The sequence below is a fragment of the Methylobacterium sp. AC832 genome (genome assembly GCF_979256025.1).
Map to the genome: position 1 here is coordinate 114,924 of NZ_CEEDMV010000004.1, position 57,671 is coordinate 172,594.

Below are 57,671 nucleotides of genomic sequence, written 5' to 3' on the forward strand. Positions count from 1 at the left end.
TCAGGGCCTGTTTGGCTTGCGAGACGCCGTGGAAATAGGCGCACACGATGTCCGTCACGAACGCGGCGAGGGCCGCGATGGCGAGGAGCCGGACCGGGGTCGCGATGTCCGCATAGGGCGAGTGGGCGCCGTAGATCAGGCCCAGCACCTCGTGGGGAAATGCCACGATGGCCGCCAGAAACACGATCACGATGGGCATCCCCGACAGGGCGAGGGGGTGGGTGGCGCGCCATGCCTCCGCCTTTCCCCCGGCATGCGCCCGTGAGGAGACCTGAAGGATGACGTTGCCGAGCCCGATCATGAGCGGGTTGAGCAGGTTGACGATGTTGAAGCCGGCCTGGAGCAGCGCCGGCAGAGCGGCCCCGGACAGGGCGGCCAGGAACCAGAACAGGAACTGGACCCGCAGGGCGGCGCAGAGGTTGTTCGCCAGCGCCCATCCGCCGAGGCGCCAGAATTCCAGGGCGACGGTCCGGATACGTATCATCGCATGCCGGCGCAGGGAGAACCCCACCTGTATCCCCTGGAGGACGGCCGCCGCCGCCGATGTGACGGTCATGGCATAGAGGGCGGTCTCCAGGGTCAGGTCACCCCGGAGCGCGAGCCAGAGGGCGATCAGGATCTGCCCCATATAGCTGACGATCTCGCCGGGGACGGCGGCTCCGAAGCGCAGTTCCACGAACAGGTAGCGCCGGAACGCCTCCTGCACCTGCCAGACCAAGAAGTAGACGAGCAGGGCCGCGATGAGATCCGGCCGGCCGATGAGGAAGGCCGTGACGGCCAGGACGAGACCGGCCGGAACGCACAGGCCGACGAGAAGGATGAAGCTCACGCTCATCAGTTCGCCGATGCGGTCCCTGTCCGCGGGATCGGCCAGGACCGACATCGGATAGAACAGCACCGACGCCATGACGGTGTAAAGGATCATCAGGATCCCGAAGAGCAGCGCGAAGGCACCGTATTCCTGCGGCGGCAATGTCCGCGCGAGGGCGATCGTGAACAGGAAGTTGCCGAGGCTCGCGACGCCTTGATCGATCAGGGGCCAGGCGATCCGTGCAGCCCGCACTCTAGCGAGCACCGGCCGGCTCCACCGCCGACGGCGTCGGGCAGGCCACGGCCGCGCGGGACAGCGGCGCGCCGCCTCCGCCGACAGGCGTGAACACGATGATGATCGAAGCCATGATCGACATCCGCTGGATGGCCGCCGAGAAGAAGTCGTGCAGAAAGGGAACGGGCCGTTGGGCCGGTCCTATGAGGACAGCTTGGACGGTAGCAGGTTGCCGCGGGGGTGATGCGACCCTGCTTCCTCGAAATGCCCCCGGTAATCGTTGTAGTGGGAGCATTGGTCGACCACGCGGAAGTCCTTGTGCTCCGTCAGATTGACATGCGTCAGGACCAGGCCGCGCAGGCGCACGGAATTGTCCTGCAGCCGCCGCAACGCCGCCTGGACCGTCTCGCGCGGGGTCCGGTTCCAGTGAACGGCCATGACCGTGACGTCGGCGAGACCGCCCATCGTCAGGACATCGATGGACAGCATCACCGGGGGAGCCTCGATGAGGACGAGATCGAAGTTCTCTCGAGCCCGCTCGATGAAACTCTCGAAAGCCGGCGTCAGGAAGAGGTCGTGCGAGTCGCCGTTCTCGGCGCGATGCAGCACCACGACCCTGCCGGGGTCGTTCCGCATTGGGAATCCCGCCGGATCGCCGAACACGACGTCCTCGAGGCTGGGCTGGTCGGCCTCCGCGTAGCGGCGCGGCGTGCTGTCGATCACGAGGGTCCGGATGCCGCGCTGAGCCAGGAGACTCGCCATCGCCATGCAGAGAAGCGACTTGCCCTCGCCGGGTACCGAGGACGTCACCATGACGACCCGGGGCTCGGCCAGGGCGCGGGCTCCGGTGAGCGATGCGCTGACGAGGCGTATCGATTCGTCGAACATCCGGACCTCGGCGGTCGACGAGCTGCCGGTGAGTTCCGGTACCATCCCGAGGCAGCGGTGGGCGGTTTCGTGCGCGATCTCGGCATCGGACCGGAAGCCTGTGTCGCGCCGGTCCATCATCACGGCGTAGCCGATCCCCACGCCGCTCGCCCCTAGGACGCTGAGGCAGATCAGCATGAGTCGGTTCGGCCCCGACGGGACCGTCACAGGCTTGGCCGCCATGACGATCTGCGTGGTCGACGACTTCATCCCCGTGAGCGCCAGCGCCTGGGCATGGCCGTCGCTGAGCAACTTGAGGCGCTCGCGGATGGCCACCGCGTTGGTCTGTAGGCTCTGCAGCTTGGCGTCCTGACCCATCCCCTCGACGAGGTTCGCCTTCAGCACGTCGACCCTGTCGGCGAGGTTCGCCTCGTCGGCGGTGGCCGCCTTGACGTCGCTCTCGAGATTGCCGATCGCGCGCTTGATCTCCTCGCGAAGCCGCGATTGCGCGGCCTCGATATTGGCCTTGGCCTGCAGGTAGGCCGGATGACGCGGTCCGGTCGCGGCGACGTTGGCGAATTCCCGCGTGGCCGATTCCGCGCTCTCCAGCATCCTCTGGATCAGGGGCGCGCCGGAAAGGTCCTGCGCCGATGGGGTGCCACCGGCGGCGAAGACCTCCTGCGCCCGCGACAGGCGCGCCTCGGCGGCGATCCGGGTCTGGCGAGCGGCGGCGAGGTGGGCCACGGCATCACGCACCTCCTGCTGCGGCAGGCTCATGCCCTGCGTGCCGCCCTCCACATAGCCGGTCTGCCGCCTGTAGCGATCGACGGCAGCCTCGGCGTTCTCGAGTTCCCTCCGGCTCTCGCCGATCTGCTCCTCGAGCCAGGTCCTCGTCCGCTCGGCCGCCGCCACCCCCATCTCCAGGCGGTTGCGCAGATACGCGTCGACCACGGCGTTGACGATCCGCGCCGAACGCTCCGGCGAGGTCGAGTTGTAGGACACGTTGATCAGGTAGGCCCGCGTGTCGTTGGTCACGGTGAGGTTCCGCGAGACTTCGCGGGTCACCGCCTCCACCGCGGCGATGGAATCGGCGGGCTCCTTCGTCGATCCGGGTAGTACCGTGGAAAGGATGCGGGAGACGAAGCCCGGCCCCCGCGCGAAGGCCGGGTCGTCCTGGAGCTTGAGGTCCTCGACCGCATGTCTGACGGTGGCCAGCGAACGGATCACCCGCGCCTCGCTCTCGACGATGGCCCCGGCGTCGAGACTGGTCGCCGCCTGCTGGTTCGGCGACGTGGCCTGTGAGGCAGCGACGCGGCTGAGATCGACCTGGATCAGGGATTCGGCGCTGTACTTGTCGGGCAGTGACCAGCAGATGGCGGTCGCGAGCAGCAAGGCGGCGGCGGCGAGCCCGACGATCACCCGGCGATGCCGGAGGATCGCGGTGAGGAACCCCAGGGTCTGGGCTTCGTAGGTCTGGCGGAGCACGACGCTGACCCCGCTCTTCGAGTGGTCCAGAACCCGGTTCATTCCGTCCTCGTTGATCGTGGCATGTGCGGCGCTCCGGTCGGAGGATCGGCCGTCTTCCGGGCATCCGGGCCATGACGGCGGAGCTTTCATCCACCATCCGGCCGATCCACCGTCTGGTCGGTGTGATTGAGAGGGATTTCGACTTGGCTTGGGAAGTGAGATCACGGACTAATTCGTTCGCCCCGGCGCTCTAGACCGTTTTTCACCTTCCTTTCGGCGAGAAGTAACCCTCACTGTTTTGCAGAAACCGGTACAGGGCCGGCGGCATCGAGATCTCGTGCCGGCCGCAACTGTAACGGAAGGTGATAATTGCTCCCTGCAGGATCGAACTGGTGGATGACCGCTCGGCACAGCCCTCACCGGCAGCGATCCCCGTCGCGCACTTCGCTCACCGGACGGCGGGAGCCATGACGTTGCGCGCGCTCCGCCATGCGCTGCCCCTCGCCGGGCTGATCCTCTGGCAGGGGGGCGACCCGGCGCGGGGAGAGGGCGCGGAGGGCGGCTGCCCCGGCAAGGCCGTGCGCGTCGCCGCCGGCGAATCGATCCAGCGAGCCGCGATCCGCGCCGGAGAGGGCGGGACCATCTGCATCGGCGCCGGCCTCTACCGGATGCAGGAGATCGCGCCCCTGCGCGGTCAGACGTTCCTCGGCGAGCCCGGCAGCGTCCTCGACGGTTCGCGCATCGTCCGGCAGTTCGAACGGGCGGGCCCGTACTGGTCCCTCACCGGATTGTACCCGCGCCATGTGGGCGCCGGCCGGTGTCGCGGCGGCGGCTCGCTCTGCCTCCTGTCGCTGGCCGTGTTCCTCGACGGACAGCCGCTCACCCGCGTCGCGTCGCGCGGCGATCTCGGTCCCGGACGTTACGTGGTGGAGGCGGCGGCCGGCCGCGCGATCCTCGCCGACAACCCGGAGGGACGCCGCGTCGAGGTCAGCGCGGCGCGCTTCGCCTTCCGCAGCCGGGCCGCCGATGTGCGGATCAAGGGGCTCGTCGTGGAGAAATACGACACGCCGACCCAGATGGGGGCGATCCGCGGTGGCGACGGCACCGGGTGGCGCGTGGAGGATTCGCAGATCCGCCTGAATGCCGGGCTCGGCGTCGATGTGGGCTCCGACGGGGCGATCACCGGCAGCACGATCGAGCGGAACGGCCAGCTCGGCGCGGCCGCGCAAGGCCAGCGGATCCTGATCGAGAACAACCGCATCGCTTGGAACAACACGGCCGGCTTCGACCCCGAATGGGAGGCCGGCGGCCTCAAGATCACCCAGAGCCAGGAGGTGGTCCTGCGCGGGAACCGCGTCCACGACAATGCGGGTCCGGGCCTCTGGTGCGACATCGATTGCCGCGACGTCCTGTTCGAGAAGAATACGGTGGAGAACAATTCCACCGCCGGGATCTTCTTCGAGATCTCCTACGACGCCGTGATCCGCGGGAATACGCTGCGCTTCAACGGCGCGGGCCATCCGGTCTGGTTCTGGGGGGCCGACATCCAGTTGGCGGCCTCGAGCGGCGTCGAAGTCTTCGACAACACCATCACCGTCCGGCCCGACGGCCGCGCCATCGTGCTCGTCGACCAGGGCCGCGAGAAGGACGGCGGCGGCTTCTACAGGACGACCGGAAACCGCGTCCACGACAACCGGATCCTGTTCACCGGCAGGGGCAGCGCCGGCGGCGTCACGGATACGAACGAGGCCGCCCCGAATGCCCGGATCATCGAGGAGGGCGGCAACAGTTTCGACAGGAACACCTACGCCGCGCCCGCCGACGTGAAGCCGGTCTTCATCTGGGGGCGGACGCCCATCGACTATGCCGGTTTTCGCGATGCCGGGCAGGAGAAGCTCGGCCGCCTCGTCACGCGGACGGCACCACCTTGAGAAGCCCCCTCGTCGGCCAGCGCGACGTGTCGCCCCTCGCGGATGCGGCGCGGGACTTGAAGAGCATCAGGTTGTGGCCCGACAAGATCATCTCCCGCCGCTCGCGCAAGAGGATGTCCTGCAGCGGAAAGCTGGTTCCGTCGCCCGGCAGCATCCAGTCGTGCGGTTCGATGATGATCGCATGCGGCTCGGAGACCCAGCCGATCTCGCCGGAGAACACGTCCTTCTCGAAGCCCTCGACATCGATCTTGACGATCAGCAACTCGCCATTGGGGATCAGGTCCTTGAGTTCCGCGATGACGGTGATGGGGATGCCGTGGTCGGAGCGCTCGGTCCGCCCCCTGTCGGCGTTGCCGTTGCCGTGTTCGAGGTTCACGCAGCCGCTCCGGCCGCCGAGGGCGGTGGGGACGACGCAGATATTGGCGCAGACCTCGGTGTTCTGCCGGCAGACGACGAGGTTGTCCTCGTCCGGCTCCACCGCCAGCACGACCGCCCTCGGATAGGCCCGCGCGAAATAGCGCGCCGCGATTCCCACATTGGCGCCTCCGTCGATGATGATCGGCGTGTGTCCCGCCGCGCAGATCCGCTCGTACTCGCTCCGGGTGGCCGCCCCCTGGCGGACCCGGTCGAGGTCGTAGATCATGCGGCCGAAGACGGATCTCAGCACCTCCATGTCCGACGTGTGCGGCCGGATGTAGAACGCACCGTGGATCGTCCGGACCAGACGGGCCCCGCGGGAGGATGCGCGGCGGTGCAGCCCGCGCAGGAGCACGGGCAGGCCGAGTTGCTTGACGTCGCTGTAGTGCCTGTAGGCGCGATCGACGAAATCCATCTTCGGTCTCCCTGCCGGGCAACGGGGTGTCGTCCATCGCGGAACGGGACGGTACCGACGGACGATGCGGTCCCCGGATCAGGCGCTCTTGCGCACGGGATAATGCATCAGGCCGTCGAGCCTGCGCCGGAGGATGGCGGCGAGCTTGTCGACGGCGGGCTCCTGGAACAGCGTCTCGTGCGTCGCCGCGATCTTGTGGATGTCGATCCCCCCCCGGACGAGACCGCCCCAGCCGAGATCCGGGCCGGCGAGGAGATAGGGGACATACGCATCCGTCGAGCGGAACAGCAGCATGCTCCCGGCATAGGGCTCGGGCGTGTAGCGGCTCTGCGCGACGAGATAGGCGTTCATGATGAACTGCGCGCGGTACATGTCGGGGATCGGGACGTTCGGGTCGAAGCGCTCCCGCGCGAATTCCGCGGCGCGGCGGCGGCGCTCGATCAGGCGGGACGGCCATCCCAGCGTGTAGCCGAGGCTCCAGCGGCGGACCGCCCAGAGCCGCTCGACCGTGCTGTGATGCTGCGCGACGCTGGTGGTCGACAGAGTGTCGAAGAGGACCAGGAGCGCGATGGAATAGCCCGCGCGCGTCAGTTGCTGCGCGACCTCGTAGGCGATCACCCCGCCACCGGAATAACCCGCGATCCGGTAGGGACCGTGCGCATCGACCTCGCGGATGGCCGCGATGTAGGAGGCCGCCATCTCCTCAATGGATTCCAGCGGCGCGAGCCGCCCGTCGGCACCGCGCGCCTGCAATCCGTAGAAGGGCTGGTCCCGGCCGAGGCGCCGGCTCAGCTTCTCGAAGTTGAGGACGTTGCCCTGGCCGCCATGGATGCAGAAGATCGGGGCACGGGTGGGGACGCCCCGGCAGATCTCCACCAAAGGCGACCAGGCGACGGACGGCATGACCAGCACCTTGTCCGGCTCGCCTCCCCCGGCGGTGCCCTCGTCCGTGGGTTCCGGCGCGACCATTCCGCCGACCAAAGTCGCTAATTGGCGCAGGGTCGATGCACGAAACAAGGTGGCGATCGGCAGATCCACGTCGTGATTCTTGCGGATCCGGGCAAACAACCGCACTGCCAGCAAGGAAAAACCGCCAAGCTCGAAAAAGTCGTCTTGGGGACGCACGACGGCGATGCCGAGCAGGTCCGCCCAGTATCCGGCGATCTGACGCTCGAGAGCGTTCGCGTAGTCGAGATCGCCGCCGACCGGCTTGGCCGAACGCTGCGCCGACATCGTTTTCGGACGAATGGCTGCAAGGGTTTCCCGGCGCAGGTCTGACAGGGCGATCGACGAGGCCACGATCCCGGCGCCCCGGCAGTCGAGCACCCGGCGGAGCAGTTCGGGAGCGTCGGCCGCCATGATGCCGGCATTGAGCCGCGCCTCCAGGCTCGGCGGACGGGCATCTGCCTGCGAGGACTTCACCGATCGGGACACGCTCTGCAGGGTGAAGCCCTCGAACACGGCGAGCGGTACCCCGTTCACGTCGCCGATCACCACGTCGAACCGAGCGGAGGCACCGTGCTGAAGCGCCGTCAGTCGTACGTGACTGCGGATTCGGCGAGGCCAGCGCCCCGGGGGAAGCCGCATGCGCTCGATCGACGTAGGGACGTAGACCATGTCGTCGGCCGGGGGCGCGAGGAGATGCAGCCCGAAGGTGGTCGCGAGATCCGTGAGCGCAGGGTGCGCCGTGATGCCGTCGAGGTCGGCAGCGAACTCGGCGGGCAGTTCCAGTTCGGCCACGGCCTCCCAATCACCGCGCTCGATCCAGCGTATCGTGTGCCAGCGCGGCCCGAACGTCACGGTCTCACCCTGCGGAAAACCAAGGCCCGGAAGCGCGTGCGCCCCTTCCCGACGCGCCGCCCGGCGGGCCACCCTCCGGACAGCCCAGGGCAGGGCCGATCCCGGCCACAGGGTGGCGCGCGCATGCTCGACCCATTCTTCGCCCAGGAGGGGGCGGCTCTCGACAGACATTCTGTACCCGCCGCTAGCAAGGACCGTGAGCGTCGTCCGTACGAGACGCTTCACCCCAGGTTCGAACACGAGGGGAAGATCGACGGTGAGCCCGCGCAGGTCGACACCCGTCGATGCGAACCCCGCCGTGGCGGCGGCCAAAGCGATCTCGGCATAGGCCGCGCCGGGCAGGATCGGACGTCCGTCGAGGACGTGCTCCGCCAGGACCCACATGTGCGCAGGATCGTAGAGCGCCTGAAAGGTGATGGTGGTCTCGGTGCGACCCGTCTCGGCCCCGAGGAGCGGGTGCCCTTCCGGGGTACCGGACAGGGACGCCCCCCCGTGGATCCGGGCCGCCATGCCGATGTCGCCCCAGATTCCCCATGCCACCGACAGGCCATCGCTACGGCGGGCGGCCAGGGCGTCCAGGGCGGTGTTGGCGGCGGCGTAATCGATCTGTCCGGGAGGCCCGATCTGGGCGCTGGTGGACGAGAACACCGCGAACAGATCGAGGCTTCCCTGCGGTAGCAGTGCATCGAGGACCAAACCGCCGGCCAGTTTCGGCGCCATGACCCGACGACTGGATTCCAGGGTCTTTTCCAAGATTGGGCCGTCGTCGATGGAGCCCGCAGCATGGAAGACCCCGTGGATCGCGCCAAAACGCTTCCGCGCGGCGGTGATCACCCGCTCCATGGCAGCGTGGTCGGTCACATCGGCGCTCAGCGACAGGATCTCGGCTCCCTCCGCCTCCAGAGTGTGGATCGCTGCCGCATGCGCGGAGGCATTGCGCCCCACCAACACGAGGCGCGCCTTCACGTCGCTCACCAGCCACGCAGCGAGGGTGAGGCCGAGTCCGCCGAACCCGCCGGTGATGAGATAGACGCCGCTCTGGCGCAGGCGGTGCGGTAGCCCGGCAGGATGCTCGATCCGCGCCGGGACCATCCGCTGAACCAGGCGTATGCCGGCGCGATGAGCCACCAAATCGACGCCGTGCTCCGCATCGCATTCCGCGAGGATACGGGCGGCCTCCGCCACCGGATCCGCGTCGCGGATGGGGCCATCCTCGCCGCCGAGATCGATGACCTGCGTCGCCAGGCCCGGCATCTCGCGGGGCAGGACACGGCACAAGCCGAGGAGGGTCGCGCGCTCCGGGTGGCGGGCCGCATGGTTCGGGGGCGACTGGCTCTCCCGCGTCACGATGGTCAGGCGCTTGGGCGAAGCGACGTCGCAATATTGCATCGCCTGGCAGAGGGAGAGAAGGCTGTCGAAACCCAGCACCTGTTCGGCCGAGGGGCGATCCAGGGACGGGTCGGGCATGCTCATCGACCAGAGGTGGAGGATGTGATCCGGCACCATTCCTTCGCGGTCGAGGGCCGTGATCAGGTCCCGGTATTGGGTCGGCTGGTCGGGCCGTAACTGGAACAGGCGGTTGCGGACGGTGAAGGTTTCGCCGGAGCGCACGACGGCTACGCTGGCGCCCCGGTTTTCGAGAGCCGTGAGGATCGCGGTGCTCAGGCGCGACGCGTCGGCGAAGACCAGCCATGTCCGGTCCGGCGTGGCCCGGTTCGGCGCGACCGACGCAGGCAACCATTGCGGCACCGAAAACCAGTTTTCCATCGCGTCGAGGCGCTGCAGCACGGGCGCCTCGGCCTCGGCGACGACCGGTATCGCACCCGACCGCGTCGGCTCGATCCAATGCCTGTGCTTCTCGAAGGCGTAGGTCGGCGCGGACACACGGCGCGCATCGCCGCCTCTGATCGCCGCCCAATCGACGGCATGGCCGCAGGCCCAGAGCTTGCCGATCGCGGTCAGCGCGACGCAGACGTCCGATTCCGTGTCCCCCGGCTGGCCCATGGTCGGAGCGATGGCCAGAGGCGCGAAGGCCCCGCCCTCCGCAAGACGCGCGAGGGCGCCGAGGCTGTGGCCCGGCCCGATCTCGAGGAGCACCCGGTCCGGGTCGGCCAGGATCACCGAAACGCCAGCCGCGAAGCGGACGGTCTGCCTGAGATGGGACACCCAATAGTCCGGCCGCGTGAGTTCACCCGGACCGACGAAGGCGCCGCTGAGGTTCGAGACGAAGGGAAGCGTGGGCTCGTGGAGGGCGATCGATGCCAGGCATGCGCGAAACCGGTCGAGGAAGGGATCGAGCATGCGCGAATGAGCGGCGACGTCGATGCGCAGGCGGCGGAACTCGATCTCGTCCTCCGCCAGCCGCCGTTCCAGGGCGGCGATCTCGTGGACGGAGCCGGTCGCCACCGTGAGCGTCGCGGCGTTCTCCGCCGCGATGTCGAGGGCGTCACCGATCCGCTCGCGCAGCTCGGCGGAGGGCAGCGACACCGCCAGCATGGCGCCCGCGGGCGCGGCCTCGAAGATCTGCCCGCGCAGGACGACGACGGACAAGGCATCGGCGAGGGACATGACGCCGGCGATGCAGGCGGCGGCATACTCGCCCATGCTGTGCCCGATCACGGCGGCGGGGCGGATGTTCCAGGCGAGCATCATGCGCGCCGTGGCGTATTCGACGATGAACAGGGCAGGGATGGTGTAGCGCGGCCGCGCGAGGAGGGCGGCGGCGGCCGCATCGCCCGGTTCGCTGTCGAGGAGCAGCGCCCGCAGGCCGTCCGGGGCATCGGGCGGCAGCAGCGCCAGACAGGCCTCTAGCGCCTCCCGAAAGGCCGGGACCTCCCGGTAGAGATCGCGGCCCATGCCCGGATATTGCGCCCCGCCGCCCGGGAACATGAAGACCGCCCCGACGGTCCCGCCACCCGCGCTGCCCGTTCCCATGCGCCGGTGCGTGTGGCTGGCCAGGATCTCGCACGCCCCCGCGCGATCGCGGGCGATGACGGCGCAGCGATGCGGGAAGGCGCGACGGCCGGTCTGAGTGGTGAAGGCCGCGTTCGCCAGGGTGAGATCCGGCGAGGGATCGGCCAGCGCCTCCCGCCATTTGCGTTTCGCCCCGTCGAGGGCCTCGGCGGTCCGTGCCGAGAGGGCGAGGATCTGCCAGTCCCAGGCGGGATTCGCTGAGGAAACGGACGGAGCCTCTTCGAGGACGACATGGGCATTGGTGCCGCCGACCCCGAGGGAGTTCACCGCCGCGCGCCGGGGCGTGCCGGTGCGGGGCCAGGGCCTGGCCGACGTGACCACGGAGAACGGGCTCGCGGCAAAATCGAACCGGCCATTGGGCCGGGCGCAGTTCAGGCTCGCGGGCAGTTCCTCGTGATGCATCGCCAGGGCGACCTTGATCAGGCCCGCCACCCCGGCCGCCGTGTCGAGATGCCCGATATTGGTCTTCAGCGAGCCGATGCCGCAGAACTGGCGCCGGCCGGGAACGGAATAGGCCTCGCTCAGGGCCGCGAGTTCGATGGGGTCGCCCACGGGCGTGCCGGTGCCGTGGGCTTCGATGTAGCTGACGCTGCCGGGGTCGATCCCCCCGACGGCGAGAGCCTCGGCCGCCGCGCGTGCCTGCCCCTCGACGCTGGGCGCGAGGTAGCCGGCCTTGGTCGAGCCGTCGTTGTTGACGGCGGAACCGCAGATGACCGCATAGATGTGGTCGCCGGCGGCGATGGCGTCTTCCAGGCGGCGCAGGGCCACGATACCGGCCCCGCTGCCGAAGAGGGTGCCGTTGGCCTCGTCGTCGAAGGCGCGGCAATGCCCGTCCGGCGAGAGAATCTCGCCTTCGGCGGCCCGGTAGCCCTGTCGGTGCGGCACCTCGATGGTCACGCCGCCTGCCAAGGCCATGTCGCACTCGCCCGACAGTAGGCTCTGGATCGCGAAATGGACCGCCACCAAGGATGTGGAGCAGGCGGTCTGCACCGAGATGCTCGGCCCCTGCAGGTTAAGGAGGTAGGAGGCTCGGGTCGCGAGGAAGTCCTTGTCGTTGCCCGTATGACGCAGGAGGAAGAGCCCCACCTGTTCGAGGAGCTCGGCATTGGTGAGCAGGTTGTTGGCGAAATAGGCCTGCATGCCGCAGCCCGCGAAAACGCCGATGGCTCCCTCGAACGTCTCGGGACAATGGCCTGCATCCTCCAGCGCCTCCCAGGTACATTCGAGGAAATGGCGGTGTTGGGGGTCGAGAATGGCCGCCTCCCGAGGGCTCAGGCCGAAAAATCCCGCATCGAACGCTTCCATGTCGGGCAGGACCATTCCGGCCTTCACGTAGCGCGGGTCGCGCAGATGCGTGGCCGAGACACCGGAGGCCAGCAGCTCCTCGTCACTGAACCAATGCGTCGCTTCGCGCCCCGCCCTCAGCAGGCGCCAGAGGTCACCCGTCGTGGCTGCGTCCGGAAACCGCCCCGCCATGCCGACGATGGCGATCCTGCCGGTTGCATCACCTGCCGTTTCAGGGGTCGGCGAAATCATGACGTACCTCACGTTTCTCTACTGGCCGATGGCTACGCGACGGGCGCCGGCATCTCCTGGCGCCGTCTCAGCGCCTGCCGCGCCTTGGCCCGATCGTGTCCCCGGTCGGTTGCCGAGGGGCCGGTGGCGAATCCTCCGAGATGCAGCGAGAGGGTGCGGATCGTGGGGAAGCGGAACAGGTCGGTGATCGCGATTTCCCGGCGGAGTTCCTCGCCGAGACGGCGCTGGACCTGCACCACGAGGAGGGAGTGACCGCCGAGGTCGAAGAAGTTCTCGGTTGTGGCGACGACCGGCCGGCCGAGCGCTTCGCCCCAGATGCCGGCGATCAGCGCCTCCACTGAACTCATCGGCACTTCGGGCGGAGCAGCGGCCTCCGGTGCCTGATGCGGCGCGGGCAGCGCGCCTCGGTCGACCTTGCCGTTCAGGGTCATCGGGAGGGCGGGCAGAACGACGATCACAGCCGGGACCATGAAGGCGGGCAGGGTCGAGGCGACCGCCTCGCGCAGGGCCTCGGGCCGCAGGGTCGCGCCGTCCCTGGCGGTGACGTAGCCCACCAGGCGCTGGTCGCCGTCGCTATCCTCGCGCGCCACCACGACGGCGGCGGCGATGCCGGGCTGGCGCGCCAATGCGGTCTCGATCTCGCCGAGCTCGATCCGGTGCCCCCGGACCTTGACCTGGTGATCGAGCCGCCCGAGGAAGATCAGCGCTCCCGAGGCGTCCCGGCGGACGAGGTCGCCCGTCCTGTAGAGCCGCCCCGGACCGAAGAGATTGGGAATGAACCGCTCGGCCGTCAGCTCGTCGCGGCCGAGATAGCCACGGGCGAGGCCCTCCCCGCCGATATGGAGCTCGCCCGCCACATAGGCCGGGCACGGGCGCCGGTGCGCGTCGAGCACGTGCAGCACCGTGTTGGCGATGGGTTCGCCGAGGGTCACGCCGCGTTCCACGCCGTCGATCTCGACCACGGCCGACCAGATCGTCGTCTCCGTCGGGCCGTACATGCCGAGGAATTTTCCGGGCAGGAGGTCGCGCAGCCTTCCGGCGAGGTCCGCGCTCAGGGCCTCGCCGCCCACCATCATGGTGCCGAGTTGCGCGAGGGCGCGCCGGCCCGCCGCATCGGCCACCAGCATCCGAGCCATGGAGGGGGTGCATTGGAAGTGGGTGACCCGGTGCCGGACGATCTCCTCGGGAACCGAGGCGGGCACCGTCGCGGTGAGGGTTCCGGCCAGAACCATCAGCCGTTTCAGGTGCTCGAGATGGTCGAGGGCGAGATCGGTCGGCACCCCGAAATCGACGAGGCAGGCGATCTCGTCGGTCCCGATGCGCCGCACCGCCTCGACCATGCCGAGGCAGGATTCCGGGGTGCCGAACAGGCCGCCGGTGCTGTGATAGCGCTCGAAGGCGTGGTCCAGCAGCGCGTCGCGATCGGCGGGCGACAAATCCTCGGCGTCGAGGATCTCGGCCGGCGTGCGACCGTCGGAGGCCGCGCGCTGGACGAAGGTCGGGAAGGTCCAGGCGGCCTGCCTGACCAGATCCATCGCGCTGCCGAGGTAGCGCTTCATGGGCTCGCGGACGGTCTCGCGGACCGCGTCCTCGTCCTCGCCCACGAAGGTATGGAGCATGAGGGTCACATGACCCTCACCGGCATGCCCGGCCTCCCGCCAGGCCATGCGGTATTGCCGGATCTTGTCCGCCAGTTCCTCGAGGGTCTGGCCGAGGAGATGGGTGAGGACGCCGCATCCCAGCCGCCCGGCCTGGACGAAGGTGTCGGGATTGCCGGCCGCCGTGAGCCACATCGGCAGTTCGGGCTGGATCGGCCGGGGCATCGTGCCGATCTCCACGACCTTGCCCAGCGGGTTGGGGAACGGCAGGCGCTCGCCACGCCAGAGGCGGCGGATGTCATCGATCTGCCCCGCCATCTTGTCCTTGCGCTCGGCGAAGCGCTCGGGCGCCAGGACGAAGTCGTTCGGCTGCCATCCCGACGCGAAGGCGATCCCGGCCCGGCCCTTCGACAGGTTGTCGATCATCGCCCAGTCTTCGGCGACGCGCAGGGGATGGTGCAGCGGCAGGACGCAGCTGCCCGCGCGGATCTTGACGCGCTCGGTGCAGGCGGCGAGGGCGGCGGCGCTGAGGGCGGCATTGGGGTAGAGGCCGCCGAAGGCGTGGAAGTGCCGCTCCGGCGTCCACACCGCCTCGAAACCGTTGCGATCGGCGAAACGTGCGCCTTCGAGCAGCAGACGGTACTTGTCCTGCGGGTCCGCCGCGTCGTCGTTCGAGAAGTAGAACAGGCTGAAGCCGGGGCCGGAACTGGGCTCGGAGCGCTGGCCGTGCAGCACCACCGTAAAGCCGCGCGCCAGGGTCCAGAGGATTTCGAGTACCGAGATGTCGAAGGACAGGCTCGTCGCCGCGAGCCAGGTGCCGGGGGGGTCGTGCGGGATGCGGGCATCCATGCCGGCGCAGAAATTGATGAGGTTGCGATGGGTGATCGCCACACCCTTGGGCCGGCCGGTCGAACCGGACGTGTAGATGACATAGGCGAGATCCTGCCCGCCGGCGCGACCGGGGGGCGGCGCGGCTTCGCCGCTGGCCTCCGCGGTGTAGAGCACCTGCGCCGGAGCGAAGGCGAGGCGTTCCTGGATGGGGCGGCTCGTCAGCAGGACCTCGGCGCCCGAATCTTCGAGCATGTAGGCGAGGCGCTCGCGCGGATAGTCGGCATCGAGGGGCAGGTAGGCCGCACCGGCCTTCAAGGTCGCGAGGACGGCGACGACGAGGTCCGGCACCCGCTCGTGGCAGATGCCGACGATGGTCCCCGGCCCGATTCCGGCCGCGACGAGGTGGCCGGCGAGTTCCCCGGCGGCGCGGTCGAGCTCGGCATAGGTGAGGCGGGCTTTCCCGGCGACCACGGCGTCCCGCTCGGGCAGCTCGGCCGCCCTGGCGGCGATCTCGTCCTGGATCGTGCGATTGTGCGGGAAAGGCAGGGTGGTGGCGTTGAGCGCCGCCACGATGGCCGCCTCTTCCTCCGGCACGAGGGGGAGCGCGCCGAGGCGAATCTCGGGATCGGCCAGGAAGGCCTGGAGGAAGGCCGCGAACTGCCTCGCCATGGCTTGCGCCACCTCGGCCTCGAAGGTCCGGCCGCAGACGAGGAGCTCCGCCGGGCTCTCCCCATCGCTCAAAACCAGCAACAATTCGGAGCCGGAACGCGTCAGGAGACCCGGTTTCGCACCGCCATGGACCAGGCCTATCTTGCGCCATGCGACGGCCCTTTCGCGCATTTCGGGAGAGGCGGCGCGTTGCGGTAGATCGGCGGCCAGAATACCCCTGGCGGCGAGGTCGGCGCGCTCGGCTGCGAACACCGCCCGGAGCTCCGCAACCGAGCCGTCCCGGTCGACGGCCAGGGTCAGGGGACGGTCCGGCAGGAACCACGGCTCAAGCCCGGTCCCCGTTTCGTCCTGGGCCTTGGCGGCCTCGCTCAACGCCAGCGTGACGCGAGGTGTGTCGCAGACGAGGCCGATCCAGGCGAGGAAGGCCGCCGCCGCATCGTCCGGGCTCGCCGTGCGGGCCAGCGGGATCGCGATCCGGTGAGGGGCGGCATCGGAACCACCGTCCCCGCGACGGGGATAGGGCAAGGTCGGCGCGGCGACGGCCTCCAAGCGCTCGATCCAGAACGCCTCGTGGGCGGCGGCGAGGCGTTGGGCGGACGCGAGCGCCTCGGCGCGCGGCCCTTCGATCTCGGGCAGGACCGTGCCGGGGCTGAACAGAGTGTCGGCCGGCTCGCCGCGCAGAGTGGTGAGGCCGGAAAGGACGATCTCGCGATCCGCCGTCGCGACGGAAATGAGATCGGGGCCCACCCGAATGATCGTGCCGGGACGGAGGTGAGCGGAGGCGGGACCGATCTCCGCGCCCCGGACCAGGACCAGATCCTGCCCGGTGAAGATCTTTGGGCGCGCCAGCGGATTGTGCACCGGGCCGAAATCCAGGGCGCGGACGAGGGCGGCGATCCGGGCGGCGGGCTGGCGGAAATCCAGGGTCGCGGCGCGATCCGGGCGCTTGAGCCGGCCATGATAGAGGCGCTCGCCCCGCTGCGGCCTCGCTTCCACGCGGCCCGAGACGAGCCCGTCGAGGAGGGCGGCGAAACTCGAGGCGCCGGCCTCGTAGCAGCGGCCGTTGAGGCTGAAGACGGTGTCGCCGGGCAGGATATCGAAATGCTCCTGCGCCAGGATGGCGCCGGTATCGATGGTCTCGTCGATCTGATGCCAGCTGACGCCATGCGAGGTCTCCCCGGCGAGGATCGCCCAGGTCGTGGCATGGAGGCCGGCATGCCTCGGCAGGGGGCCATCGTGAAAGTTGATCGCCCGGCGCCGGACCCGGGCGAGCACGGCCGATGGGATCACGTCGAGATTGCCGACGCTGAACAGGAAATCCACCGGGGGATCGCGATGGCCGGCGGCCAGGAACGCATCCTTGTCGATGATCGCGATCCCGGCGCGGCGCGCCCATTCGGCGGCGCGCCGATCCCGCGTGATCACGGCGGAGATCGCATGCCCGGCGGCCAGGAAGAGCTCCGCGCATCGGATCAGCAAGGTTCCGTCGCCGATGAAGTAGGCGGTGGACCGCCCATCGTCGTCGGCCTGACGGATATCCGTTTCGTCCTGGGAACGGTTCTCGATGAATTCCATCTCGACAGGCTCCGGCATCGCTGCGCGTCACAGAGATCGATGTTTGGCGATGACGCATCCAAGGCTTCGCATTCACCGCGCGAAGACGGCGATGCATCGCGCCGTCACTCGAAAAATATTCACGAATACATCGACGCAACCAAACTATAAATGCATCATCGCGGAATATAACCGACACAAATCTGACGTTGAATCGCAGGGATAACGATTTTTCACTCAGCGCGACTTAGAGAATGACTTTAATCCAAGCTCGGCAAGGAGAATGCGGCGCGAATGCGCCCAGGAGAAGCGCTACTTGGGATTACTTAGCTTTTTCTCCGCGGATACTCCCTCGCCACGGGCGGATTTCTGCTGCGGCGCGGCCCGGACCGGTGACGGACGCAAGAGGGCGGAGACCGGCACACGCTGTGGCGCGCCGTCCGGTCCCGGACCGACCTCACCGCCGTCGAGGCCCGCTTTCGCCACGGGCTGAGCGGCGGAGGAGGCCGGCATCGACGCCGCGTCGCTCGCCTGAGGCCGCCCACGGTTCGGGCGCGAGGACACGCGGCGAACAGCGGAGGCAGTTGGTTGTGGCTGGGCCTTCACAGGCCCGAGGCCACGGGAATGGGCGACGGCGTCGAGGGAAGCGAAGGTGGCGCTGCCATGCGTCAACCATCCCGGGCGCGGATCGGTGACGGGCAGGACCGCCAGCGGCGCGGCCTCCGCTGACCTGTCCATGGCGACCGGCAGCGCAGCGGACCGGACATCGCTTTTCGCGTCGTCATCGATCGAGGCCAGTTCCGTCCGCGCCGGCGCATCGCCGTCGCGGGCGCCCCCGGCATTCGCCAGGACCGCTTCGGCCGCTCGGCGCGCCTCATCCGCCGCCGCCTGCGCACGCATCGCGGCATCGGTGCGCGCCAGGAGATCCGCGGCTTCGGACCGGAGGGTCGAGGCTTCCCTCCGGCTCGCCTCGAACTGCTCTTCGAGACGCCGGAGCGCCAGTTCGCGGTCGTCCGCGCGGGCGGCCTGTGCCTGCCGCTCGGATTGCGCCCGCTTCAGATCGGCTTCGACGGTCTCCAATGCCCGGCTTCCCTCATCGAGCTGCCGGCTCAGGAGGGAGCGCGAGATCTCGGCCGCGTCCTTCTCGGAGCGGAGTTCCAGGGCGAGCGTCGCGATCCGGTCTTCGGCCTGCTGCAACGCGACGCGATGTCCGTCCTCGCTCTGGCGCGCCTCGCGCGCACCGACCGACCGGGTCGTCTCGACGACGAGACCGAAGACCAGCGCGGAAAGGATCGATGTCGTCGCCAGCAGCCAGGTGAGACTGCCGGGAATACGGGGGCCCGGCCGGTGCGGGCCGATGAGCTCGGCATGGTCGAGCCTGAACGACTCGGCCCAGCTTCCTGCCCCGCCGGACCCTGATTCTACGCCGGCCGACGAGGATGCCGAACCAGCCTGCGCCGCATCGGCCAAGCACCGCCCACCGGCACCCTGCGCGCCTTGAGAGCCGGCAAAGCTGTTTTGCTTGTCTAACCACCTGCCCAGCATAGCGAATCCTACATCACCGCAACTGAATGCCGGTGATTGTACCTCGCGCTGCCAGACAACGGAGATCGAAAGAGACCTACTCCGAACGGTCGATCTGGGACGAGGAGCGAGTCTGAACGAACATGAGGGAATCTATACAATCGATGACTTCGAGATATGCCAGGAATCCGCGGGCACACTCCCCAATGTTCGCCCGTAGAACCATCCGCAATTAACATCCGTATAGAGCTTTCGGATGGCAGATCACAGTCGGGCGCGGCTATCGATCAAATGGGATGACCAAAAAAGGATTATTTAATCGTTTTTTCATTGACGGTCAGATTGTTCCGATCCATACCAGACTCTCACTTTAATGTATCGATTTGTACATTACTTGTAAGTGGAGCGGTCGACTTTATCAGTACGAATTGGTGGGGGGCTGACGATGATTCACGTTTCCGGAACTACCTTTCCACGACCCAATTTTGCATCTACGGCGCGACCCGCAACAGTGATCAGCGGGGGAACGGCGCTCTACAGAGAAGGGTTACGATACATATTGCTGAAGAGCGGGTTCGACGTGATCTCCATGGTCGGAAATCTCGACCAGGCTCAGGATTTACCCGAATCTTCCGACTCGAACCTTATTGTCATCATGAGTATTCCCTCGACGGCGAACGCCCCGACCGAGGAAATCTTGAACGCTCGTCTTCGTTTTCCCAACAGTTTCATCATCTGCATTTGCGCGACCTGCGAGGCCGAGCATGTAGCCCCCATGCTGGAATGCGGTGCGGCGGCTATTCTTCTGTACAGTGCCTGTTCTGATACTTTGGTGCAGGCCCTGGAACTGATCCTGCTCGACCACTGCGTGGTGCCCCATCTGTGCATTGGGGCTGAGGCCGACCCCCTCCCCGGTGAGGAGGAAAGTAGGGAACCTGAGGCCGACGAGCCGTTCCCCTCTCAGGATCAGACACTTCATCTGTCAGATCGGGAACTCAGTATCATCGCCTGCTTGATCAAGGGCGATTCAAACCGCGCCATCGCCGAGCGCCTGTCCATCGCTGAAGGACGGGTGAAGGGTAATGTGAAGGCGATCCTCCGAAAGATTAACGTACGGAACAGGACACAAGCGGCCCTCTGGGGTATCAAATATTGCAACTCGGGCGACCGAGCGAGCTTCGCCAAGCATCATCCCGGCGCGGCATCGCTCAACGATACGCTCGAAGGGATGGCGGCCGTATAGAGGCGCCGCCATCCGGGCGGATCCATCCCGTTCGACGGGGTGGATCTCGCAAGACATGACCCGCGCCGAGCAGAGGCGCGGATTCGGACGAGACCAATCCCATCTCTTGTCCTACATCTCTTGTCCTACATCTCTATTCCTACATCTCTCTTCGGACCTGTGCCGTCTTACGCGGTCCCCGGGCCAATCATACTTGGCCCGGTGCCTTTCGACGCCTTCGGCGTCCGGCCTGACGCTCCTCCCGCTCGACACCACCGCCACGCTCTCACGCCTGGGAACCCCCGCCGCCCGCGAGGTCGGCTCCCCGTGAACGGCCATGTGCTCGCCGAAATCGTCGAAGGACGGCCCGTGCGCTGACGCGCGTCGATACCGAGCGCGAGCGCTCCTTGTTCAGTCGATCGTCGCCGACGAGACGCGCCACATAGGAAACACCCCCGGCTAATCCATTCGCGCCGCGGCATCTTGATTTCGTATTACTGAACTGCACCCCGAACCATCGTTGCTAGTCCTATTGTTCTTTTGCCTTACGAAATTCATCACATTAAATTGAACATCAAGACTGAAGCATTGTTCTCAAGACTGCGATGGATGACAATCATGAACGCGAAAGTTGCTGTCACGGGAGCCGGCGGTTACATTGGTTCCGTCATGGTCGGAGAATTACTTCGGAACGGGTACAAGGTCAAAGCCATAGATGCCTTTTATTTTGGAGACCTTGCTCTCTCGAAATATGATGGCCACCCCAAGCTTGAGATCGTCAAGCAGGACATCAGGCTCATCGACCATCATGCCTATGACGATTGCGATTATGCCATCGATCTGGCCGCTTTATCGAACGATCCGTCCGGCGATCTCGACCCGGAGCTGACACGGTCGATCAACGAGAAGGGCCGGATACGGGCCGCCATGGCCGCCAAGCGCGCCGGCGTCCGCCGCTACCTCTTCGCCAGTTCCTGCGCGGTCTACGGCGCCGGCCAGGACATGTTCCTCACCGAGGACGCGGTTCTGCGGCCCCTCACCATCTACGCGCAGACCTGCGCCAGGGCCGAAGAGGCGGTGCTCGCCCTGAATACCGGCCATTTCGCCGCCACCGCGCTCAGGAACGCCACCGTGTTCGGCCTGTCGCCGCGCATGCGGTTCGACCTCGTCGTCAACCAGATGACCTTCGACGCCCTGGATCGCGGCCGCATCACGGTGGGGGGCGACGGATCGCAATGGCGTCCGGTTGTCCATGTGTGGGATGTGGCCGCCGCCTTCCTCAGCGCCCTGCGCGCCCCGTCCGGCGTCGTCGCCGGTGCGGCCTTCAACATCGGCTGGGACAACCGCCAGATCGTCGACATCGCGCTCGCGGTGAAGAACACCGTCACCAAGGCGAGCGAGATCGAGTTCATGCCCTGCGGGCTCGACCGGCGCGATTACCATGTGAGCTTCGCCAAGGCGCGGGAAAGTTTTGGCTTCGGGGCGAGACACCGGATCGAGGATGCCGTCATCGAGATCCAGAACGCCCTCGACGCCAAGATCCTGCGCAACACCGCCGTCTGCAACACGGTCAAGTGGTACAAGATGCTGCTCGCCGACCCGCTCCAGCGGCTGAGCCTGCCGATCCCGGCCGAAGAGGCCATCGCCGCGACCCCGGGCGTGTTTCCCCGCCCGGCCTTCGAGGCCGGCGCCGAGGCGGCGCGCGCCTGAGACGAAACGGGTCCGCGTCTGCCCGGACCCGCATCTCCGACCGGCCGGCCCGAGAGGACATCCATGCGAGCCTATGACGTGCCTCCCTCGTCCACGGTCCGACGGCCGGATGGTGGCTCCCCCTTGTCCGTCCGACACGTCATCATCGAGAACAAGGAGGGATATCCCTCCTTCGCCAACGGTATTCACCAGAATACGCGCTCCCTCGTCACGGAGCAGACCGTGTCGGGCGAGGCGTCCCGCATCCTGTTCCTGTCGCGCGATCCCAACGGGATGACGGTGCCGGCGGGCATCCGGATGGATCATGTCCCGCTGGACGGGCTCAGGATCCTCGGCCGCACGGTCAGCCTGTCGCGCCGCTCCCGCGAGGCTTTCCTCGATGGGGCCGACACGCGGACGATCTTTCACTTCCACGGCGCGCGCCAACCGCTTCTGGTCTCCCTGACGCGGATGCTGCGCCGGCGCGGCATCCCCTACGTCATCAGCCTCCATGCCTGCTTCTCGCATTTCTACGACCGGGCCGGCCGGCTGGTGAAGCCGTCGACGGCCCTCTACGTCCGGCTGCTGGAGCGGCGGGTTCTGGAGGGCGCGCGCTTCGTCCACGTCATCACGGCCCTCGAACAGGCCGAACTCCGCCGCCTGGCGCCCAAGGCCCGGTCGGTCCTCGTGCCCCACGGGGTCTATTCGAGCGCGCTCGGCGGGCGTCCGGGATTCGTCGACAGGTCCGGCCCTGCCGGCGGGTCATCTGGCCCTGCCGGCGGCTCGCCGGTCTTCGGTTTCTGCGGCCGGCTGGCGGTGTTCCACAAGGGGCTCGACCTGCTGATCGAAGGGTTCGCCCTATACCGGCGGCAGGGCGGCACCGGCCGCCTCGTCGTCATGGGCCCCGGCGACGAGCGAGACGAGCTGATGGCGACGACCCGCCGCCTCGGCATCGAATCCGCCGTGACCTTCGAGGGGCCGCGCTACGGGGCCGAGCGGGACGACATCGTCCGGTCTTGGGACTTCTTCGCCTTTCCCTCGCGCCTCGACCGCTGGCCGACGGCGGCCCTCGAAGCCCAGATCCTCGGCGTGCCGCTCCTCATCACCGCCGAGGCGGGGATGACCGAGGCGATGACGCGGCACGGCGCCGGCCTCCTCATCGAGGATCTGACGGCCGAGGCCGTGGCCCAGTCGCTCGCCCGGGCCGCTTCCCTCGATTCCGCGGAATGGCGGGCGATGTCGCGCGGCGCCCACCGGATGGGATGCTCGGCCGACTGGACCGTGGTCGCGGCGCGCCTGCACGCCCTCTACCGAACCACACCGGCATCGCCGGCTCTCAGCGAAGACATGGAGGCAACCGATGGCAGTCCCGTTCTATAGGCATGCGCTCTCGCCCGATTACGCCGTGCGGGTGGCCTCGGTCCTCGGCAGTGCGTTCCTGACGACCGGCCCCGAGGGCGCGCGCGTGGAGGACCTGCTGCGGGATTTCTTCGCGGTGCCGCATGCCAAGCTCACCTCGAGCTGGACGCAAGGGGCGGTGGCGACCCTCCTCGCCATGGGGATCGGCCCCGGCGACGAGGTCATCGTACCGGCCATGACCTTCGCGGCGACGGCCAACGTGGTGCGCCTCGTCGGCGCGACGCCGGTCTTCGTCGACAGCGACCCGAACACGCTCCTCATCGACCTGGGTCTCGCGGCGGCGGCCGTGACGGAGCGGACGCGGGCGATCATCCCCGTCCATCTCTACGGCCAGATGGTGGACATCCCGGCTCTGCGGGCGGCGGTCCCCTCCTCGATCCGGATCATCGAGGACGCGGCCCATTGCTTCGAGGGCAGCCGCAACGGGCGCCGGCCGGGGCAGGACGGCGACGCGGCGATCTTCTCCTTCTACGCCACGAAGAACGTGACCTGCGGCGAGGGCGGCGCCGTCGTCACCCGCGATCCCCTCCTCGCCCGAACCCTGGTGCAGACGGTGCTGCACGGGATGTCCGCCGGCGCGGCCCAGCGTTTCCAGGGCGGGACCTACAACCATTGGGACATCGACCGCCTCGGCACCAAGGCCAACCTGCCGGACCTGCTGGCCGTCTTGCTCGCGCCCCAGATCGATCAGGTGGAGGTTCAGTGCGCCCGGCGCGAGGCGTTGAGCCGACGCTACGAGAGCGCGCTCGCCGGCACCCCATTCACCTGGCCGGCCATGGAGCCGGGCGTGGTCTCGGCCCGGCACCTGTTCCCGATCCACGTGCCCGACGGGCGCCGCGACGACATGCTCCGGGCGCTGGGCGAGGCCCGCATCGGCACGACGGTGAATTACCGCAGCGTGCCCACGCTGACCCTCTACCGCGACGTGCCGGAAGCATCGTCCCTGCCCGTGGCGCAGGAATGGGGCGAGGGCACGCTCTCGCTGCCGCTCTTCCCGGATCTGCGCATCGACGAGCAGGACGAGGTGATCGAGACCGTGCTGGCCCAGGCCTCCGCGTTCTGGCCGAAGCCCGCCCTGAGGACCGCGACCGGACGGTGAACGCGTTCCCACCGAAACCTGTTCTTCCGTCTTTCCAACCCCTTACCTCACCCTGAGGCGCCGCGAAGCGGCCTCGAAGGAGGTCTCCAGTCCTCGCTCAGCGAACTGGAGGGCTCCTTCGAGGCCCTTTGCTTGCGCAAAGGTCACCTCAGGATGAGGTGAGAGGGCGGGAAGATCCGTCGTCTTGCAACGATACAGACTTCCCCAAGTACCCCCAAGTAGAACCGACACACGAAAGCCGCCCCGCAGTCGCGGGGCGGCTTTCGCTCGGTCGGTGCCTTCGGGGGATTACCCAGCGGCGATGGCGAGCTCCGGCAGCACCGCGCCCTGCGGCTGCGTCAGGTCGATCCGTGGCGCCGGGCGCTCCGCCGTGACGCTGCGCCGGCCGATTCCCACATGGCGGAACCCGGCCTCCGTCGCCTCCGCCACCGGGATGATGTTGCGGTAATCGACGAGGACCGACCCCGCCATGCGGGCCCGGAGACGGGCGAGGTCGAGGGTGCGGAACACGCTCCATTCCGTCACGATCGCCACGGCATGGGCGCCGGCCACGCAGGAATAGGGGTCGGTGGCGTAGGCGATGTCGGGCATGAGCGCCCTTGCCTGGTCCATCCCCTGGGGGTCATAAGCCCGCACCTCGGCGCCTTCGTCTTGGAGGGCGGTGATGATCGAGGTGGCCGGCGCCTCGCGGGTGTCGTCGGTATTCGCCTTGAAGGTGAGGCCGAGCACCGCGATGGTCAGCCCCCTGACGGAGCCGCCGCAGGCCTTGATCAGCCGCCGCGCCATCAATCGCTTGCGCTGCTCGTTGGCGGCCGCCACCGTCTCGATGATCCGGGAGGGGACGCCGTAATCCTGCGCCGACTTGATCAGCGCCTGGATGTCCTTGGGAAAGCACGAGCCGCCGAAGCCCGGACCCGGCTGGAGGAACTGCGCGCCGATCCGCCGGTCGAGGCCGATCCCGTAGGAGACCCCTTCCACATCGGCATCCGCCCGCTCGCACAGATCGGCCATCTCGTTGACGAAGCCGATCTTCATGGCGAGGAAGGCATTGGCCGCGTATTTCACCAGCTCGGCGGTGCGCCGGGTGGTGAAGAACAGCGGCACCGCCGCCTCCGCCAGGGGCCGGTAGAGGTTGGTCATGATCGCCCGCGCCCGCTCGTCCTGGGTGCCGATGACGATCCGGTCGGGATGCTGGAAATCCGCGATGGCCGCGCCCTCGCGGAGGAATTCGGGGTTCGAGACGACGGCGAAGGCGCCCTGCGGCTGGACGAGGCGCATGATGTGCTCGACCCGGTCCCCCGTGCCCACCGGGACGGTCGATTTCGTCACCACCACGGTATAACCCCGGATCGCTTGCGCGATGTCGCGGGCACAGGCGAAGACATGGGCGAGGTCGGCATGGCCGTCGCCGCGCCGGGCGGGCGTGCCGACGGCGATGAACACGACTTCCGCGTCGCCCACCGCCTCGGCGAGATCGGTGCCGAAGCTCAGGCGCCCGGCGGCGACGTTGTTGGCGACGAGCGCGTCGAGATGCGGCTCGTAGATCGGCATGCGACCCGCGCGCAGGGCGGCGATCCGCTGCGGATCCTTGTCGACGCAATGCACATGATGCCCGAATTCGGCAAAGCACGCCCCGGATACGAGACCGACATATCCGACGCCGATGACCGCCACCCGCATTCCAGCCTCCATGGATCATTCAGATGAGCAAAGGCGGTCACGGGTTTGGAACAGCAACCGCCGCAAGCGACAACCTTAAAATATCATCCTGTCCTGGAGAACATCTCTTCCGAGTGGTCGGAAACTAGTCCGAAAGCTACAGGATCGGCGATAATGATTGATGGCGAACACGCGATCCGACATTTCGTCATCCCGATTCGGTGGCCCGACAGGGTCCGCGCGGGACGGAATTCAGGACCTCTTCGCGTTGTTGTTCCAAGGCACGACCTCATCCTGAGGTCAGAGATCCGAACTCGGATTAGTGTCATCCGATCTGCGGGAAAGTTCACATCGGTTTTGACAGCCAGCCCGTCATTCCGGAGCGCCAAAGGCGAGCCCGGAATGACGGCGTGGTCTGCTCATGGTCTTGTCGAAACCCCCACTGACCAGAAATCGAAGCCCCGATCCTGAGGCGGTCGGCTCGGATGATCTGCTCTGGCAGATGACCGACTTCGGCATGAGCATCCGCTAAGAAGTCCCATCAAGCAGGGCATCCAGAGGAAGGCGGAGGCCGTGGGCTCACATTTGCCCGGCACCTCTGACCGCCAAGTCGCCACATCCGGCGCAAGGGTACTATACGCGACACCGCGAGCGCGTTCGATCTAACCCTCAAGGTTCCTACCAATACATTCGGCGATCATGCAGTTCTTCTGACGACACGCATTGAATAAGGGCTGTCTGTCATGAAAAAGATACTTGTGACCGGGGCCGGTGGTTTCATCGGACACCATCTCGTGAAAAGCCTCGTCAACAAGGGCTATTGGGTCCGCGGGGCCGACATCAAGCTCCCGCAATACGAAGCCTCGGCCGCGCACGACTTCATGCAGGTCGATCTTCGCATGCGGGACAATTGCGCCATCGCCGTCAAGGACATGGACGAGGTCTACCACCTCGCGGCCGACATGGGCGGCATCGGCTTCATCAGCGGCTCGCATGCCGAGATCACGCTCAACAACACCCTGATCAGCGCGCATATGATCGAGGCGGCGCGCTATAGCGGCCTGGAGAAGTTCCTCTTCTCCTCCTCGGCCTGCGTCTATCCCCAGCATCTCCAGCTCTCGCCCGACGTCACCCCGCTCTCCGAGGACGTCGCCTGGCCGGCCCAGCCCGAGGAAGGCTACGGGCTCGAGAAGATCTACATGGAGAAGATGTGCCAATACATGACCGAGGATTGGAAAATTCCGACCCGGTCCGTACGGTTCCACAACGTCTATGGTCCGCTCGGCACCTATGACGGCGGCCGGGAGAAGGCGCCCGCCGCGATCTCCCGCAAGGTGGTGCTCTGCCCCGATGGTGGTGAGATCGAGGTCTGGGGGGATGGTCTGCAGACCCGCTCCTTCATGTATATCGACGATTGCGTCGAGGGCCTGTACCGGCTGATGCATTCCGATTACTGCGCGCCGATCAATCTCGGCACCGACGAGATGATCAGCATCAACGACCTCGTCGATATCGCGGCGGAGATCGCGGGCAAGACGATCACCAAGCGCCACGACCTGACGAAGCCGCAGGGCGTGCGTGGGCGCAACAGCGACAACGGCCTGATCCGCAAGGTTCTCGATTGGGAGCCCAAGATCATGATCCGCGAGGGGCTCGTGCCGACCTACCGCTGGATCGAGGAAGAGATCGCGCAGTCTCAGCCGGTCCTGCATTCCGTGGCGGCCGAGTAACGCCGCGCCCGCGACCGGACGAAGACTGACCAGCGGTCACAGCAACGATTGTGAGGCGATCGAGATGTCGAAACGCGTATTGATCGTCCACAACGAGTACCAGTTCCACGGGGGCGAGGATTCCGTCGTCGCCCAGGAGATCGGCGCCCTCGAACGGGCCGGCTGCGACGTCCGCCTCTTCACCTTGAGCAACAAGTCCATCGTCACGCCGGTCGACCGCCTGCGCGCGGCGTTCCAATCGGTGAATTCGCCCAAGAACATCGGCCTCGTCCTGAAGGAGATCGATCTCTTCCGGCCGGACGTGGTCCACGTCCACAATTACTTCCCGTTGATCTCGCCGATGGTGCATGTGGCCGTCCGCAAGACGGGAACGCCCACGATCCAGACGCTGCACAATTACCGGATCATGTGCGCCAACGCGATGCTGACGCGGAACGGCTCGCCCTGCGAGGTCTGCGTCGGCGGCTCCGCCTACAACGCGGTGCTGCACCGGTGCTACCGGGATTCCCGGCTCGGATCGCTCGCGGTGGCGCGGTCCATCCAGCATCACAGGCAGACCGGCACCTGGGCGAACCATGTCGACCGTTTCATCGCGCTGACCGAGTTCGAGCGCAGCCGGTTCATCGCGGCGGGCCTGCCCGGACACCGCATCGCCGTGAAGGCGAACGGGCTCGCCGATCCCGGCCCGGTCTCGGCAGATGCGCGGGAGGGATTACTGTTCGTGGGACGCCTCACCACCGAGAAGGGCGTCGAGACCCTCGATGCCGCGGCCAGGATCGCCGGCTGCAGGGTCACGGTCATCGGAACGGGGCCGCTGGCCGCGCAGGTCGCCGCCTCGCCCAATCTCGACGACCGGGGCCAGGTCACCCCCGCGCAGGTTCGCGCCGCGATGAGGGGGGGAAGGGCCCTGATCGTCCCCTCGCTCTGGTACGAGGGATTGCCGATGGTGGTGGTCGAAGCCTTCGCCATGGGCCTGCCGGTGATCGCGTCGCGGATCGGCTCGCTGGCCGAGATCGTATCGGACGACGTGACCGGTCTGCACGCCGCCCCGGGCGACGCCGCCGATCTCGCCCGCGCCATGACGCGGATCCTCACCGATCGTGCCGCGTCCGAGCGCATGAGCCGGGCGGCACGGCTGAAATACGAAACCTGCTGGAGCGAGACCGTCACCACGAACCAGCTCCTCGGGATCTACGCCGAGGCGATGGACTCGCACCGGACGATGCCGATCGCGGTCTAGAAGCCTCTTTGAACCGTTTTCCGAGGCTCGACCTCATCCTGAGGTGCCGCGTAGCGGCCTCGAAGGAGGGCTCCAGAACCCACTGAGCAGACTGGAGCGCTCCTTCGAGGCCCTTTTCTGAAGCAAAGGGCACCTCAGGATGAGGTGATCCGGTGGGATGATCGACTTTGCCAAGTGAACCGGCCGAACCATCCCATCGAACGACCCTGAGAGTGCCGACATAAGTCCCGCCCCCTCTAAAGAAGTCGCCCGCGTGATCCAGTCCCCTCTCGACACCGCCCTCCCCCTCGGCCGCGCCGCCGACGACTTCACCGAACGCTACTCCCGCGCCCTCGTCATCGTGCTCCTGGGCTACGCGGTGCTGGGGAAGACCTTCGCCTATCTGGGAATCCCGCCGCTCTTCGTCGGCGAGATGGCCCTGGCCGGGGGGCTCATCGCGCTGCTGCGGTCCGGATGCTGGCTCGCCATCCTGGCGACGCCGGCGAGCCGGATGCTCATCGTCCTGATGGGCTGGGTCCTCTACCGGACCGTGCCGTATCTGGGCCCCTACGGGATGGACGCCCCCCGGGACAGCGTGCTGGCCCTCTACGGCCTGTTCGCCCTGATCGTCGTCGCCCTGCTGCTGGAGGAACCCGGCCGGTTCGGGCGGGCCATGGACGCCTATGGCCGGTTCGCGCGGTTCTATGCCCTGGCCGGCGGCATCGTGTACGGCCTGAGTTCGGCGTTCCTGAAAATCCCCGGCACCGAGATCCAGATCCCCAGCGTCCGGGCCGGCGAGGCCGCCAGCCACCTCGCGGCCATCGCCGTCTTCGTCCTGCTGGGGCTCGGCCGCTTCTCGCGCCTCTGGGTCGCCGTGCTGATGGCGAGCATGATCGTCGTCACGTCGAGCCGCGGCGCCATGCTGACCTGCCTCGTGCCGGTGGTGGTCGCGGCCATCGCCGGGCGGCGGCTGCGACAGTTCATGCCCATCGTCCTTGTGTTTTTCGTCGCCGCGATCATCGCGACGCTGTTCGATCTCAGCGTCCAGCTTCCCGGCAACGAGCGTGCGACCGGACCCAAGCAGATCGTCGAAGGCCTGAAGAGCGTGGTCGGCGTCAGCGAGGCCTCGAATTTCGAGGCGACCAAGGAGTTCCGCCTGCGCTGGTGGGCGACGATTCAAGATTACACGTTGCGCGGGCCGTATTTCTGGACGGGCAAGGGCTTCGGGGTGAACATCGCCCTCGAGGACGGCTACAAGCAATGGGTGACGGCCGACGCGGTGCTGCGCAGCCCCCACAACGTCAACATGACCTATCTGGCGCGCTCGGGCGTTCCTGGCCTCGTGCTGTGGCTCGGCGTGCTGGCGACCTGGTTCACGATGCTGTTCCACAGCCTGCTCTGGGCCCGCCGGCGCGGGGAGGAGCACTGGGCCAAGCTGTTCATCTGGATCGGCTGCTACGGCCTCGGCATGTTCGTGGACGCGTGTTTCGACGTGGCGCTCGAAGGGCCGATGCTGGGCATCTGGTTCTGGTGCGTCTTCGGCTTCGGCATCGGCGCCAGCATGATCTTCCGCTCCCCCCTCGGGCGCAGCTTTCGGCACGGCGAGGATCGCGCCGGTCCATGAAGGCCGGTCCATGAGGGCCAATAACCTGCTCTAACCTTGGACAATCCCTGGTTCGGACCGGATCTAAGTAGTCATACCACGGTACGGCCTTTCGCAGGTCTCGACTGTTCCAGGCTTCGGAGGCCGGCATGATGGGGGCCGCTCCAAGACGTCGGTTTCGGCTTCCACGCCTACGTGCAAGAGCGTTTTACCACCCGAGGCTTGCTGAAATCGAGGCTTCAGCGAGCGCGGAATCATTGACCTACAGGCAGTCATACGCGCTCGACACGACAGATTTGAAGTGTTCATTTTTTCTTGTTGCACGCGATGTCCCCATGTTATTCAATCGTCATAGAATTCGACACTGAGGGAGGGGGCAACAACGATCCGCTGATATTTGTTACCTGAAATAATAACATTTGTTTCATCACGATCACCTGCTCAGCACGACGACCCGATTTTCGATCGACTGCTATGAGACTGCGTCTCGCCTTCGCAGCAGGACGACAGTGCGACGTTCATACGGCGGCATTTCATTCATGCCGGCAGAGCGATGGCCATGCCATCTATTTCCAAGTCTTCATTGGAGTTAGCCCGATGCCACTCAGTATCACTGCTTCTTCCGAACCTCCCCAATCCGATTTCCTTCCCGGGATGATCGTCGGACCGGATAATCTGACCTCTGCGACCACGACCATACCCGCCATCGTCATTGGTCCGAGAGGGCTCGAACGGGACGGTCTCGTTGGAATATTGAACCAGAACGGATATTCAGTCCTCGATTCGATAGACGATATTGCAGATCTACAGATCGGATACATGCCGGAGCTAATCATTCTGAGCGAGTTCGGTCAGGATGAGATCGAGGGAGCGCTGGTTCCCCTGGTGCAATCCCACTTTCCCACGGCCCGGATCGTCGCCCTCACGGCCGAGACCGATCCGGCGGTGCCGCGGTACCTGCTGCAGCGGGGCATCCAGGCCTGCCTGAACCGGAGCGCGCAGCCGATCGCCTTGATCCGATCGTTGAACGTCGTGATGGGCGGCAACATCGTGATCTCCATCGGTGCCGCCTCGCATCTGACCGGGGGCAGCAACGGCTTCCCGAGGCCGGCTCTCATGCGGTTCGCCAAGGGCGTAGAGACGGCGCCCGCAGCGGCATCGGATCTCTCGCATCGCGAGATCGAAGTCCTCGCCTGCTTGTCGACCGGGCATTCCAACAAGTCGATCGCCCGGGAATTGCGGATCTCCGAGGCAACGGTGAAGATCCACGTCAAGAACGTCTTGAGAAAGATCAATGTCAGCAACCGGACCCAGGCGGCGGTCTGGGTTTCGAAACACGGCACCCCGACGGTCGGCTGCCGCCGGAACGGCCGGGCCGCGTGACCCGGACCGGCGGCGCGCCCGATGACGGCGCGCCGCCGGTCACCTATGCGCCGGCGACGTGCAGGACGATGTCGCGCCGGTGCGGCCGGTCGCGGTGTTCGATGAGATAGATGCCCTGCCACGTGCCGAGGACGAGACGTCCGTCGATGACGGGAATCGTCAGGCCCGAATCCGTCAGCAGGGTGCGGATATGCGCCGGCATGTCGTCGGGGCCTTCCGCCGAATGGATGTACCCGCCACCGGGATGGCGTGGGGCGAGCCCGTCCAGGGCCGCCATCAGGTCGCTCTGAACGTCGGGATCGGCATTCTCCTGGATCGTCAGGGAGGCCGAGGTGTGCCGGCAGAAGAGCGTGAGCAGGCCTTGCGCGATGCCGCTGCGCCCGAGGAAATCGGCCACCGCCGCCGTGACATCGGTGAAGCCCTGGCTCCGCGTCGAGACGGTGAAGCGGGCGCTGGCCTGGCGCCGGATCTCGCCCTCCTGAAAACCTTCGATCCCGCCGATCCTGCCTGCAGCCGTCATGATGCCTCCTCGTCGATCGATGCGCCCGGCGCGATCTCGCGCTCGCCGCGCGCCAGGATGGTCTCCAGAATTCCGATCCCGTCCGCCTCGGCGGCGGGCTTGTCCCAGCGGATGCGGTGGACGCGGGGGAAGCGCATGGCGACGCCGGATTTGTGCCGGGTGGAGCGCTGCACGCCCTCGAAGGCGATCTCCAGGACGAGGCCCTCCTCCGGCCCGTAGGCGACTTCGCGCACGGGGCCGAAGCGTTTGGTCGTGTGGTTGCGGACGAAGCGGTCGAGCTTGGCCAGTTCCGCATCGGTGAAGCCGTGATAGGCCTTGCCCACCGGCACCAGTTCCCGCCCGCCCTCCGGCCGCTCGCGCCAGACCCCGAAGGTGTAGTCCGAATAGAAGGACGAGCGCTTCCCGTGGCCACGCTGGGCATACATCATCACCGCGTCCACGAGATGCGGCTCGCGCTTCCACTTCCACCACGGACCCTTGGGGCGGCCGGGCAGATAGGGGCTGTCGCGCAGCTTCAGCATCACCCCCTCGATGGCGTCGGCATCCTCGCCCGCCCCCACGCTCGCGGGATCGGCGCGGGCCTCGGCGAGGTCGTCCCAGGTCTCGAACGTCACCAGCGGCGAGAGATCGATGCGGGCGTGATCCAGGGCGGCGACGAAACCCTCGAGCCGCGCGCGGCGGGTCGCGAAGGGCAGCGGGCGAAGATCCTCGCCCTCCGCCGTGAGGAGGTCGTAGGCCCGCACATGGGCCGGAAATTCCTCCAGCAGCTTGGGCGTGACGGCCTTCCGGTTGAGGCGCTGCTGCAGCACGTTGAAGCTCTGCACGCGGCTCTCGCGCAGGATCAGCAATTCGCCGTCGATCGTGCCCGAGAAGGTGATCGCCTCGGCGAGATCGGGGAAAGCGCCGGTAATGTCCTCGCCGGTGCGCGAATAGACCCGCGCCACCTGCTGCCCGGCCTCGTCGCGCCCCCCGGCGAGTTGGACGCGGATGCCGTCCCATTTCCACTCGCCCGAGAAGGCGGCCGGATCGAGTTTCGCGAAGTCCGCCTCCTCGTCGATCGGGTGGGAGAGCATCGGCGGGCGGAACGGCGCGGGGTTGAGGGTGGTGGGGCGCTCCCCCCTCCCCTCGACCCAGGCGAACAGGCCGAGATACGGCGGCTCCAGCCCGTGCCAGACCTCCTCCACTGCATCGGCCTCGTGGCCGCCGAGCGCCCCCACCGCCGTCTTGGCGAGGCGGGCGGAGACGCCCACGCGCAGAGCCCCGGTGATGAGCTTCAGCAGCGCCCAGCGCCCGGTCTCGTCGAGCGCATCGAGCCAGCCGGCGATATGGGCCGGCAGGTCGGATTTCTTCACGGTGGCGAGGGTCTCGACCACTTCCGAGAGGGTCGGGATGTGCGGCGGCGGGTTGTTGTGGCCCGGACCGGCCGCTGCTGCATCCCCTCCCCCCTCTGCGGGGGAGGGTGCCTGCGGAGCAGGCGGGAGAGGGGACGACCTTTCCGGAGATGGCGCTCCCCTCTCCCGACCCTCGCTCACGCGAGGGCCACCCTCCCCCGCAGAGGGGGGAGGGTTTTGAGACGGCCAGATCAGCGCGGTGGTCTCGGCGAGATCGCCCACGTAATTATGCGAGAGCGCGAACAGCACCGGGTCGACCCGCGCTTCCACCAACCCGCGGATCATCGCCGGCTTGGCCTCGCGGAAGCTGAGGTTGCCGGTCATGGCGGCCAGCGCCCAGCCCCGCTCCGGGTCCGGCGCATGGGCGAAATAATCCTGCAGCAGGCGCAGCTTGGCGTTGCGGCGCGGCTCGTAGGCGAGGCGGTCGAGGAGATGGGCGAAGTCGTTCACGCGGCGGCCTCCTCGGCCGGCGCGGCGGTTTCGCCCTCGCCGTCATCGCCATAGCCCAGCATGTGGAGCGGCTTGGCCTTGATCCCTTGCGTCCCGCACCAATGCACCAGGGCGTCCTCCTGCCCATGGGTGACCCAGACCTCCCCTGCCCCGGTCTCGCGGATGGTGCGGCACAGGTCCGGCCAGTCGGAATGGTCGGAGATGACGAGGGGGAGTTCTGCGCCCTTCTGCCGGGCCCGCGCCCGCACCCGCATCCAGCCCGAGGCGAAGGAGGTGACCGGATCGGGGAATTTGCGCGACCACACGTCCTGGATCGCCGAGGGCGGGCAGAGCACGATGGCGCCGTGGAGTTTTCCGCGCTCCGTCGCGACGACCTTCGGCGTCTCCCCGAGCGGGATGCCCTCGCGCTTGTAGAGCTCGGTCAATTTCTCCATGGCGCCGTGGAGATAGATCGGCTGGTCGTAGCCGGCCTCCCGCAACAGGGCCATGACCCGCTGCGCCTTGCCGAGCGCGTAGGCGCCGACGATATGGGCGCGCTCGGGGAACAGGGCGACGGAATCGAGGAGCTTACGCACCTCGCCCGCCGTGTCCGGCATCCGGAAGACCGGCAGGCCGAAGGTCGCCTCGGTGATGAAGACATCGCAGGGCACCACCTCGAAGGGCAGGCAGGTCGGGTCGTAGGCGCGCTTGTAATCGCCCGAGACCACCACCCGCACGCCCTGCGCTTGGATGGAGATCTGGGCCGAGCCGAGGACATGGCCGGCGGGCGCGAAACGCACCGTCACGTCGCCGATGCGGATGTCCTCGCCGAGCACCGCCTCCTGGCGCGCCTCGCAGAAATCCTCGCCGTAGCGCACGGCCATGATCCGCAGGGTCTGGCCCGTGGCCAGTACCTTGCCGTGGCCGGACCGGGCATGGTCGGCATGGCCGTGGGTGATGAGGGCGCGCGGCACGGGCCAGGTCGGGTCCACGTGGAACCCGCCCAGCGGACAATACAGCCCCTCGCGGGTCAGGGTCAGGAGGTCGCTCGCACTCAGGCTCATGCGGGATGCCGAATTGCGGGGGGCCGAACTGCGAAGGGCCGAACATGGGGATGGCGGATCATGCGACGTGATATAGGGCGCTCGCATGAACCCGCGAGCGCAGACGTCACTTCAGAACAGTTCGGGCGATCTCCTCGCCGACCGGCGCTACGCCTATGCGGAGGCCTGTCTCTCCGAGGGCGATCCGGAGGGCGCGGCCGAGATGGCCGAGCAGGCCCTGGAGATCGCGCCGCGTTACGCGGCGGCGTGGTTCCTGCTCGGACGGGCGCGGGAGGCCCGCCACCTCGCCACTGCGGATGTCGCCCACCACCATGCCGCGCTCAGGGCCTATGGCAATGCCCTCGACCTCGACCCGCATGACGAACTCGGGGCCCGGCTGCGCCTCGTCCAGATCGGCGAGGGCGCGGCTTTGGGGGCGATCTCGCCGGCCTATATCCGCGCCCTGTTCGACGGCTACGCTCCGCGATTCGAGCGCCACCTCGTGGGCGAGTTGCAATATCGCGGGCCGGAACTGCTGGTGAGCGCCCTCGACGGGCTGGACGGCGCGCGGGCGGATTTCGGCGACGTGATCGACCTCGGCTGCGGCACCGGCCTGGTGGGCGAGGCTTTGAATGGGCGCACGCGAACCCTGACGGGAATCGACATCTCCCCCGGCATGCTCGCCGAAGCCGCCCGGCGGCGGCGCTACGACAGGCTCATCGAGGGCGATCTCGTCCCCATTCTCCAAGGCGAGAAGCAAGACAGCGCCAATCTCGTCATCGCGGCGGACGTCTTCATCTATGTCGGCGGCCTTTCCCCGGTCATGGCCGAGACCGCCCGCATACTCAGGCCCACGGGCCTCGTGGCCTTCACGGTGCAGTGGAACCCCGATGGCGGCCTCGTTCTCGGTGCCGATGCGCGCTACGCCCATGGCGAGCGCTACCTTCGCCGGCTGGCCGACGAAGCCGGTCTGGACATGCTCGGTCTCGAACCCGCCGTGATCCGCCGCGAGCGCGGGAGCGAAGTGCCGGCGCGCGTCGTCCTGTTGCGCAAAGCCGGCCCTCCGGCGCCTTAATCCCAATTGTGCGCGATTGAGTTGAACCGAAGCGGGCCGGCATGTGTTGCACGGCACGACACTCCCCCATTCATCCGCACCAACGCGGCGCAGGCGGTTTATCCGTCGCGTCCGATCGGTAAGGTCCGGCCTTCTCCCGACCCTTACCGTTCTCTTCCAGGAGCCTGTTCAGACGCATGGCCGATAAGACCGACAAGTCGTTTCCCGCGAGCCCGAGCACGCGCATTCCCTTCGCACTCGCCCTCTCGGCACTGGCCGGATGCGCCGATTCCATCGGCTTCCTCGAATTTTCACAGCTCTTCATGTCGTTCATGAGCGGCAACACCACCCGCTTCGGCGTCTCGGTGAGCAAGTTCGATTGGGAGAGCACGGCCCGCGTCAGCTCGGTCATCGTCATGTTCTGCTTCGGCGCCTTCATCGGCACGCTGATCGCGGCCTGGGTCGGGCGCTGGCGGCTCTCGGTGATGCTGCTGCTGCAGGCGGTGCTCCTCGCCATCGGTCTCGTCATGCCCTACGGCACCTTCTCCTGGCCGCTGCACGTCTATCCCATCGTCATCGCGCTCGGCCTCCAGAACGCCACGCTGCAGGACGAGGCCGGGCGCAGCCTCGCCCTCACCTATGTCACGGGCGCGGTGGTGCGCTTCGGAACCGGGCTCGCCAACCTGCTGATGGGCAAGGTCGCACCGTCGTTCTGGATCCAGGCGCCGCTCTGGGGCGCCCTGAGCACCGGGGCGGTGATCGGCGGCTTCCTCCAGACCCGTTTCGGCGAGGACGCCTTCCTGTTCCCCGCCGCTCTCGCGGCGCTCCTCGCCCTGATCGCCATCGCCCTCACCGTCCTGAAGCCCGGCAGCGCCTATGTCACGGGCGCGGAAGAATACCATCCGCCGGATGCAAGGGGACCGGTGAAGTAAGCGCGTGTTTCATCGGATCTCCGGGCGGATCTTCATGCCGGGGCCGATCGTCTGCCGAAGTCGATCATCCCACCAGAGCACCTCAGGATGAGGTAAAGCCTTGGAGGAACACCTCAAATAGGCCCTGCGACCGGCGGATGATGAATGGACCTCGTCCCCGTCCGCCGAACGCGTCGAGAACGACCATCGGTCGGGATCGGCGCCATTTGGCGATGAGTTCAATCGCCTCCGCCGTCACTACGCAGCCGCTTGGTGGCGCCGCGGCGGGACTTCTCGTCGAGGCGACGCTTCTTCGAGGCGAGGGTCGGGCGCGTCGCCCGGCGCGGCGTCGGCGGCACCGCCGCCTCGGCGACGAGGGCGGCGAGGCGCTCCCGCGCATCGGCCCGGTTGCGGTCCTGCGTGCGGAACTGCTGGGCCATGATGACGATGACACCGTCCTGGGTCAGCCGCCGCCCGGCGAGGCGCATCAGGCGCACCGCCACGGCGTCGGGCAGGGAGTGCGAGCGCCGCGCATCGAAGCGGAGCTGCACCGCCGTGGAGAGCTTGTTGACGTTCTGCCCGCCCGGTCCCGAGGCGCGCACGAAAGTCTCTTCGAGTTCGGCCTCGTCGATGGCGAGATGCGGGGTGCATTGCAGGGCCATCGCCACCATATTCCTCGTATGCCGGAGCCGCTCAGGCGGCCTCGGACGGCGCCTTCGCCTTCACCGCGAGGGCGTGGAGCCCGCGCTTGAACGCCTCGTCGAGAACGCCGTTCACGATCCGGTGGCGCTCGACCCGGCTCTTCCCCTCGAATGCGGCGGAGACGATCTCGACACGGAAATGCGTCTCGCCCTCGGGCCGTGCGCCCGAATGGCCCGCATGCAGATGGGATTCGTCCACGACCACCAGGGCTTGCGGCGCCAGTTGCGCGTCGAGCGCTCCGGTGATCCAATCCTTGAGCGTGCCGGCCATCGTGTCCTCGTCTTTCCGTCGCTTCGTTCCTAGCCTGTAGGCGCCCGGAGGCTTCGGGGTCGTCAACCCCCGATCTCCGCATGCGTCATCAGGCCCGCCGCCCTTGTGTCTCGGACCCGCCCTCTCATAATCGCCCCACCATGGATCTCAACTCGCGTCTGTTCGACAGCATCCGCATCAAGCGCAAACCCTCCTGCGACGAGCCCAAGGCTGCGTCCCAGACGGGCTGCGAGACCCCCGGCTGCACCAATGCCGGGCTCTACCGCGCTCCCAAGGGTCGCAAGGCGGAAGGCCAGTACTGGCGCTTCTGCATCGACCACGTGCGCGCCTACAACGCCACCTACAACTACTTCGACGGCATGAACGACGCCGCCGTCCAGGCCTACCAGAAGGACGCTGTGATCGGGCACCGCCCGACCTGGGCGATGGGTGTGAACCCGGCGACGCGGGCGGCCGGGGCGAAACCGGGCGACCCGAAGCGCGACTGGGCCTATGTCGACCCGCTCGACATCCTGCGCAGCGAAGGCGTCGGCGAGACCTCGCGCCGGGCCAAGCCCGAGCCGAGCCGGCCGCGCCTGACGGTGGCCGCCCTGAAGGCCCTCGACGTGCTCGGCCTCGACGAGAACGCGGACACGGCCGCCATCAAGGCGCAGTACAAGGTGCTGGTGAAGCGCTTCCACCCCGACGCCAATGGCGGTGACCGCTCGTTCGAGGAGCGGCTGCGCGACATCATCCGCGCCCACGACACCCTGCGTGCCGCCGGCCTGTGCTGAGCCGGGTGCCGCGAACCGGCACGAACGATGCACGTTTTTGCAAATGACGTGCGGTGGGAGGCGGCAAACCGCGCGGGAGGCCCTATATCGAGTTCTCGCACCCCTTGGCGTCCGCCGACGCAGCCCCTTAAAGGTGGTATTCCACGTCTCGCCCCGTGCGGGACCCGGCAATGCCCACCGAGATAGATCCGCGAGCCCGGCCCATGCCGGCGCCCGCCCCGACGAGGTCCCGTATGCTTTCTGACGACACCCCCGCCTCGCTGCCCGACCGGATGGTCTCCGTCCGCGAGGCTTTCGGCATCGATCTCGACCTCAAGGTGCCGGCCTTCTCGCAGAGCGAGGAGCACGTTCCCGATCTCGACCCGGATTACATCTTCGATCGCGAGACCACCCTGGCGATCCTGGCGGGCTTCGCCCGCAACCGGCGCGTGATGGTCACCGGCTATCACGGCACCGGCAAGTCGACCCATATCGAGCAGGTCGCCGCCCGCCTGAACTGGCCCTGCATCCGGATCAACCTCGACAGCCACGTCTCCCGCATCGATCTCGTCGGCAAGGACGCGATCGTGCTGAAGGACGGCAAGCAGATCACCGCCTTCCAGGACGGAATCCTGCCCTGGGCGCTGCAGAACAACGTGGCCCTCGTCTTCGACGAATACGATGCCGGCCGCCCGGACGTGATGTTCGTGATCCAGCGCGTGCTCGAAGTCTCGGGCCGCCTGACGCTGCTCGACCAGAAGCGGGTGATCCGCCCCCATCCGGCCTTCCGCCTGTTCGCCACCGCCAACACGGTGGGGCTCGGCGACACGTCCGGCCTCTATCACGGCACCCAGCAGATCAACCAGGGCCAGATGGACCGCTGGTCCATCGTGACGACGCTGAACTACCTCGCCCATGACCGCGAGGTGGACATCGTCCTGTCGAAGGCGCTGCATTACCAGCGCGACGGCGGGCGCGACATCGTCAGCCGCATGGTCCGCGTCGCCGACCTGACCCGCAACGCCTTCATGAACGGCGATCTCTCCACCGTCATGAGCCCGCGCACGGTGATCACCTGGGCCGAGAACGCCGACATCTTCCAGGATATCGGCTTCGCCTTCCGGGTGACCTTCCTCAACAAGTGCGACGAGCTCGAACGCACCCTGGTGGCGGAATTCTACCAGCGCGCCTTCGGCAAGGAACTGCCCGAGAGCGCGATGAACGTGGCGCTGAGCTGAGGATCGACGCGGAGGACGCGATGGCCGAACCGGCCTTGAAGGGTGAGACACGGGAATCGTCACCGTCCGAGCGCGCACCGAATCGTGCGCGCTACGAGGATGATTTCTATTCGTGGCTGATCCAGCAAGCCGATCTCCTGCGCGCCCGTCGCTTCGAGGAGCTCGATCTCGAGCACATGGCCGAGGAACTCGAGGATTTGTCGAAGAGCGAGTTCGCCAAGCTTCAGAGCACCCTGCGCGTCCTCGTCATGCACATGCTGAAATGGGACCAGCAGCCGGAGCACCGCACGCCGAGCTGGATCTTCTCGATCCGTGAGCAACGGCGGCGCTACGTGCGGATCTTGTCCAGCAATCCCGGGCTGAAGCCTCGCATCGACGAGGCGCTGAGCGACGCCTACCCGGACGCACGCGATTGGGCCGCCGACGAGACCCATCTGCCGCCGGATGAGTTTCCCGCGGAATGCCCCTACGGCTGGGACGACATCCTGGACCGCCCCTTCGATTTCGACTCGGTGAAGAAGTAGCGATCGTGGCCATCTCGAACCGCAAAGCCGGCGAACGCCGGGAGCCCATCGCCGAACCGCTGAAGCGTTCGGTCGCCGGATGCCTGCGCGCCATCGCCAAGCGCTCCGAGATCGAGGTGGTCTATGCCAGCGACCGGCCGGCGCTCACCGGCGACAAGGCGCGCCTGCCCGAGCCGCCGCGCAAGCTGACGCCGGAGGATGTGGCGATCCTGCGCGGCAATGCCGATTCCATGGCGCTGCGCCTCGGCTGCCACGATGTGGCCGTCCATCGCCGCCTCGCCCCCGAGAATGCCGGTGCGCGCGCCGTGTTCGATGCCGTCGAGCAGGCCCGCGTGGAGGCCATCGGCTCGCGCCGGATGGCCGGCGTGGCCTCGAACCTCACGGCCATGCTGGAGGACCGCTACCATCGCGGCGGCAAGTACGAGGACATCACCGACCGGGCGGATGCCCCGATGGAGGATGCCGTCGCCCTGATGGTGCGCGAACGCCTGACCGGGGAAGCCCCGCCCAAGGCCGCGCGCAAGATCGTCGACCTCTGGCGCTCGCATATCGAGGAGAAGGCCGGCCCCAGCCTCGACGGTCTCATCGGCAATCTCGAGAACCAGCGCTCCTTCGCCCGCTCCGTGCGCGAGTTGCTGTCCTCCCTCGACATGGCGGACGAGACGCCGCTCGACCCCGAAGACGACGACAACGAGGACGAGAACGAAGGGCAGGACGACGAGCAGACCCCGAGCGAGGGCGAGGCCGAGGAGCAGTCCCAGGGCGACAAGTCCGAGATGGAGACCTCGGAGGAAGCCTCGGACGAGTTGCAGGACGGCGCCACGGAAGCCGCCGACGCTCCGTCCGGCGAATTGCCGGACGAGTCCGAGAACGCCGAATCCGAGGAGGCCTCCGAGGCCAAGCGTCCGCCCAACAACCGGCCCGTCGAGCCGCGCGGCCCGGAATATAAGGTGTTCAATCCCCGCTTCGACGAGATGATCGACGCTGAGGATCTGTGCGACGCCGAAGAGCTCGCGCGCCTGCGCACCTATCTCGACAAGCAGCTCGCCCATCTCCAGGGCGTGGTCGGCCGGCTGGCCAACCGGCTGCAGCGCCGGCTCCTGGCCCAGCAGAACCGGGCCTGGGAATTCGACCTCGAAGAAGGCCAGCTCGATCCGGCCCGCCTCGTGCGGGTGATGACCGACCCGTTCCAGCCGCTCTCGTTCAAGCGCGAGAAGGACACGAATTTTCGCGATACCGTCGTCACGCTGCTGCTCGACAATTCGGGCTCCATGCGCGGCCGGCCGATCACGGTGGCGGCCACCTGCGCCGACATCCTGGCGCGGACCTTGGAGCGCTGCGGCGTCAAGGTGGAGATCCTGGGCTTCACCACCCGCGCCTGGAAGGGCGGCCAATCGCGCGAGGCGTGGCTGGCGGCGGGCAAGCCCAACGGTCCCGGCCGTCTGAACGACCTGCGTCACATCATCTACAAGAGCGCCGACGCTCCCTGGCGCCGTGCGCGGAAAAACCTCGGGCTGATGATGCGCGAGGGGCTGCTGAAGGAGAATATCGACGGCGAGGCCCTGGACTGGGCGCACAAGCGCCTGCTCGCCCGGCCCGAACAGCGCAAGATCCTGATGGTGATCTCGGACGGCGCGCCCGTCGACGATTCCACCCTCTCGGTCAATCCGGGCAATTATCTCGAGCGCCACCTGCGCTGGATGATCGAGGACATCGAGACCCGCTCACCGGTGGAACTCCTCGCCATCGGCATCGGCCACGACGTGACCCGCTACTACCGCCGCGCCGTCACCATCATCGACGCCGAGGAGCTCGGCGGGGCGATGACGGAGAAACTGGCGGAGTTGTTCGAGGAGGATGCGGGTGGTGCCGTGCCCGTGCGCAGGGCTGCGGGCGGGCGGCGGTAGCCATCGAAATCGAACCGATGCCCCGTTGATTCGGTTCGGCCGTTCATCGAAGGATTTCGGTCGGCCGATTATATGTCTCGCCCTTGGTGAATCTCGGGTAGACTGCGCTTCCGCTTCTGGACCAATGCCCAGAAGCGGCCGTCGATGGCCACAAGTCCGCACCCGATCAGCATCATGCCGAGATAGTGGCGTGCCTCCAAAACCTCTCCGAGCATCGACGCGCCGAGCAAGATCGCCGAAATCGGGATGAGGAAGGTCACGAGAAGCAGGTTCGTTGCTCCCGCGCTCGCCAGCAGACGAAAGTAGAGCACATAGGCCAGAGCCGTCGAGACAGTCGCAATGGCGAGCACCGCGCCCCACACCGGAAGGTCCGGCATCGCAAGCGTCCAGGGGCGATCCACGACCAAGGCGACGGGCAGGAGCATAAGCGCTGATGCCGTAACCTGCCCCGCAGCAGTTGCGATTGGCGAAACGCCCATGAGCTTGAACCGGCGACCGAATACACCCGCGAGCGCGTAAGAGAAGGCAGCGGCGAGCACGGCAAGTTGCGCTAGGACATCTGCTCCGAGCCCGGTCAGCACGTCAGGCCCAACCATCGCAACGACCCCGGCAAAGCCTAGGATGACGCCGACGAGCCGGCTTACTGTCATGCGTTCGTCGACGGTGAGGAGGTGAGCCACGATGACGGCGAAGAGCGGCGTGGTGGCATTCAGGATGGCGGCGAGCCCGGAGGCGATGTGAGTCTGCCCCCACACGATGAGGCAGAAGGGCAAGACGTTGTTCAGCAGCCCCATCCCAGCGAACGCCACCCAGGGGCCGGGCTGCCGCGGAAGGCGTAAGCCTGCAAACGGCAGAACCATGATGAGAACCAACGCGGCGAGCCCAACCCTGAGCACGACGAGGGTGAGTGGCGGAAGAGCTGTGAGCGCAACGCTCGTAAAGAAGAACGATCCGCCCCAGAGCATGGAAAGCACAATCAGCGCTGTATATTCGGCGGCGGACATCGGGCGGTTCATTTCGGAAGGCATGAGCGATTCCCCTTGAGGAGCATTCGTGCCTACAGGGCACCATCTCGCTCGGCGTCTCGTTCCTTGCTCTGCAATTCGCGATCTACTCGCTTTCCTGTAGTCCAGCTTCCACCAAAGCCGAACCTATTACCCGCACTCACACAGTCGCTGATCTTCGTCGGAGATGTCCTTAGGCGCGGCCTCGTTACTGCACGTAACGAGACGGCCATTTATATAGACCACGATGGTAAATCTGATAAATAAATAAAATATATCATATAAATATCAAGACATATTCGTGAACTATAATGACTCACCAATATTATCATTGAGAGTCTTTTCGATCCGGTAGGCAACGTTTAGGCGGTAGAGGCTGTAACTCACCCATCATAATCATCGAGAACGGATGCGAAGCGTCAGTTCCCGCCCCTACGCCACCAACCGCATCTCCAACCGCCCCAGCATCCGCCCGAACACGGCCGGATCGTCGAGGGCGCGGGCGAGGACGAGGCCGCCTTGGATCGCCAGGACGGCATCCTCGGCGAGGGAATTCGCCTCGGCGGCCGGGCGCCCGGCGCGGATCAGCGCCTGCGCCAGAGCCTCGCGCCAATCCCGGAAGTAGCCGGCGATCCGCTCCGCGAACCCGTCGCGCCCCTCGGTGAGGGCGAAGGCGCCCACGAGGCAGACCCTTCGGCCGGAGCGGAAATAGGCGTCCGTCTCCGACAGCATGAGCCGGATCGCCGCCCGTGGATCGGGATCGTCGCGCAGGGGCGCGTAGACCTTCTCCTCGAACCAGGCGCCGATGGCGTCGAGGACGGCTTCAGCCATCTCGGCCTTGCCGCCGGGAAAGGCGTGATAGAGGCTGCCCTTGCCGAGCCCGGTTCGCGCTCCGATGAGGGCGAGGCTCGCACCCTCGTAGCCGTATTCGCGAAAGACCTCGGCGATGGCGGGCAGCGCGTCCTCCCGCGCCCCCGGCTTTCTCGTCATGGTCCGGTCAGAGTCCCAGTTCGGTGAGGCCCGGATGATCGTCGGGGCGCGGCGCGGCGCGGTCCCAGTGGAACTTGCGCTCCGATTCGGAGATTGCGAGGTCGTTGATGCTGGCATGGCGCAGCCGCATCAGGCCGTTGGCGTCGAACTCCCAGTTCTCGTTGCCATAGGCGCGGAACCAGTCGCCGGCCGCATCGTGGAATTCATAGGCGAAGCGCACGGCGATGCGGTCTTCGGTGAAGGCCCAGATCTCCTTGATGAGCCGGTACTCGTGCTCCTTCGCCCATTTGCGGGTGAGGAACTCGACGATGGCCGCACGGCCCGAGAAGAATTCCGAGCGGTTCCGCCAGCGGCTATCCGCCGTGTAGGCCAGCGAGACCTTCTCGGGGTTGCAGCCGTTCCAGCCGTTCTCGGCGGCGCGGACCTTCTGGATCGCGGTCTCGCGGGTGAAGGGGGGCAGCGGTGGGCGGGATTCGGACATCGGCTCGGGCTCCTGCGCTTGTCTGTACCGATCGGTACAAACACTCCGCACGTGGGTCAAGGCGTCGAACCGTTCAGGTGTGACCGAGGATGGCGAGCCAGGCCACGGTGGTCGCGGCAGCGAGCAGGGTCGAGAGCATGACGGCGGCGGCGATCAACCCGGTCTCGGCCTTGTAGCGGACGGCCAGCAGGTAGGAGTTGATGCCCACGGGCATCGCCGCGAACAGGGTGGCGACCCCGGCATAGGCGGGCGGCATGGTGAAGACATGGAAGGCCAGCACCCAGACCGCCAGCGGATGCAGGACGAGTTTCAGGGTCGTCACCACCATGGCGCCGGGCAGGTCGTGCAGCACCCGGTAGCGCACGAGGCCGGCGCCGAGCGCGATCAGCGCGCAGGTGGAGGCAGTGCCGGCCAGCGCATCCACCAGCGACTTGACCATGCCGCCGGGGGCGAGGCCGAACGACTTGAGACCCAGGCCGATCATCAATGACAGGAAGATCGGGTTGCGGAAGAGGACGAGGACGAGCCCCTTCAACCGCTTGAGGATCGATTGCTCTCCGTCCGATTCGATGAGGAAGGTGGCGCAGCCCATCATCAGCGGCAGGTGGACGGCGAGCAGCATGAAGAGCGGAAACGCGCCCTCATCGCCATAGGCTTGCAGGATCATCGGCACGCCGATGAAGATCGTGTTCGATTGGCTGGCCGCGAATCCGTGCAGGATCGCCCCCGTCCGCCCGACACCCTCGCGGCGCAGGCCGATCAGCGAGCCGACGAGCCAGGACAGGCCGGCGCCGCCGAAATAGCTGAACCAGTACGCCCAGGTGACCTCGCCGGTGAGACCCGGCCGCGTCAGCGTCGCGATGATGAGCGCCGGCACCGCGATGGCGAAGACGTATTCGGATAGCCCATCGCTGACCTTCTCCGACAAGAACCCGGCGAGCGCCGCGACCCAGCCGATGAGGATCAGCCCGAAGATCGGGGCGATGAGCGACAGCACGGTCATCGGGAAGAGCCGGATAGTGGGTCAGTCGGAATCAACGCGAACGGCCGCCGCATGCACAAAGCATGCGGCGGCCGTTCGAGATTAAAATGAGACGTCGAGCGTGATCGAAGCGGGCTCTCGCCGACGCTTCGATATCGCAGCCTCAGGCGGCGGCCGGGGTCTCGACTTCGGCGAGCTTCTTGTGCAGCTCGCGCTTGATCAGACGGGCCGTCTGCGACAGCTCGATCTCGCGAGCCTTGATGAGGAAGGCATCGAGGCCACCGCGATGCTCGACCGAGCGCAGGGCGTGAGCCGTGACGCGCAGGCGAACCCGACGCTTCAGGGCGTCGGACTGCAGGGTGACCTGGCACAGGTTCGGCAGGAACCGGCACTTGGTCTTACGGTTCGAGTGGCTCACGAGGTGGCCGGTCTGCACGGCTTTGCCCGTGAGTTCGCAACGGCGCGACATTGTTCTAAATCCCGTCTCGTTCCGCGTCTGATCGGGCGATGGCGGAAGACCGGTCGCAACGCGCCACGGGCCTCACGCACGCCAAACTCCGATCGAGCGGCGTCTCATTGAAGGCGCGAGCCTATAGGTGACGGGCAGGGCATCCGTCAAGGGCGGCGCTGCGTTTTGCCCATCGGAATAACCACGCTCCGGGGCCGGTGCAGAGCCATCCAGGCGCCCCGCGCCGCGGCATCCATACGATGTATTAACCACGAACGGGGACGATGGCGGAACGATGCCGCCCGGTCTCTACTGCCGCGCGGCTCCAAGCCTTGGAACATCAGAGCCTCACGCCATGTGCGCCATGCGCCTCCTCCGCGCCAGCCTCCTCGCCACCCTCGGGGTGATTCCCGCCTCCGAGGGATTCGCGCGGCCGAAGGCCACCTCCGCCAAAACTGCGGCACCGGCGACGGTGACGGTGGATTACGGCATCGCGCTGGCCGGCATCCCCATCGGCACCGCGCAGGTCTCGGGCCTGTTCGAGACCACGCGCTACCGCATGGACGTGTCGGCCCGCCTCACCGGCCTCGTCGGCGCGGTGACCGGGGGCATGGGCTCGGCCCGGGCCAACGGCCTCATCGCCGAGGGGCCGCAGCCGAACACCTTCGCCATCTCCACCAAGACCTCGAATTCCGGCATCGCCGTGCGGATGGCGCTGGCGCGCGGCAACGTCACCCAATCCGAGGTGACGCCGCCCCTGATCGACATGGGCGACCGCGTGCCGGTGACCCCGGCCAACAAGCGCGGCATCGTCGATCCGGCCAGCGCCCTGATGATGCCGGCGGTGAGCCGGGGCGAGCTCACCGACCAGGCCAATTGCAACCGCACCATCCCGATCTTCGACGGCGCGACGCGCTTCAACGTGGTGCTGAGCTACGGCGAGACGCGCAACGTCGAGAAGCCCGGCTATTCCGGGCCGGTCCTCGTCTGCAACGCCCGCTACCAGGCCATTGCCGGGCATCGCCCCGACCGGCCGGGCGTGAAGTTCATGGAGGACAACCGCGACATGTCGGTATGGCTGGCGCCGGTCGAGGGCACCCGCGTGCTGCTGCCGGTGCGCATCGCCGTGCGGACGACGCTCGGCACCAACATCATCGAGGCGACCCGGTGGAGCCGTGGCGGGGCGCCGAGCCAGGTGGCGCAGGCGGCTTCGGTCGATCCATGACGACGAATCGGGCCTGAACCATGGACCAGGCCATCGACATTCCGGTCTCGCGCCCTCGCTCGGTGGGCATGTTCGTCATCGCCCTGTGTTTCACGGTCGGCTGCGCCTCGATCCTCTACGCCCGGCCCGGAATCCATGGGCACGCTTTCGAGCCCGGCAGCTTTCACACATTCCTGATCTGGTTCGGATTGTTCTTCTTCGGCGCCGCCAGCGTCGTCAGCGCCCCCCGGATGTTCCGTTCGGGCACGCTGGTTTCCGTCGGGCGGCAAGGGATCTTCGACCGCCGCCTGTCGAGCGGCTGGATTCCCTGGGACGCGGTCGAGGATCTCAAACCGGTCATGCGGGGACGCCAGCGCTATTTCGTCCTTCGCGTCGATCCCGAACGCTCGGGCGAATTGCCGATCTTCAAAGGGCGGCGCAGGATGGCCCCCTTCACCGGGCTCGGCGCCTATGGCTATGCCATCGGCGGCGCCGATCTCCAGGGCGGGTTCGCGGCCCTCGGCGACGCCCTGTCCGGCACCGCCATCTGGCGGCCCCCCTCGGGTACCGGGACTCGCTGATGTCGCATCTGCCCCGCTCTCTTCGCTTCCTCGCCCTCGCGGGCTGCCTCGTCGCGGTGGCGGGCCATGCCGGCCCCGGCCATGCGGGCGAGCTCAGCTCGGACATCTCGCCCTGCGGGGGCGACGCCTATTCCTCCGCGGAGGTGATCGAGGGTCGCCCGGCACGGCGCGGCCCCCTCGTGGCGATGCCGGACACGCTCTGCGCCGATCTCGCGCCGCAGCAGCCGGCGAACCCGGTGGAGATCTATGTCGATCCTTATGGGTACCGTGGCGGTGGCTATCGCGGGGGTGACGCCCCATATGGCGGGGAGACGCAGCGTGGGGGCCGGCCGTCCGGACGGCCCCTGCGCAGCGGCGACTGACCGAGGCGGCCATCTCGACGGGCCGTCATGAGACCCTGCCGCCGGCCGCTTTCGCCGAAGGGACCCGTCCCGCACACATGACGCGCCGCTCCCTCCCCCCGCAGGCCCGCTCACGCGGCGTCACGGCGGTGCTCGGGCCGACCAATACCGGCAAGACCCATCTCGCCATCGAGCGGATGCTCGCGCATCCGACGGGGATGATCGGCCTGCCCCTGCGGCTTCTGGCGCGGGAGGTCTACCTGCGCGTCGTCGCGCGGGTGGGGGTCGAGCAGGTCGCCCTCGTCACCGGCGAGGAGAAGATCAAGCCGGACCGGCCGCGCTACTGGATCTCCACCATCGAGGCGATGCCGCGCGACCTCGACGTCGCCTTCGTGGCCATCGACGAAATCCAGCTTGCCGCCGACATGGACCGCGGCTACGTCTTCACCGACCGCCTGCTGCACCAGCGCGGGCGCGAGGAGACGCTGCTGATCGGCTCCTCCACCATGCTGCCCCTGGTGCAGTCGCTGATTCCCGGTGTGCACACCACCACCCGCCCGCGCCTGTCGAAGCTCACCTTCGCGGGCGAGAAGAAGCTCGGGCGCCTGCCCCGGCGCACGGCCATCGTCGCCTTCTCGGCGGAGGAGGTCTACGCCATCGCCGAGCTGATCCGGCGCCAGCGCGGCGGGGCCGCCGTGGTGCTCGGTGCGCTGTCTCCGCGCACCCGCAACGCCCAGGTGGAGCTCTACCAATCGGGCGATGTCGATTATCTCATCGCCACCGACGCGGTGGGGATGGGCCTCAACCTCGATGTGGACCACGTCGCCTTCGCGGCGAACTGGAAATACGACGGCACGCGCTTCCGCAGGCTGACGCCCCCGGAGATGGGGCAGATCGCGGGACGGGCCGGACGCCACCTCTCGGACGGCACCTTCGGCTCCACGGGGCGCTGCGCCCCGTTCGAGCCCGAGATGATCGAGGCCCTGGAGAACCACGATTTCGAGCCGGTGCGCGTGCTGCAATGGCGCAACCCCGATCTCGACTTCTCCTCGCTGAAGGCCCTTCAGGAAAGCCTGGACGAGCATCCGAACGAGAAGGGACTGACCCGCGCGCCCATGGGCGAGGACCAGTCGGCCCTCGAAATCCTGATGCGCGAGGACGACATCCGCGACATCGCCACCAATCCGACGGTGGTGCGACGCCTGTGGGATACCTGCGGCGTGCCCGATTACCGCAAGGTCCACCCCCAGACCCATGCGGATCTCGTCGCCCAGCTGTTCCGATTCCTCATGCGGGGCATGGCCGGGCGCATCCCCAACGACTGGTTCGCCAAGCACGTGGCGATGATCGACCGCACCGACGGCGACATCGACGCCCTGTCCCAGCGCATCGCCCAGGGGCGAACCTGGACCTTCGTCGCGAACCGTCCGGACTGGCTGATTGATCCGGTGCATTGGCAGGGCGAGACGCGTCGGGTAGAGGACAGGCTGTCTGACGCCCTGCACGAGCGCCTTGCGAGCCGTTTCGTCGATCGGCGCACTAGCGTCCTGATGCGGCGCCTGAGAGAGAATACGATGTTGGAAGCTGAGATCACCGCCGGCGGGGACGTTACCGTCGAGGGCCAGCATGTCGGCCATCTGCACGGGTTTCAGTTCGTTGCCGACCCGGGCGCGGAAGGCCACGAGGCCAAGACCCTGCGCAGCGCCGCCGAAAAGGCGCTGGGCGGCGAGATCGAGGCGCGCGCCGAGCGCTTCTCGGCCGCGGCGGATTCGTCCCTGGTCCTGTCCCATGACGGCATCATCCGCTGGACCGGAGACCCGGTCGCCAAGCTGACGCCGGGCGACAAGCTGTTCGAGCCGCATGTGCGGCTGCTCGCCGACGAGCAGCTGACCGGCCCGGCCCGCGACAAGGTCGAGGCCCGGCTGGTCGCCTGGTTGAAGGCCTATGTGGTCCGGCTCCTCGGTCCGCTGATCGAGATCGAGACCGCCGCCGACCTCGTCGGCCTGTCGAAGGGCATCGGCTACCAGGTCGTGGAATCCCTCGGCGTGCTGGAGCGCGCCAAGGTGATGCACGAGATGCGCACCCTCGATCAGGAGGGCCGTGGCGCGCTGCGCCGTCACGGGGTCCGCTTCGGCGCCTATCACATCTTCCTGCCGGCCCTGCTGAAGCCGGCACCCCGGACCCTCGCCGCCCAGCTCTGGGCGCTGAAGAACGGCGGCCTCGACCAGCGCGGCCTCGACGAGATCGCGCATCTGGCCGGCTCCGGCCGGACCTCGATCAAGGTCGATCCCGAGATCGCCAAGGGTCTCTACCGCGCCGCCGGCTTCCGGGTCTGTGGCGAGCGCGCCGTGCGCGTCGACATCCTGGAGCGTCTGGCCGACCTGATCCGCCCGGCCGTCACCTACCGCCCCGGCACCACGCCGGGCGAGGCGCCCGCCGGCACCGCCGATGGCGACGCCTTCGTCGCCACCGTGGGCATGACCTCGCTGGTCGGCTGTTCGGGCGAGGATTTCGGCTCGATCCTGAAATCCCTCGGCTATGCACCTGAAACCCGCCCCGGCCCGGCGATCACCGTGCCGCTTCTTCCGGCCGCGTCGACCCGCCCCATCGCACCCGCAGCCGCATCGACCGACGACGCGGTGACGGCGTCCGAGGAGGCCGGACCCGCGACCGAAGACGAGGCCAAGCCGGACGCCGAGACGCCTTCGGAAGGCGAGACGGCTTCTCAAGACGGGACGACCACCGAAGACGAGACCTCGCCCGACACGGCCGAGCCCGTGGCGGAAGGCGTGCCCGACCCCGAGACGGTGTCCTCCGAGGCCGCACCCGCGGAGGACGAGCCGGCACCGGCAGCCGAAGCTCCGGTCGATGCCGCAGAGGAACCCGAGGCGGCCCCCGTCCCCGTGGCGGAATCCGCAGCCCTCGCCGGCATCGAGCCGGAAACGGCCGAGACGGCCTCTCCTGATGCGGCCGAGGGCGAAACGCCCGTGGAATCCGCCCCGGCCGAGCCGGTGATGGTCGAGGTCTGGCGCCTGCAGCGGCATCAGCGCAGCTCCGCTCCGCGGCAGAACCGCCCGCGCGGCGGTCGCGATAACGCTCAGGCGGGCGATCGTGGTCCCGGCGAAGGCCGCCAGGACCGTCGCCCCGCTCATGCCGGCGGCCCGGACGGCGCACAGCGCAACCGTGGCGGCCAGGGCGAGCGGAGCGGACAAGGCGAGAGGCAGGATGGTGGGCGTCGCGATGGCGGCCGGCCGGATGGCGGGCGTCCGCCGCGTCGCGAGCGTTTCGAGCCCGGCCGGGTCCGGCCCGAGCGTCGGGATGAGGGTCGTTCCGCCGCACCGCAGGAACAGCGTCCGCAGCGGCGCGAACGGGCTCCGGATCCGGATTCGCCCTTCGCCAAGCTGGCCGCCCTCAAGGCCCAGCTCGAAGCCGGCGACGGCGGCAAGCGCTGAACCGGGAATCTGAAGAGGGCGGATGAAGCCGGGGCGTCAGCGTCTCGACAAATGGCTCTGGTTCACCCGCTTCGCGCGGAGCCGCTCTCTTGCCGCCGCCTTGGTGGAGGACGGCTTCGTACGGGTGAACGGGACGCGCATCGACAACCCCGCCAAGGGGATCGCCATCGGTGACGTGGTGACGGTCGCCGCCGCCCATGGGACGGCGGCGGTGAGGGTGGTCGATCTCGGAGAGCGGCGCGGTCCCGCGCCGGAGGCGCAACGGCTCTATGCCGACCTGTCGGCGGGCCGGAACGCCGTGCCCGATGATCAGGACTGATTGTTGCCGCGAAGACCGAGCGGCGGGAGTGTGTCCCGGTAACATCGCCCGAGCGGCCATGATGCGGCCACTGCTTGTCAGCCCCGGTGGCAGGGGCTAGAGCCGTGCGGAAATAGTGAGGCCTCGCGCGACCCACGGGCGCGTTAACGAGGCCGTGCAAGGGCCGGGTCTAGGATCGCGCCCGAACGGGCCGAGGTGGTTGACTCGCCCGACCATGGATTGAGGCTGAAGGGCACATGACCTACGTCGTCACCGACAATTGCATCAAGTGCAAGTACATGGACTGCGTGGAAGTCTGCCCCGTGGATTGCTTCTACGAGGGCGAGAACATGCTCGTCATCCATCCCGACGAGTGCATCGATTGCGGCGTTTGCGAGCCGGAATGCCCCGCCGAGGCGATCAAGCCCGACACAGAGCCGAGCCTGGAGACCTGGCTGAAGCTCAATGCCGATTACGCGCGGAGCTGGCCCAATATCACGCAGAAGAAGGACGCGCCTTCGGATGCGAAGGACTGGGACGGCGTCAGCGGCAAGTTCGAGGCTCATTTCTCCGCCTCGCCGGGCAAGGGCGACTAGGCCGGCTCCCGAGCAGGCGATATCGAGCGAAGGCTCCACCCGGATGGCGTCTCGCAGGTTTTGGTCCGCGCGTTAGTGAATCGCGCGCCTGCCCGCGATCATGCGTCCGGCCATGTCGGATTTCGGCGGATCGCATGCGCCTCATGACGTCGCAGGCGGTCGTGCAACCCACCGCCTGAGGCCGTTGCGATCGCGCTCTCCGCACGGGACCGGCTCCCTGCGGATATCCCTCCGGCAGATCGCTCACGCATGCCCTGCGTCGGCAATCCTTTGATTCGGTGCCCGGTTTGTGGTACATCAAGGGTCTGCCGTCGTTCGTGCCTGACGTGCTGCCTTTGGCCACCCAAGCGGTGGTTTCCAAACCTTTCGACAGAGTCGGCATCCCATTCCATTGGGACGCTACCTTTCCGAGACGAGGCGGCATGTGATCGACCGCTGGAGGCGCATGCGCTTCCCGCGGCACCGGTCGCATGGTGTGGATGATCGGCTAGCCTGGGACCCGCCCGGCCGATGCATGCTGCATCGATGGCCGGCGGACAAGAGGCTCAAGCCGGGTCACCCACCCCGGGAATGAAGGTTCGGCGCGATTCGACCCGCGCGATGTTCTGGAGGCGCTTCTCGCATGACCACAGCCAAGAAGACGACGGCAGGCCGCCAAGGCTTCAAGACCGGCGAAGCGGTGGTGTACCCAGCTCATGGCGTCGGCCGCATCACTGCGATCGAAGAGCAGGAAATCGCCGGCTACAAGCTCGAGCTTTTCGTCGTCTCTTTCGAGAAGGACAAGATGGTCCTGCGCGTTCCGACCGCGAAGGCCAACAGCGTCGGCATGCGTAAGCTCGCCGAGCCCGAGCTTGTCAAGAAGGCCCTCGACGTTCTGACCGGCCGCGCCCGGATCAAGCGCACCATGTGGTCGCGCCGCGCCCAGGAATACGAGGCCAAGATCAATTCCGGCGACCTGCTGTCGGTGACCGAAGTGGTCCGCGACCTCTACCGGTCGGAGGCTCAGCCGGAACAATCCTACAGCGAGCGCCAGCTCTACGAGGCCGCCCTCGACCGCGTGTTGCGCGAGATCTCGTCGGTGAACCGCATCACCGAGACCGAGGCACTCAAGCTGATCGAGCAGAGCCTCGCCAAGTCGCCCCGCCGCGCCAAGGGCGAGGCGGAAGCCGAGGGCGATGCCGAGACGGATGGCGACAGCGACGAGATCCGAGAAGAGGCCGCCTGAGCGGCCCGCCGATCCCAGACGGATCCGTTCGACGATCGGGCCCGGCGCACCAGCGCCGGGCCTTTTTCTTTATCGGCACTGCGTCGGCCGGCTGCTCCGATGCGCCGCAGGGTCACGCCCCCCCTGTCAGCCCCGGCCTGCGGAACTATCCACGCAACGGCTCCGTTGTTCGGTGCCTGGGCGATGCCCCCGGGCTGGTGCCCTCGCTTTCTGGACCATTGGGGTCGATCGACCCCGAACGTCCGTCGCGGCGCGCACACGCAACGGACGAAAGGCGGAGGCGGGAATGGCGGATATCGCGGGGATACGGCGACAGTTCATTCGTACGGCCATGGAGGCGCCCTTCCTGGCGCGGGACGAGGAACGCGGTCTCGCCGTCCGCTGGAAGGATGAGCGCGACGAACACGCTCTCCATCGCCTGATTTCGGCGCATATGCGTCTCGTCATCGCCATCGCGGGACGGTTCCGGCATTACGGTCTGCCGATGGCCGACCTCGTCCAGGAAGGCCATGTCGGCCTCATGGAAGCGGCGGCCCGGTTCGAGCCGGAGCGGGAGGTCCGTTTCTCCACCTATGCGACCTGGTGGATCAGAGCCTCGATCCAGGATTATATCCTTCGCAACTGGTCCATCGTCCGCGGCGGCACGAGTTCCGCCCAGAAGGCGCTGTTCTTCAATTTGCGCCGCCTGCGCGCCCGGTTGATGCAATCCACCGAAGAGCATGTGGGCGACGAGATCCATCGCCGCATCGCCACGGCCATCGGCGTCTCCCGCGAAGATGTGGCCTTGATGGACGCGCGACTGTCCGGGCCGGACATGTCCCTGAACGCTCCGGTGGGCGAGGAAAGCGAAGCCTCATCCGAACGGATGGACTTTCTGGTGGACGGTTCCGACCTTCCCGACGAGACGGTCTCCGCCTCGGTGGATGGCGAGCGCAGGCTCACCTGGCTCAACGAGGCGCTCACCGTCCTGTCCGAGCGCGAGTTGCGGATCCTCCGCGAGCGCCGGCTGACGGAAGACCAGGCCACCCTCGAAGCCCTCGGCCGCCGGCTCGGGATTTCGAAGGAGCGCGTGCGCCAGATCGAGAACCGCGCCCTGGAGAAGCTGCGCCGTGCCCTGGCGGAGCGTTTTCCACAGAGTGCCGGTAACGTGTATGTCTGACCGGATGTCGCTTGCCGCCTGACCCAGTGCGCTGCACATTAACGCTTCGGCATCCCGTCTGTGGGAAGCCGGGGCGTGATGGCACGTAGACGGGCAGGTCGACAGAGATGGACGTCGCGACACAGAGGCCTCTCCTCACCCTCGCGATGATTCTCGCCTTGAGCGTCGCGCTCGTCGGAATCATCGCCGTCAGGCACAGCCTGTCCTGGCTGGCCGCCGCCGGGACATTCTACGGCATCGTCGCTCTCTGTCAGATCGCCTATCTCACCCTCGTCGTCGCCTTCACGCGGGATGGAGCGCCTGAGCGACCTATGCCGGGCGCGTCCAGGCCGCCCTCGATCCGATAGCCCCACGATGGCATCGGGAACGATGACATCGGGCAGCACGGCATCGAGCCGCTAAAGTGGCCGTCGACTTTCACCACACGCGTTCGGGGAACCGGGCATCGGATCGAGCCCGCTCCGTCGGGTCTGTCACGGTCTGGGATGTCGATCTGACCCTCTCGGACGAGCATCGCGCACGCTGCCGGGATCTCCTCTCCGATGACGAGAAGGCTCGCGCGGACCGATTCGTGCGCGATGTGGATCGATGGCGCTTCGAGGCCAGCCATGCGGCCCTGCGCCTCACCCTCGGCCATCGTCTCGGAGCGGACCCGCGCGGCATCGTCTTCAGCGTGGATCCGTCGGGAAAGCCGTATCTGGCGGGGGCGGCAGCCGGAGCATGCCGTTTCAGCCTGTCGCATTCCGGCAGCCGCGCCCTGATCGGCCTTTCCTCCTCCGCCGAGATCGGCGTCGACGTGGAAGAGGGGCGCCCGATGCCCGATCTCCTTCGCATTGCCCGCGCCCATTTCGCCGGATGCGAGATCGCAGCCCTGGAAGCGCTGGAGCCGGTCGAGCTGACGGCGGCGTTCTTCGCCTGCTGGACGCGCAAGGAGGCCGTGGCGAAAGCGACCGGCCAGGGCCTCTCTCTGCGCCTCGACAGCTTCGCCGTCTCCGTCACGCCGGACGCGGCGGAGCTGCTGGCCATGCCGGGCGGGACGAAGGAGTGGAGCCTGCACGCACTCCCCGCCGCGCCGGGCTATTCCGCGGCCCTCGCCATCCGGGCGGCGGATATCGGTTGCCTGTACCAGGCCCTCCCGCCCGACTGGCCCACCGGGCGGGCAGCCATATGGTAACAAGGTCGATGATGACGCTTGCGGCTCCGCGTCGGCCTCGCTATACGTCCGCTCGCCGGTGGTGACGCCGGCCGTCGGAGTGTAGCGCAGTCTGGTAGCGCACCACGTTCGGGACGTGGGGGTCGCAGGTTCAAATCCTGCCACTCCGACCAAATTTCCCGAGAGCTTGCAGTCTCTTACTGCTCCCCCAAAATCCAAGCCTTACATGGACCGCTTCGCGGACCGAATGATCCGCGTCGGGTTCCGCGTGACGTTGTCCGCCTTCGGATGCCGCGTGCCCGCGAGGCTGCTCGATGGTCGGAGACGCCTCTTGGAAACCCGTATTCGGTGACCGGCCCAGATCGCCCCGGTGATTCAGGTATGCGGCGAGGCGTGGCGGGCGGGATCTCACCAGCCATGACGTGCTTTCCACCCTCGAGTCGTCGTCGATCGTCTGGGCCATTCGGGGGCGAGCGACGCGCCGGGATGAGCCTCGCTTCCAACGCTAGGCAAAGAGACCCGTCGACGGCGGCCCCGCCCTCGACGCCTTCGCCGGCTGCGCCCTCCACCCTGATCCTGAACATGTCCACGTAGAGAAGGACGAGATCGAGCGCGAGCTTCGACCGTTGCTGCATCGCTCCATGGTCAGGAAACAGCAGCCAGGACCGATACTTGGATAGCCCAACAAGGGACTCTCGGACCTGAGTCTAGAGGAGCTTCAGGACAAGCAGAGGCAACTCAATGTTAAGGGCATCTGCGCTATGTCCCAGACGAGACACAGACCGGTCGAGACGTGTCTGTCGTTGGTATAAGCGAGATAGCGCCTTGAAACGTCGGGATTTCCTCATCGGGGCGTCCGCCCTTGGCTTGGCCTCCTCGTCCTTCGCGAAGGCCGCCGTATCGCCGCTTCAGGCGCCGGCGGCGGCGCCCGCGGGAGCCCGGATCGCCCGGGTCGCCATACATCCGGCGATCGGCTTTTCCCGGGTCGGCAATTCAGACGCCTGGTTTCCCGCACCCGAGGTGCCGGGCCTCCTCGACGAGCCGGAGGGCGGCTTCAAGGATTCCGAAGGGCGCATCAAGAAGCAGGTTCAGCGGTTCCGCCTCTATGGCTACGACGAGGAAGGCCGTGTGGTGCGCGAACTCGACGCGTCCAAGGGCGTCCGCTGGAGCGTCCACGTGGCCAACACCAAGGCGGCCTGGTACGGGTTCATCAACGCGCTCGATCAGGGGCCGGCGGCGCCCGGCATTCCCGGCACCCAGCGCAATCCCCTGGTCCTGGCCGACCGGCGCGACGATCTCCTGGTGATCGCCCCCGGCATCGTCGAGATCGGCGGCATCTCCGCCAATGCGGCGGGCAAGGATCCGG

43 protein-coding genes and 1 tRNA gene (2 of these 44 cut by a window edge) are annotated in these 57,671 nt (G+C 67.4%); 27 read left to right on the forward strand and 17 right to left on the reverse strand.

The genetic code is table 11. The annotated features are described in order from the left end of the window. On the reverse strand, positions 1-1,075 hold the 5' portion of the coding sequence (locus tag AC0IXR_RS15260) for a lipopolysaccharide biosynthesis protein (RefSeq protein WP_471761354.1). It extends 293 nt beyond the left edge of the window; 1,075 of the gene's 1,368 nt are visible here — the first part of the coding sequence; its start codon is at positions 1,073-1,075; the stop codon falls past the left edge of the window. 171 nt (positions 1,076-1,246) lie between these two features. Beyond that, on the reverse strand, positions 1,247-3,439 hold the full coding sequence (locus tag AC0IXR_RS15265; RefSeq protein ID WP_471761355.1) for a GumC family protein: 2,193 nt from the start codon (positions 3,437-3,439) through the stop codon (positions 1,247-1,249). Between the two features lie 332 nt (positions 3,440-3,771). Between AC0IXR_RS15265 and AC0IXR_RS15270 the strand changes: the two genes are divergently transcribed. Then, entirely contained in the window at positions 3,772-5,310 is a 1,539-nt protein-coding gene (locus AC0IXR_RS15270) for a right-handed parallel beta-helix repeat-containing protein (protein WP_471761356.1), read from the forward strand. Here the strand turns inward: AC0IXR_RS15270 and AC0IXR_RS15275 are convergent. The 4 genes from AC0IXR_RS15275 to AC0IXR_RS15290 form a co-directional block, all read right to left on the reverse strand. After that, positions 5,288-6,142: an FkbM family methyltransferase gene (locus AC0IXR_RS15275; protein ID WP_471761357.1), complete on the reverse strand. Its 855-nt coding sequence runs from the start codon at positions 6,140-6,142 to the stop codon at positions 5,288-5,290. The two genes, AC0IXR_RS15270 and AC0IXR_RS15275, sit on opposite strands and share 23 nt — an antisense overlap. Before the next feature lie 78 nt (positions 6,143-6,220). Next, entirely contained in the window at positions 6,221-12,451 is a 6,231-nt protein-coding gene (locus AC0IXR_RS15280) for a type I polyketide synthase (RefSeq protein ID WP_471761358.1), read from the reverse strand. 32 nt (positions 12,452-12,483) lie between these two features. Continuing rightward, positions 12,484-17,124 (reverse strand): MupA/Atu3671 family FMN-dependent luciferase-like monooxygenase, encoded by a 4,641-nt coding sequence (locus AC0IXR_RS15285; protein WP_471761359.1) that lies wholly within the window; start codon positions 17,122-17,124, stop codon positions 12,484-12,486. Positions 17,125-17,415: 291 nt separating this feature from the next. Beyond that, the gene (locus tag AC0IXR_RS15290; protein ID WP_471761360.1) at positions 17,416-18,573 is read right to left on the reverse strand and encodes a hypothetical protein; all 1,158 of its coding nucleotides are present in this window, start codon (positions 18,571-18,573) and stop codon (positions 17,416-17,418) included. Positions 18,574-19,186: 613 nt separating this feature from the next. On the opposite strand from AC0IXR_RS15290, the gene AC0IXR_RS15295 reads away from it, so the two are divergent. The 4 genes from AC0IXR_RS15295 to AC0IXR_RS15310 all read left to right on the forward strand — a co-directional run bounded on the left by AC0IXR_RS15295 (position 19,187) and on the right by AC0IXR_RS15310 (position 24,056). Beyond that, a complete protein-coding gene (locus AC0IXR_RS15295; protein WP_471761361.1) occupies positions 19,187-19,870 on the forward strand; it encodes a LuxR C-terminal-related transcriptional regulator in 684 nt (227 codons plus the stop codon). Between the two features lie 597 nt (positions 19,871-20,467). Beyond that, positions 20,468-21,559 carry an NAD-dependent epimerase/dehydratase family protein gene (locus AC0IXR_RS15300; protein ID WP_471761362.1) on the forward strand — a complete coding sequence of 364 codons (1,092 nt, stop codon included), beginning with the start codon at positions 20,468-20,470 and terminating at the stop codon, positions 21,557-21,559. A 123-nt stretch (positions 21,560-21,682) separates the two neighbouring features. Further along, positions 21,683-22,918, forward strand: a complete 1,236-nt coding sequence (locus AC0IXR_RS15305) for a glycosyltransferase family 4 protein (protein WP_244478198.1) — start codon at positions 21,683-21,685, stop codon at positions 22,916-22,918. Further along, the gene (locus AC0IXR_RS15310; RefSeq protein WP_471761363.1) at positions 22,899-24,056 is read left to right on the forward strand and encodes a DegT/DnrJ/EryC1/StrS family aminotransferase; all 1,158 of its coding nucleotides are present in this window, start codon (positions 22,899-22,901) and stop codon (positions 24,054-24,056) included. The genes AC0IXR_RS15305 and AC0IXR_RS15310 overlap by 20 nt, the downstream gene beginning before the upstream one ends. Before the next feature lie 288 nt (positions 24,057-24,344). Here AC0IXR_RS15310 and AC0IXR_RS15315 read toward each other — a convergent pair whose 3' ends face one another. Next, entirely contained in the window at positions 24,345-25,736 is a 1,392-nt protein-coding gene (locus AC0IXR_RS15315; protein ID WP_419953099.1) for a UDP-glucose dehydrogenase family protein, read from the reverse strand. 722 nt (positions 25,737-26,458) lie between these two features. On the opposite strand from AC0IXR_RS15315, the gene AC0IXR_RS15320 reads away from it, so the two are divergent. The 4 genes from AC0IXR_RS15320 (at position 26,459) to AC0IXR_RS15335 (ending at position 31,650) form a co-directional block, all read left to right on the forward strand. Next, positions 26,459-27,445, forward strand: coding sequence for an NAD-dependent epimerase/dehydratase family protein (locus tag AC0IXR_RS15320; RefSeq protein WP_471761364.1), 987 nt, complete (start codon positions 26,459-26,461; stop codon positions 27,443-27,445). Positions 27,446-27,509: 64 nt separating this feature from the next. Beyond that, the gene (locus AC0IXR_RS15325; RefSeq protein ID WP_471761365.1) at positions 27,510-28,685 is read left to right on the forward strand and encodes a glycosyltransferase; all 1,176 of its coding nucleotides are present in this window, start codon (positions 27,510-27,512) and stop codon (positions 28,683-28,685) included. Between the two features lie 253 nt (positions 28,686-28,938). Continuing rightward, positions 28,939-30,288 carry an O-antigen ligase family protein gene (locus AC0IXR_RS15330; RefSeq protein WP_471761366.1) on the forward strand — a complete coding sequence of 450 codons (1,350 nt, stop codon included), beginning with the start codon at positions 28,939-28,941 and terminating at the stop codon, positions 30,286-30,288. A 798-nt stretch (positions 30,289-31,086) separates the two neighbouring features. After that, positions 31,087-31,650, forward strand: a complete 564-nt coding sequence (locus tag AC0IXR_RS15335) for a response regulator transcription factor (RefSeq protein ID WP_156467629.1) — start codon at positions 31,087-31,089, stop codon at positions 31,648-31,650. Positions 31,651-31,693: 43 nt separating this feature from the next. Here AC0IXR_RS15335 and AC0IXR_RS15340 read toward each other — a convergent pair whose 3' ends face one another. From AC0IXR_RS15340 to AC0IXR_RS15350, 3 genes are read right to left on the reverse strand one after another with little or no spacing between them, the layout of a single operon-like run. After that, positions 31,694-32,170 carry a secondary thiamine-phosphate synthase enzyme YjbQ gene (locus tag AC0IXR_RS15340; RefSeq protein ID WP_471761367.1) on the reverse strand — a complete coding sequence of 159 codons (477 nt, stop codon included), beginning with the start codon at positions 32,168-32,170 and terminating at the stop codon, positions 31,694-31,696. Continuing rightward, positions 32,167-34,011 carry a cisplatin damage response ATP-dependent DNA ligase gene (locus AC0IXR_RS15345; RefSeq protein WP_419953103.1) on the reverse strand — a complete coding sequence of 615 codons (1,845 nt, stop codon included), beginning with the start codon at positions 34,009-34,011 and terminating at the stop codon, positions 32,167-32,169. Before AC0IXR_RS15345 ends, AC0IXR_RS15340 begins: the two co-directional genes overlap by 4 nt. Further along, a complete protein-coding gene (locus AC0IXR_RS15350; RefSeq protein ID WP_471761368.1) occupies positions 34,008-35,054 on the reverse strand; it encodes a ligase-associated DNA damage response exonuclease in 1,047 nt (348 codons plus the stop codon). Before AC0IXR_RS15350 ends, AC0IXR_RS15345 begins: the two co-directional genes overlap by 4 nt. Positions 35,055-35,139: 85 nt before the next feature. On the opposite strand from AC0IXR_RS15350, the gene AC0IXR_RS15355 reads away from it, so the two are divergent. Both AC0IXR_RS15355 and AC0IXR_RS15360 read left to right on the forward strand, forming a co-directional pair. After that, positions 35,140-36,108: a class I SAM-dependent DNA methyltransferase gene (locus AC0IXR_RS15355; protein WP_471761369.1), complete on the forward strand. Its 969-nt coding sequence runs from the start codon at positions 35,140-35,142 to the stop codon at positions 36,106-36,108. 176 nt (positions 36,109-36,284) lie between these two features. Continuing rightward, a complete protein-coding gene (locus AC0IXR_RS15360) occupies positions 36,285-37,019 on the forward strand; it encodes a YoaK family protein (protein WP_056422475.1) in 735 nt (244 codons plus the stop codon). 218 nt (positions 37,020-37,237) lie between these two features. On the opposite strand, the gene arfB is transcribed toward AC0IXR_RS15360, so the two are convergent. Together arfB and AC0IXR_RS15370 are read right to left on the reverse strand one after the other, a co-directional pair. Further along, positions 37,238-37,660 carry an alternative ribosome rescue aminoacyl-tRNA hydrolase ArfB gene (gene arfB, locus AC0IXR_RS15365; protein WP_200919010.1) on the reverse strand — a complete coding sequence of 141 codons (423 nt, stop codon included), beginning with the start codon at positions 37,658-37,660 and terminating at the stop codon, positions 37,238-37,240. 31 nt (positions 37,661-37,691) lie between these two features. Further along, positions 37,692-37,970 (reverse strand): BolA family protein, encoded by a 279-nt coding sequence (locus AC0IXR_RS15370; RefSeq protein WP_471761371.1) that lies wholly within the window; start codon positions 37,968-37,970, stop codon positions 37,692-37,694. Positions 37,971-38,110: 140 nt separating this feature from the next. Here AC0IXR_RS15370 and AC0IXR_RS15375 point away from each other — a divergent pair, with 140 nt between their 5' ends. From AC0IXR_RS15375 to cobT, 4 genes are all read left to right on the forward strand, one after another. Next, entirely contained in the window at positions 38,111-38,743 is a 633-nt protein-coding gene (locus AC0IXR_RS15375; protein ID WP_056422483.1) for a J domain-containing protein, read from the forward strand. Between the two features lie 233 nt (positions 38,744-38,976). Further along, entirely contained in the window at positions 38,977-39,960 is a 984-nt protein-coding gene (cobS, locus tag AC0IXR_RS15380; protein ID WP_056422487.1) for a cobaltochelatase subunit CobS, read from the forward strand. A 20-nt stretch (positions 39,961-39,980) separates the two neighbouring features. Beyond that, entirely contained in the window at positions 39,981-40,484 is a 504-nt protein-coding gene (locus tag AC0IXR_RS15385) for a DUF29 domain-containing protein (RefSeq protein WP_419953106.1), read from the forward strand. 5 nt (positions 40,485-40,489) lie between these two features. Continuing rightward, the gene (cobT, locus tag AC0IXR_RS15390; RefSeq protein ID WP_419953107.1) at positions 40,490-42,391 is read left to right on the forward strand and encodes a cobaltochelatase subunit CobT; all 1,902 of its coding nucleotides are present in this window, start codon (positions 40,490-40,492) and stop codon (positions 42,389-42,391) included. Positions 42,392-42,459: 68 nt separating this feature from the next. Here the strand turns inward: cobT and AC0IXR_RS15395 are convergent, their stop codons facing one another. The 5 genes from AC0IXR_RS15395 to rpmB form a co-directional block, all read right to left on the reverse strand. After that, positions 42,460-43,419: a DMT family transporter gene (locus tag AC0IXR_RS15395; RefSeq protein ID WP_471761372.1), complete on the reverse strand. Its 960-nt coding sequence runs from the start codon at positions 43,417-43,419 to the stop codon at positions 42,460-42,462. A gap of 408 nt (positions 43,420-43,827) precedes the next feature. After that, positions 43,828-44,385: a TetR/AcrR family transcriptional regulator gene (locus tag AC0IXR_RS15400; RefSeq protein WP_471761373.1), complete on the reverse strand. Its 558-nt coding sequence runs from the start codon at positions 44,383-44,385 to the stop codon at positions 43,828-43,830. A 7-nt stretch (positions 44,386-44,392) separates the two neighbouring features. Beyond that, positions 44,393-44,866 carry a nuclear transport factor 2 family protein gene (locus AC0IXR_RS15405; RefSeq protein WP_428405993.1) on the reverse strand — a complete coding sequence of 158 codons (474 nt, stop codon included), beginning with the start codon at positions 44,864-44,866 and terminating at the stop codon, positions 44,393-44,395. A gap of 73 nt (positions 44,867-44,939) precedes the next feature. Then, complete coding sequence (locus tag AC0IXR_RS15410) at positions 44,940-45,869, reverse strand: AEC family transporter (protein ID WP_471761374.1); 930 nt, start codon at positions 45,867-45,869, stop codon at positions 44,940-44,942. Positions 45,870-46,011: 142 nt separating this feature from the next. Then, positions 46,012-46,317, reverse strand: coding sequence for a 50S ribosomal protein L28 (rpmB, locus tag AC0IXR_RS15415; RefSeq protein ID WP_018046086.1), 306 nt, complete (start codon positions 46,315-46,317; stop codon positions 46,012-46,014). Between the two features lie 334 nt (positions 46,318-46,651). Between rpmB and AC0IXR_RS15420 the strand changes: the two genes are divergently transcribed. The 12 genes from AC0IXR_RS15420 to goxA form a co-directional block, all read left to right on the forward strand. Next, positions 46,652-47,521 (forward strand): DUF3108 domain-containing protein, encoded by an 870-nt coding sequence (locus AC0IXR_RS15420; RefSeq protein WP_056422507.1) that lies wholly within the window; start codon positions 46,652-46,654, stop codon positions 47,519-47,521. Positions 47,522-47,541: 20 nt separating this feature from the next. Further along, positions 47,542-48,081, forward strand: a complete 540-nt coding sequence (locus AC0IXR_RS15425) for a hypothetical protein (RefSeq protein WP_471761375.1) — start codon at positions 47,542-47,544, stop codon at positions 48,079-48,081. Further along, positions 48,081-48,443: a hypothetical protein gene (locus AC0IXR_RS15430; protein WP_461234680.1), complete on the forward strand. Its 363-nt coding sequence runs from the start codon at positions 48,081-48,083 to the stop codon at positions 48,441-48,443. The genes AC0IXR_RS15425 and AC0IXR_RS15430 overlap by 1 nt, the downstream gene beginning before the upstream one ends. 77 nt (positions 48,444-48,520) lie before the next feature. Further along, positions 48,521-51,874 (forward strand): helicase-related protein, encoded by a 3,354-nt coding sequence (locus AC0IXR_RS15435; protein ID WP_471761376.1) that lies wholly within the window; start codon positions 48,521-48,523, stop codon positions 51,872-51,874. A 22-nt stretch (positions 51,875-51,896) separates the two neighbouring features. Then, positions 51,897-52,193 carry an RNA-binding S4 domain-containing protein gene (locus AC0IXR_RS15440; RefSeq protein ID WP_461222047.1) on the forward strand — a complete coding sequence of 99 codons (297 nt, stop codon included), beginning with the start codon at positions 51,897-51,899 and terminating at the stop codon, positions 52,191-52,193. A gap of 236 nt (positions 52,194-52,429) precedes the next feature. After that, positions 52,430-52,768, forward strand: a complete 339-nt coding sequence (gene fdxA / locus AC0IXR_RS15445; protein WP_311276481.1) for a ferredoxin FdxA — start codon at positions 52,430-52,432, stop codon at positions 52,766-52,768. Between the two features lie 622 nt (positions 52,769-53,390). Then, positions 53,391-53,993, forward strand: a complete 603-nt coding sequence (locus tag AC0IXR_RS15450; RefSeq protein ID WP_056422526.1) for a CarD family transcriptional regulator — start codon at positions 53,391-53,393, stop codon at positions 53,991-53,993. A gap of 286 nt (positions 53,994-54,279) precedes the next feature. After that, a complete protein-coding gene (locus AC0IXR_RS15455; protein ID WP_056422529.1) occupies positions 54,280-55,152 on the forward strand; it encodes an RNA polymerase factor sigma-32 in 873 nt (290 codons plus the stop codon). Between the two features lie 107 nt (positions 55,153-55,259). Then, a complete protein-coding gene (locus AC0IXR_RS15460; RefSeq protein ID WP_471761377.1) occupies positions 55,260-55,499 on the forward strand; it encodes a hypothetical protein in 240 nt (79 codons plus the stop codon). A 56-nt stretch (positions 55,500-55,555) separates the two neighbouring features. Then, on the forward strand, positions 55,556-56,326 hold the full coding sequence (locus AC0IXR_RS15465; protein ID WP_471761378.1) for a 4'-phosphopantetheinyl transferase family protein: 771 nt from the start codon (positions 55,556-55,558) through the stop codon (positions 56,324-56,326). 75 nt (positions 56,327-56,401) lie between these two features. Beyond that, a tRNA-Pro gene (locus tag AC0IXR_RS15470) sits at positions 56,402-56,478 on the forward strand. Between the two features lie 652 nt (positions 56,479-57,130). Continuing rightward, positions 57,131-57,671, forward strand: partial view of a CTQ-dependent glycine oxidase GoxA gene (gene goxA, locus AC0IXR_RS15475; protein WP_471761379.1) — the start only. The gene runs 1,424 nt beyond the window's last position; the window shows 541 of its 1,965 coding nt (coding positions 1-541); the start codon lies at positions 57,131-57,133; the stop codon falls past the right edge of the window.

What these genes read in the sequence shown, in the direction of transcription:
- AC0IXR_RS15265 (WP_471761355.1), bottom strand. Translation starts at nt 3,439, where the DNA reads ATGAACCGGGTTCTGGACCACTCGAAGAGCGGGGTCAGCGTCGTGCTC.
- AC0IXR_RS15275 (WP_471761357.1), bottom strand. Translation starts at nt 6,142, where the DNA reads ATGGATTTCGTCGATCGCGCCTACAGGCACTACAGCGACGTCAAGCAA.
- AC0IXR_RS15280 (WP_471761358.1), bottom strand. Translation starts at nt 12,451, where the DNA reads ATGATTTCGCCGACCCCTGAAACGGCAGGTGATGCAACCGGCAGGATC.
- AC0IXR_RS15285 (WP_471761359.1), bottom strand. Translation starts at nt 17,124, where the DNA reads ATGGAATTCATCGAGAACCGTTCCCAGGACGAAACGGATATCCGTCAG.
- AC0IXR_RS15300 (WP_471761362.1), top strand. Translation starts at nt 20,468, where the DNA reads ATGAACGCGAAAGTTGCTGTCACGGGAGCCGGCGGTTACATTGGTTCC.
- AC0IXR_RS15310 (WP_471761363.1), top strand. Translation starts at nt 22,899, where the DNA reads ATGGCAGTCCCGTTCTATAGGCATGCGCTCTCGCCCGATTACGCCGTG.
- AC0IXR_RS15315 (WP_419953099.1), bottom strand. Translation starts at nt 25,736, where the DNA reads ATGCGGGTGGCGGTCATCGGCGTCGGATATGTCGGTCTCGTATCCGGG.
- AC0IXR_RS15320 (WP_471761364.1), top strand. Translation starts at nt 26,459, where the DNA reads ATGAAAAAGATACTTGTGACCGGGGCCGGTGGTTTCATCGGACACCAT.
- AC0IXR_RS15325 (WP_471761365.1), top strand. Translation starts at nt 27,510, where the DNA reads ATGTCGAAACGCGTATTGATCGTCCACAACGAGTACCAGTTCCACGGG.
- AC0IXR_RS15335 (WP_156467629.1), top strand. Translation starts at nt 31,087, where the DNA reads ATGCCGGAGCTAATCATTCTGAGCGAGTTCGGTCAGGATGAGATCGAG.
- AC0IXR_RS15340 (WP_471761367.1), bottom strand. Translation starts at nt 32,170, where the DNA reads ATGACGGCTGCAGGCAGGATCGGCGGGATCGAAGGTTTTCAGGAGGGC.
- AC0IXR_RS15350 (WP_471761368.1), bottom strand. Translation starts at nt 35,054, where the DNA reads ATGAGCCTGAGTGCGAGCGACCTCCTGACCCTGACCCGCGAGGGGCTG.
- AC0IXR_RS15355 (WP_471761369.1), top strand. Translation starts at nt 35,140, where the DNA reads ATGAACCCGCGAGCGCAGACGTCACTTCAGAACAGTTCGGGCGATCTC.
- AC0IXR_RS15360 (WP_056422475.1), top strand. Translation starts at nt 36,285, where the DNA reads ATGGCCGATAAGACCGACAAGTCGTTTCCCGCGAGCCCGAGCACGCGC.
- arfB (WP_200919010.1), bottom strand. Translation starts at nt 37,660, where the DNA reads ATGGCCCTGCAATGCACCCCGCATCTCGCCATCGACGAGGCCGAACTC.
- AC0IXR_RS15370 (WP_471761371.1), bottom strand. Translation starts at nt 37,970, where the DNA reads ATGGCCGGCACGCTCAAGGATTGGATCACCGGAGCGCTCGACGCGCAA.
- AC0IXR_RS15375 (WP_056422483.1), top strand. Translation starts at nt 38,111, where the DNA reads ATGGATCTCAACTCGCGTCTGTTCGACAGCATCCGCATCAAGCGCAAA.
- cobS (WP_056422487.1), top strand. Translation starts at nt 38,977, where the DNA reads ATGCTTTCTGACGACACCCCCGCCTCGCTGCCCGACCGGATGGTCTCC.
- AC0IXR_RS15385 (WP_419953106.1), top strand. Translation starts at nt 39,981, where the DNA reads ATGGCCGAACCGGCCTTGAAGGGTGAGACACGGGAATCGTCACCGTCC.
- AC0IXR_RS15395 (WP_471761372.1), bottom strand. Translation starts at nt 43,419, where the DNA reads ATGCCTTCCGAAATGAACCGCCCGATGTCCGCCGCCGAATATACAGCG.
- AC0IXR_RS15400 (WP_471761373.1), bottom strand. Translation starts at nt 44,385, where the DNA reads ATGACGAGAAAGCCGGGGGCGCGGGAGGACGCGCTGCCCGCCATCGCC.
- AC0IXR_RS15405 (WP_428405993.1), bottom strand. Translation starts at nt 44,866, where the DNA reads ATGTCCGAATCCCGCCCACCGCTGCCCCCCTTCACCCGCGAGACCGCG.
- AC0IXR_RS15410 (WP_471761374.1), bottom strand. Translation starts at nt 45,869, where the DNA reads ATGACCGTGCTGTCGCTCATCGCCCCGATCTTCGGGCTGATCCTCATC.
- rpmB (WP_018046086.1), bottom strand. Translation starts at nt 46,317, where the DNA reads ATGTCGCGCCGTTGCGAACTCACGGGCAAAGCCGTGCAGACCGGCCAC.
- AC0IXR_RS15420 (WP_056422507.1), top strand. Translation starts at nt 46,652, where the DNA reads ATGTGCGCCATGCGCCTCCTCCGCGCCAGCCTCCTCGCCACCCTCGGG.
- AC0IXR_RS15425 (WP_471761375.1), top strand. Translation starts at nt 47,542, where the DNA reads ATGGACCAGGCCATCGACATTCCGGTCTCGCGCCCTCGCTCGGTGGGC.
- AC0IXR_RS15430 (WP_461234680.1), top strand. Translation starts at nt 48,081, where the DNA reads ATGTCGCATCTGCCCCGCTCTCTTCGCTTCCTCGCCCTCGCGGGCTGC.
- AC0IXR_RS15435 (WP_471761376.1), top strand. Translation starts at nt 48,521, where the DNA reads ATGACGCGCCGCTCCCTCCCCCCGCAGGCCCGCTCACGCGGCGTCACG.
- AC0IXR_RS15440 (WP_461222047.1), top strand. Translation starts at nt 51,897, where the DNA reads ATGAAGCCGGGGCGTCAGCGTCTCGACAAATGGCTCTGGTTCACCCGC.
- fdxA (WP_311276481.1), top strand. Translation starts at nt 52,430, where the DNA reads ATGACCTACGTCGTCACCGACAATTGCATCAAGTGCAAGTACATGGAC.
- AC0IXR_RS15450 (WP_056422526.1), top strand. Translation starts at nt 53,391, where the DNA reads ATGACCACAGCCAAGAAGACGACGGCAGGCCGCCAAGGCTTCAAGACC.
- AC0IXR_RS15455 (WP_056422529.1), top strand. Translation starts at nt 54,280, where the DNA reads ATGGCGGATATCGCGGGGATACGGCGACAGTTCATTCGTACGGCCATG.
- AC0IXR_RS15460 (WP_471761377.1), top strand. Translation starts at nt 55,260, where the DNA reads ATGGACGTCGCGACACAGAGGCCTCTCCTCACCCTCGCGATGATTCTC.